This is a genomic window from Branchiibius hedensis (assembly GCF_900108585.1).
Classification (GTDB): Bacteria; Actinomycetota; Actinomycetes; order Actinomycetales; family Dermatophilaceae; genus Branchiibius; species Branchiibius hedensis.
In genome coordinates this window covers 1258640-1315616 of sequence record NZ_UESZ01000001.1, presented here as the reverse complement: position 1 = coordinate 1315616, position 56977 = coordinate 1258640, and the positions used below count along the sequence as shown (strand labels likewise).

Here is a 56977-nt window from a genome sequence, read left to right as displayed (position 1 = left end):
CCATTGTGCGAGGCGGCTAACGGGCGAGCCCGATTCGGCGGGCAACGCGCCTTCTGAGGGATGCTGACTCAGCCGTTCGTCCGCAGAAATGCACTCTCCTCAGTGACTGCGAGAAGGCCGTCGATAGCGCTGACGAAACGGGCGAGATGCGGGTCGGTCGTCATCGGATCCAGGCCCGTCGCCTCCGCGAACGAGAACCACCGCACGCTCGCCATCTCCCGCGTGTCGATCCGCATCGGCTCGTCCTGGCTGAGCGCGATCGCGTACCAGAGACTGACGTCGGTGTGGACCTCGCGGGTGGTGTCCGTGATGGTCACCAGCAAGGGGCCGGCCGCGAGGAACCTCGCCTCAACTCCCAACTCCTCCAGACATTCCCGACGTACGGCGTCCCGCGGGTCTTCGTCGACCTCCACGTGACCGCCGGGTGGCAGCCAGAGACCCGACCGCAGATGCTCCTCGAGTAGCAGCGTTCGTCGCGTGGTGTCGATCGGGACGAAGTAGGACACGAGGTGCGGGGAGGGGGTCGCTGGTCGTTCGACGCGGAACAGGTCCGCGCCGCTGTCGATCCAGGTCAACGCGTCGCGGATGTGTTCTCCGGCCAGTACGTCGATGGGTGCGATCGCGGCCACCGCCGACCGGACCGTCTCACGCATCGACGACCCGGGCCATGCCGTCGATGACCGTGACGTTCGCGAGCTCCGCGGCGCGAGCGCCCGGCATTCGCAACTTGCCTGCCCGAATCCCCGAACCGATGACGATCGAAGCACGCTGCAGCACAGCGGAATCCACCAGAAGCGGCCAGTCATCCGGAAGTCCGATCGGGGTGATGCCGCCGTACTCCATCTGCGTTCGGGTCACCGCGTCGTCCATTGGCATGAAGGAGATCTTGCGCACGTCCAGGTGCCGCCGGACGACGTTGTTGATGTCCGCGCGGGTGGTAGCGAGGACCAACAGGGCAGCCACGCGCTCGACGCCATCGCGCTTGCCGGCCACGATCACACAGTTCGCGGAGTCAGCCAGATCCATACCGGTCGCCTCGACGAGCGCAGCGGTGTCGCTGATCGCCGGGTCGATCGACACGGCCTCGACCTCGTCGGCGAAGTCCAGCGCAGCGACGGCGGTTGCCGTCGAGGGCGCCATCAACGAGGGTGCGGAAGTGGCGGGCTGCCAGACCAGTGACGTCATGTCACCAGTTTCGCCAACAGCCGCTGGAGTTCGGCCGCGGGGTCGGCCGTGACGCCGCCGTGCACCGGCCCCGGCTGCAGGACAGTGCTGCGCGGCGCCGACAACCAGCCGAACCGCTGCCCGGGCTTGGCGTGCTGCGGCAAGCCCGGTGGCGGATCGTCCTCGCACACCCGCTCCAACGCGGCAAGCGACTGAGTCAGCGCGGGCAGGTCCACAGCCGGCGAAAAGGCTTGCAGACGTGGAGCATCCAGCGAGTACGCCACGCCGAGGAAGTCCGCCAGTTGGGCGTAGAGGACGACACCGACGTTGACGAACTCCTCCCGCTCCACCGCGGGCACGTAGCGCAGGACCACGTATTGGTAGCCGTACCTCACGGCAGGTCCCCGGGCAGCCACGCGGCCGGGTTCGCTACCCGCGCAAGGAGATGATCGACGTACGCCGATCGGACACTGGCCGCCGACGGCAGCCATTCGGTGGTCTCCAACCACTCTTCGGGCACGAGGTCGACCACCTCCGCCAGCAGAGAGGGTGTCACCAACGCGGACAGGCGCGCATGGGTCCCCGCCACATCCCGCGCGATCGGTCGCAGGATGTGGCTCTCGGCGTCATAGGGCTGCTCGGCGAACCGGGACGGCGACGGCGCGCGGGTGGGCCAGGCGTGCTGGAAGTAGAGCGCGGCACCGTGGTCGATACACCACGTTTCGCCATGCCACACAAGCAGATTCGGATTCCGCGGGGTCCGGTCGATGTTTGCAGTGAACGCGTCCAGCCAGAGGATCTCGGCGGCTACCGCGGCCGGGGGAGGCGCGGACCCGTCGTACCCGAACGCACCCGGCAGCAGGTCGACGCCCAGGTTCAACCCGACACTCGCGGTGAGCAGGTCCTGGACCTCCTCGTCGGCCTCGTACTTGGCGATGGGGGACGGCAACTCGATGGCTTTGAGGGCCGGCACGCGGATGCCCAGCGCCCGGCCGAGCTCACCGACGATGACCTCGGCGACCAGCACCTTCAGGCCCTGACCGGCGCCGCGGAACTTCAGGACCCATGTGCCGTCATCGTCGGCTTCGACCACGCCGGGCAGCGAGCCACCCTCGCGCAGTGGCGTTACGTAACGAATCGCGCGGGCGGTGGGCAACACACCTATGAGCCTATCGAGGCGGCGGACCCGACAAGATGGAGCCATGAACCCCATCCAGGGCAGCAAAGTCTCGGTCATCGGTGCGGGCGCGGTCGGCGCCACCACGGCGTACGCCCTCCTGACTCGCGGTGCGGCGCGCACCGTCGCCCTCATGGACATCAACAAGGCGAAGGTCGATGCGGAGGTCCTGGACCTCGCGCACGGCTCGGAGTTCAACCCGGCAGCCGACATCATCGGCGGCACCGACGCCTCGGTGTGCGCCGACTCCGACGTCATCGTCTTCACCGCCGGCGCCAAACAGAAGCCGGGGCAGAGTCGTCTCGAACTGGCCGAGACCACCATCAAACTCGCGCAGCAGGTGCTCCCGGACCTCGTGTCCGTGGCGCCCAAGGCGATCATCATCATGGTCACCAACCCGGTCGACGTCGTGACCTACGCGGCCCTGAAGACCACCGGCCTGCCGCCCAACCAGCTCTTCGGTTCCGGCACCGTGCTGGACTCCTCCCGGCTGCGCTACCTGATCGCCCAGGCCACCGGCGTGGCGGTGCAGAACGTGCACGCGTATATCGCTGGTGAGCATGGCGATTCGGAGATCCCGCTGTGGTCGACGGCCACGATCGGCGGTCTGCCGCTGCTGGATTGGACGCCGATGCCAGGCTACGCGCCGGTCGATGAAACGGTCCGGGAGCGGATCGCGCACGAGGTGGTCCACTCGGCGTACCAGATCATCGAGGGCAAGGGCGCGACCAACTATGCCATCGGCCTGGCCACCACCCGCATCGTCGAGGCGATCCTCGGCGATGAACGCCGGATCCTGCCGGTGTCCACGCTGGCCACCGGCTTCCACGGGATCGGCGAGGTCTGTCTGTCGCTGCCCTCGATCGTCGACCGGCGCGGCTGCGACATGCGCCTGGACACCCCGATCAGCGACGAGGAAGAAGCCGGCCTGCTGGCCTCGGCCCGCGCGCTGCGCGCGACGATCGAGCAGTTCGGGCTGTAGCTAGTTCCAGGCCTTCATCAGCAGTTCGTACGACGCGATCCGCTCGGCCGGGTCGTGCACGTTGGTGGTGATCATCAGCTCGTCGGCTCCGCAGGCGGCCGCGCGCTGCGCGATCCCCTCGGCGACCTGCTCGGGCGTGCCGACCGTGGCGAACCGGGCGAAACTCGCCGCGATCTGCTCGTCCAGCGGGGTCCAGTCGTACGCCGCGGCTTGCTCTGGTGAGGGCAGCGGACCGGGCTTGTTCTGCCGCAACCGCACCATGGACAACGCGGCCGCACGTTGCAGCTCGGCCGCCCGCTGCTCGCTGTCGGCCGCGATCGCGGCGACCGCGAGCATGCTGTGCGGCTGGGTGAGAGCGCCCGGTTTGCCGGTCGGTCGGAACTCCTCGCGGTAGATCTGCATCGCCTCGCGCGGGTCCGCCTCGCCGAAATGCCCGGCGTACGCGAAGGCGACACCGGCCGCGGCAGCCGCCTGCGCGCCGTACAGGCTGGATCCGAGGATCCACACCGGAGGCAACGGTACGTCGGTCGGTTGGGCTGAGATCGGGGCGAACGGGTGGTCGGTGGGGAACCCCTCGACGTACGCCAACAACTCGGCGTACTGCTGGGGAAAGTCGTTGGCCATCAGCGCTTCTCGGCTGCGGCGCAACGCCAGTGCGGTCAGCTGGTCGGTCCCGGGTGCGCGACCCAGGCCGAGGTCGATCCGGCCCGGGTGCAAAGCCTCGAGGACCCGGAACTGCTCGGCCACCTGCAACGGTGCGTGGTTGGGCAACATGATCCCGCCCGCGCCCACCCGGATCGTCGTGGTGTGGTCGGCGACGGTCGCGATCATGATCACGGGAGCGCTGCTCGCGACGCTGGGGATGTTGTGATGCTCCGCGACCCAGAAACGGTGATAGCCGAACGACTCAGCGGCCTGGGCGAGCTGCACGGTTTCGCGGAGGGCGTCGGCGCCGGTTCGGCCGGAGGCAATGGGGGACAGATCCAGGACGGACAACGAGATGCTCACGCACAGTGCAACCCGCCCGACCCGGGCGCGCATTCCGCCTAAGCTGGTCGGATGGAGCCTTTTTACGGGAGCATCATCCGCATCGCGCAGGGGGCTTTTGTGGCCCAGGGTCTGAAGGTCACCCGGATCGGTTCGGAGAACATCCCGCGCAAGGGCGGCGCGGTCATCGCGCTCAACCACATCGGCTACATGGACTTCGCGCTGGCCGGATATCCGGCGCTCGACCAACATCGGATGATCCGGTTCATGGCCAAGCAGGAGGTCTTCGACCACAAGATCTCCGGGCCGTTGATGCGCGGGATGAAGCACATTCCGGTGGATCGATCGGCAGGGATCGGCGCCTATAACGAGGCCGTGAAGGCGCTCAGGGCCGGCGAACTGATCGGAGTCTTCCCCGAAGGCACGGTGTCGCGATCGTTCGAGCTGCGGGGCTTCAAGACGGGTGCTGTTCGGATGGCGGCTGAGGCCGGGGTGCCGGTGTTGCCGCTCATCGTGTGGGGGTCGCAGCGGATCTGGACCAAGGGTCACCCCAAGCGTCTTGGCCGGACCAACATCCCGATCACCGTCCGGGTCGGCGAACCGATCTGGATCGATCCTTCCGAAGACGCCGACACGGCGACCAAGAGCCTTCACACGGTCATGGAGACGATGCTGCACGAGGTGCAGGAGGCCTACGAGCCGCTGACCGGGGATGACCTCGTGTTCCTGCCGGCCCGGCTCGGCGGCAAGGCACCGACGCCGGAAGCGGCGGCCACGATCGAGGACGCAGAGCTGGCCCGCAAGAAGGCGGCGTTGGCGGCCCGGCGGGCCCAGCAGAACAAGTCCTGAGCGCTTGTCGGTGCCGCCTGACAGTGTCTGGGGCATGTCGACCAACACCTTGACGCCTGTCGCCGCCCGCACGCTCACGGCGCTGGCCGGTCCCGACGCACACCTGCGCGACGGACAGGGCGAGGCACTCGACGCGTTGCTGCAACCCGGGGCGCGCGTGCTCGTCGTCCAGGCGACCGGCTGGGGCAAGTCGGCGGTCTACTGGATCGCGACGGCGACGTTGCGTTCGCAAGGGGCCGGGCCGACGTTGGTGGTGTCGCCGCTGCTGTCGCTCATGCGCGATCAGGTGGCGGCTGCTTCGCGCGCTGGTCTGCGGGCGGCCACGTTGAACAGCGCCAACTTCGACGACTGGTCAGCAGTCGAATCCGCCCTGCTGGCCGACGAACTCGACGTCCTGCTCGTGTCACCCGAACGGTTGGCGAACCCGGCATTCGGTGAGCGGGTGATGTCCGCGCTGGCGGGCCGGCTCGGGTTGCTGGTGATCGACGAAGCGCATTCCATCTCCGACTGGGGCCACGACTTCCGCCCCGACTATCGCCGGTTGGCGCGGCTGCTTCCCACTTTGTCGCCGTCGGCTCCGGTGCTGGCCACGACGGCGACCGCGAACTCGCGGGTCGTGGACGACGTTGCGGCACAGCTTGGTTCGGCGACAACGGTCCTGCGAGGACCGCTGGCGCGGCGCAGTCTGCAGTTGGCGGTGCTCCCGCGGATGGACCCGCTATCGCGTTATGCCTGGGTAGTGGCCAACCTGCCGTCGTTGCCGGGCAGCGGGATCATCTACACCCTGACCGTGGCCGACGCCGAACGTCTCGCGGACGCCATCAATGCGGAGTACGGCGATCGGTTGCCTGTCGCGGCCTACACCGGTGGAGTGGACGCGGACACCCGGCTGCGGTTGGAGGAGTCGCTGCGCGACAACTCGGTCAAGGCGTTGGTGGCGACGTCTGCGCTCGGGATGGGCTACGACAAACCGGACCTGGGATTTGTTGTGCACGTCGGCGCTCCGCCATCACCGGTCGCGTACTACCAGCAGGTGGGTCGCGCTGGTCGTGCGATCGACTCGGCGGTTGCGCTGCTGCTCCCGGCACCGTCCGACGACGCGGTCTGGGACTACTTCGCAACAGCGACGATTCCGACCGCCTCGGAGGTATCTCGGTTGCTGGCTCTCCTGTCGCAGCAGCCGCAGTCGATCCCGGCGTTGGAAGCAGAGTCCGGCATCCGGCGGTCCCGGGTCGAGTTGTTGCTGAAGCAACTGGCGGTCGAGGACGTCGTCGCACGCACGGCCGACGGTTGGGTCAGCACGGGTGCGACGTGGTCCTTCGATCAGGCGCATTACGACGGGGTCCTCGCCCAGCGACGTGCTGAAGCGGACATCATGCGGGCGTACGTGCGCGGCGAGCGTTGTCTGATGCAGCTGCTGCAGCAGTCGCTGGATGATCCGACGGCGACGCCGTGCGGCAGATGCAGTGTCTGTCTGGGTTCACTGCCGGATGGGCTGAGCGCTGAGGTGCCGTCAGAGGCAGTCGCCAGTGTGCGGTCCCGGTTGCGGACCGGCAGCCAGGTCCTCGAACCTCGCAAGATGTGGCCGGGCGGCGCGTTCGGCACCAAGGGTCGGATCCCACCACAGTTGCAGGCCGAGCCGGGCCGGGTCCTCGTGCACGCCGATGCGGTCGAGTGGTCGACGGAGCTGGCCGGCCCGTTGTCTTCCGACGGGCCCGCATCCGATGACCTACTAGCCGCGGCCGTGAGTTGCCTTGTCGGGTGGAAGGATTCGTGGTCGAGCCGGCCGACCATGATCGTGAGTCTGGCTGCTGCGAACCGTCGCTCGTTGGTCGCATCGGTCGCCGACCGGCTGGCCACGGCCGGCCGGTTGCCGGCTGCCTCCTGGGACGTGTGGTTGGCCGGTCACCCCGGCGCCGCGGCATCCGGTGAGGAGGCGGCGTGGTGGCGCGGCACGCTGGTCGATCCGCCTGCAGTGGCGGGGGAGCAGGTGCTGCTCGTGGTGGACGAAACGTCGTCGGGTTGGGTGTGCACGGTGGCGGCTGCGGCGCTGCGGGACGCGGGTGCGATCGGTGTTCTGCCGTTGGTGATCCACCGAACGGTCGGCTGAGGGCGGCCACCCGGCGGGGGCTAGGTCTGGTACTCCGGGCATGCAAGTGTCGATGAATGAGCGATGACACTCCAGACACGTACGTCCCCGCCGTGGACGAGCAGGACGGTGGCCCAGGATCCCACACCGATGACCAGTCCGGTGGCGCGGACAACGATGTAGCCAGCGGCGGCTCGGACGAAGGTGCCAGTGGTGCTGATGCCGGTCGGGGCCAGGAAGACGGTGAGGAAGACAGCGACGACGGCGGCAGTGAGGATGGCAGCGATTGAGCCGCCGCCGATACGTCGACTGCTGAGCATTGACGCGGCGGCGGCCGCCTTCGGTTGGTTCTAGTAGATCTGACCAAGCTCCGGCGGCCTCCGACGGCTCTTGGCTGCTGTCAGTCGCCGGGGTTCGTTTCGTAGGTGTGGCCGGCGGGGCTGGTCCAGGTGCAGATGCCTTCGGGTGTCATGGTGACGTGCCAGCCGCCTTCGTGTTTGGCGCGGTGGTGGTGGCGGCATAGGCATTGCAGGTTGTCGGCGGCGGTGTTGCCGTCGGGGTAGCGGATGACGTGGTCGATGTCGGACAGGGTGGCGGGTCGGGTGCAGCCGGGGAACCGGCAGTGCTGGTCGCGGGTTTTGACGAACCGGGCCAGTCGGGCACCGGGACGATACGACCGGTCCGCGGTTTCGATCACGGTCCCGGTGGTGGCGTCCGTGAGGGCCCGGGTCAGTTTCACTCCCAATTGTTGCGTCAACTCGGTGATCACGGCGGCGGGGATGATCCCGACCCGGGGCAGGAACACATCGCCCACCCCACCAGCAGTACTGCTCCCACCAGCGGTGACTACTGGCTTCACTGCACTCGACTCAGCCGAGATCGCATCGGGTGGTCCGGTATCTGGCGGGTCCCCATCGACCGACTCGCTGCGTGCGCGTGCTTCGGCGTTGAGGTCTGCGCGGTTGAGGTCTTCGAGTTCTTCGGCGATCAGGGCGCGTAGTTCTTCATCGAGTTGGTCGAGCCCGTTGATCGGGGTCAGGCCGTCTTCGTGCCAGTCGTAGTCCACTGACGCCTCATCGAACCCGTCGACCAGGTCATCCCAGTCCGGTTCCTCACACAACAACTCCTGCGCCGGTGCCGTTTCAGGAGCGGTGACGGGGATCGTGAACGTCACCTGGGTGTCCACCCCGACCCCGGTCAAGATCAGGTCGGTCAGGGCATCGACCCGGCACTGCGGCAACGTCTTACCGGTGGTGGTGACCTGGTGCAGTTCCCGGGCCAGGTCATCGACCGCCGCCATCACCTTGGCGGCTTCCAGGGTGGGGAGGACCGCGGTCAGCTGGGACAGGCCGGGTTCGTGATGCGGGGACACCCACACCCCCACCTGTGAGCGGCGCCTGGTCTGGGCGGCCCGGTCAGCACCGACCGGGTCCAGCCGGGCCCGTAACCGGCGCGCTTTCGCCCGCAACCGCACCGCCGTCATCGTTTCGGGGTCCCCGGCCAGGATCGTGTTTTCGATCGCCCGGGCGACGGGTGCGGGGGCTTCGGTGGTGACCTGCGCGACCGCGCAGGCTTTACCCGGGTCCAAGGTCCCGGACCCGACCCGGTCCACCAACCGCGGACACCGCTCAACCGTGTCGAGGGCTTCACCGAGGCGGGTGTTGCTGTGCCGATCCGACCAGCCCAGCCGGGTCCCGGTTTCCAGGGCGAACCATTCATCCACGAACGAGCCCGGGTCATGGCGGATCACCCGGTGGATCAGCATCGGATACGCGCCCTGGATGGGGTTCGGGTCATCCCGGTGCTCGATCGCCGCCGCCTGCGTCAACCGGTGCGACTGGATCGCCCAGGCACTGTTCTGCACGTGTTGCGCGGCGACAATGTCGCCCATCAAGTCTTCCTCGGACAACCCCGCATAATCACCCGAGACCCGGGCGTACGCGGCCTGCAGCAACCCCGCCGCCGCGCCCAACAACTCCGCCACCGACGCGTCCGGGCCCACCGGTGACAAGGTCACCGGGGTAGGAGCCGTAGCGGTCAAGGACATACCCCGATTGTACTGGTGTACGAACCCCGAAAACAGATATACACAACCTAAAATTGGCGCCTTCCGAGCACAACGCTGGTGGGTCGACGGGCGCCTCATCGGGGACGGCTCAGCAACGGACGGCGTGTTCCGATGGGCTCGAACGGTCTGGTCTGCCACTGTGGCGGTTGTGCCCCTGACCCCCTTCTGCACCCGCAGTCGGGAACCGCGAGCGCTTCCTTCCCTGAGCTGGCACCGCGTCCGCGAGGGAGCAGCCCAGCTGTGCACTGAGGGCCGGTCATGAAGCTCGTCGTCATCTCGGCCCTGGTGTCCGTCGTTCTGGGTTTGGTCGGTACCCGGTGGTTCATCACGCTGGCCACCCGCAAGGGGTGGGCGCAATATGTGCGCGACGACGGCCCGGTCACCCATCAGACCAAACGCGGAACGCCGCAGATGGGCGGCATTCCCATTCTCTTGTCGGCCGTCGCTGCGTACGCCGTCGCCCATCTGGTGACCTGGACGCCGCCGACCGCCTCCGGCTTGCTGGTGCTGTTCCTGATGCTCGGTACCGGCTTCGTGGGCTTTCTCGACGACTGGCGCAAGATCCGCCGCGAACGCTCGCTGGGCCTGACCGGCCGCGAGAAGCTGATCGGTCAGGCTCTCGTCACGGTGATCTTCGTCGTACTCGCCACCCGCTTTCCCCGCGACGGACTCACCCCTGCGAGCTTCCACATCTCCTTCCTGCGGGACACCTGGGTGAATCTCGCCTTTGCCGGCACCACCATCGGCCTGATCCTGCTGGTGCTGTGGGCCAACGTGATCATCGCCGGCGCCAGCAACGGTGTGAACCTCACCGACGGCCTCGACGGTCAAGCGGCCGGCGCGTGCGTGATGGTGTTCGGGGCGTACGTGCTCGTCGCGATCTGGCAGTTCAACCAGAGCTGCCAGACGGTGGCTGCGGCGCACTGTTACGCCGTCCGCGACCCGCTGGACCTGGCGGTGGTGGCAGCGGCGGTGATGGGCGGCTGTTTCGGGTTCCTGTGGTGGAACGCTTTCCCGGCAAGGCTGTTCATGGGCGATGTCGGTTCGCTCGGGCTGGGTGGCGCACTCGCCGGGCTCGCCATCACCACCCGGACCGAGCTGCTCATGGTCGTGCTCGGAGGACTGTTCGTCATCGTGACGATGTCCTCGATCTTGCAGACCGGCTACTTCAAACTCACCAAGCGCCGCAACGGTGGCGTCGGCAAACGACTGTTCAAGATGGCGCCGCTGCACCATCACTTCGAGCTGATCGGATGGGAACAGATCACCATCACGATCCGGTTCTGGATCATCTGCGGGTTGTGCGTTGCGTTCGGACTCGGACTGTTCTACGCCGAGTGGGTCACCGGCGCGAGCTGAGTCCCGCGATCTGTTCCCACGCACTGGTCACCTGCGCCGCTATCTCGTCGAGCGCTTCGTCGGGTAGCCAACGCGACGTGTCGTCGGTCAGGTAACCGAAGACGCGCGGCCCCTTCAGTTCGTCAGGCAGGTCAGCGGCGCGCGGCACGAGGTGAATGTGCAGGTGCCCGAAGCCTTCTGCTTCGGCGAACTGCATCACGTAGGTCTTCACGCAACCCGTGACTTCCCGTAGCGCCACGCTGAGACCGCGGATCAGCCCGCCGAGTTCGTCAGCTGCCGCCGCGGGCAGGTCGGCGAACGACATCACGTGGGTGCGGGGCACGAGGACCAGCCAGCCGGGCAGTGTGCTGTTGAAGGCGTGCGCCGCCCGCCAGTGCGCCGTCGAGACCACGTTCTCCCGCGGCGGCAGCGACTCGAGCGCCTCGTGACGGCAGGGGTAGCAGGAAGCGGTGTCCACGTCAGCGACGATAGGGGGCGTGCGTACGACGGCGAGCATCCTGCACCTGGATCTCGATGCCTTCTTCGCCGCCGTCGAGCAACGCGACAAACCCTCGCTGCGCGGCAAACCCGTCGTGGTCGGCGGGATCGGCAACCGCGGCGTGGTCGCTACCGCCAGTTATGAAGCCCGGGCGTACGGCGCGCGGTCGGCGATGTCGACCTCCGAGGCCCGCCGTCGCTGCCCACCGGGCACCGCCTTCCTCTTCCCACGCGGCGAGGCGTACCGCCGCTCCAGCCGCGTCGTCATGGACCTGCTGCGCGAACTCTCGGACAAAGTCGAGCAAGTCTCCGTCGACGAGGCGTACGTCGATCTGGCGGCTGACGGTGGACCTCACCTGAGCGTCGGCGAGGTCCGATCCCGCGCCGAGGAGCTCCTGGCCAGGATCGAAGAAGGCACCGGCGGGCTCACGGCCAGTGCCGGTGTCGGCAGCTCCAAGATGATCGCCAAGATCGCCTCCGACATGCACAAACCGCGCGGCCTGGTCATCGTCGCACCCGGCGACGAGGAGGACTTCCTGGCTCCACTGCCGGTTCGCGCACTCGGCGGGGTCGGCCCGGCCACCGCAGACCGGCTGCGCACCTTCGGCGTGGAAAAGGTCTCCGAGTTACGCCGGATGACCGAGCCTGACCTGGTCAGCATCTTCGGAAACGCCCACGGCTCAGGCCTGTTCACCATCGCCCGCGGGCAAGACGATCGCGAGGTGATCACCGAACGCGAGGCCAAGAGCATCTCCGCCGAGGAAACCTTCGACGTCGATGTCGTCGATCGCGCCGTCCTGAACGAGGAGCTCGCCCGTCTCGCCGATCGAGTCAGCGCACGCCTCGCCGAACACGGAGCCTTCGCCCGCACCGTGACGATCAAGGTCCGCCACCACGACTTCAGCACCTTCACCCGCAGCGTCACCACCGGCCATCCCACGGACGACCCCGCGGCGCTGCTCCGGCTGGCTATCGGGTTGCTCGAGGCCCACGACGTCAGTGACGGCCTGCGCCTGCTGGGCTTCGGCGTGTCGGGATTCGTCGCCCACGCCCAAGCTGCGCTGGACATGCAGTGGCCGGGGGAGGAGGACCTGCCGACGGCTACTGCCAGTGCCGAGGACGAGGTCGCAGGCGATCAGGTCGCCAACGCCTGGGGTTCGGCCCAGGCGATGGTCAGCCGCCCCGCGGCGTACGCGATGAATCCGGGTGACCCGGTGTGGCGCCCGGGTCAGGACGTGACCCATGAGCAGTTCGGTGCGGGCTGGGTCTGGGGTAGCGGTCGGGGCGTGGTAACGGTCCGCTTCGAAGGCCCACGCACCCAGCCGGGCAAGGTGCGCTCGTTCCGGGTCGGTGACGATGCGTTGCGGCCCGCCGATCCGCCGGACTGGACCACACCCTGACGACGCCGTCGTAACACCGGCGCAACACCGCCGCCGCATACCTCTGGCAAGGTAACCCTGTGACGATCCGGGTAGCCCTGCAACACCGCACGACGTACCGCTTCGACCAACCGGTGACGGTGCATCCACACACTGTCCGCCTGCGCCCGGCACCACACAGCCGGACGCCGATCGATTCGTACTCGTTGACGATCGACCCACCGAACCACTTCATCAACTGGCAACAGGACGCGTTCGGCAACTATCTGGCCCGGTTGGTGTTCCCCGAGAAGGTCTCCACCCTCGACATCTGTGTCGATCTGGTGGCGGACATGACCGTCATCAACCCCTTCGACTTCTTCGTCGAGGAGTACGCCGAGAACTTCCCCTTCACCTACCCCGACGCCCTGAAGGCCGACCTGGAGCCCTATCTGCGCCCGGTGGACGAGAACGGCAGCGGCCCCGGCCCGTTGGTGACGCAGTGGGTGGCCGACAACGTGGTCATCCCCGAGGACGGGATGCGGATCGTCGACTTCCTGGTCGACATCAACGCCAAGATCAATCGCGACGTCGACTACACGGTCCGTCTCGAACCGGGTGTGCAGAGTCCCGACCACACGCTGTCCGCCCATCTGGGCTCGTGCCGCGACAGCGCCTGGTTGCTGGTCAGCGTGCTGCGGCAACTGGGCCTGGCCGCACGGTTCGTCTCGGGCTACCTGGTGCAGCTGACCTCCGACATCCAGGCCATCGACGGTCCGAGCGGACCCGCGGAGGACTTCACCGACCTGCACGCCTGGGCCGAGGTCTACGTGCCGGGCGCTGGGTGGATCGGGTTGGACGCCACCTCAGGGCTGTTCGCCGGCGAGGGGCACATCCCGCTGTCCGCGACCCCGCACCCCAGCAGCGCCGCACCCATCTCCGGCGCCACCGATTTCGTCGGGGTGGACTTCGAGTTCAGCAACACCGTGCAGCGGGTCTTCGAGGACCCGCGTGTGACCAAGCCCTATTCCGATGACCAGTGGAGCCGCATCCAGCATCTCGGCCACCACGTCGACACCCTGTTGCAGGAGGGCGACGTCCGCCTCACGATGGGCGGCGAGCCGACGTTCGTCTCCGCCGATGACACTTCCACGCCCGAGTGGGAGACCGACGCCGACGGTCCCGACAAGCGCGAGCGGGCCGCCGACCTCGCCCGCCGTCTCAAGGCCCGGTGGGCGCCCGAGGGCCTCAGCTTCCACGGCCAGGGCAAGTGGTACCCCGGAGAACCGTTGCCGCGCTGGCTGATCGGGCTGATCTGGCGCACCGACGGCAAGGCGCTGTGGCACGACCAGGAACTGCTGGCCGACCCGTGGACCGAGTCGGACCTGAAACCCGGCAGCGTGCAGGCGGCCCGCCAGGTCCGGGCCGTTGCTCTGGGGATCGCCGCCCGCCTGGGTATCGACGCAAAACTCACCCGCGCGGCGTACGAGGATCCGTTGAACCAGTTGGCGCTCGAGGTCAGCCAGCCCGCCGGTGATCGGCCGGAGGAAGACGCCGACCCCGAGGAGCAGGGTGATGAGAAGACCCGCCGCAAGCTCGGCGCCCAGATCGACAAAGCTGCAGGTACGCCGGCCGGCTGGGTCATCCCCGTCTTCCCCGATCCCAAGGGCAAGGGCTGGGCGACCGCCCAGTGGCGCACGCGCCGGCGGCGGCTGTTCCTGACCGCCGGCACCTCACCCCTCGGCCTGCGGTTGCCGCTGAGCTCGATCGCGTGGAAGGAAGCGCCGTACGAACCGGATGCCTCACCGTTCGCCGCTCGCGGCGACCTGCCGGCGACCCGGCCGGTCCGCGGTGTCTCCAGGGTCAAGAAGGCCAAGGTCTACGACATCGAGGACTCGCCCCGCACGGCGTTGGCGGTCCAGGAGCGCGACGGTCACGTTTTCGTCTTCCTGCCACCGCTCACCAAGTTGGACGACGCGATCAAGCTGCTCGCCGCCATCGAAGGAGCCGCAGCGGCCGCCGGGCAACCGGTCGTCCTGGAGGGGTACGCCCCGCCTGGCGACCCCCGCACCAAGTCGCTGACCGTCACACCCGACCCCGGGGTCATCGAGGTCAACGTGCAGCCCACGTCGACCTGGGATGAGCTGCAGGAACTCACGACCACCCTCTTCGAGGACGCCCGGCACGCCCGCCTGACCACCGAGAAGTTCGACCTGGACGGCTCGCACACCGGCACCGGTGGCGGCAACCACATCACCCTCGGTGGCAGCTCGCCGAAGGACTCCCCGATGCTGCGCCGGCCGGATCTGCTGCGCAGCATGATCACCTTCTGGCAGCACCACCCGGCGTTGTCCTACGTCTTCTCCGGCAAGTTCATCGGCCCGACCAGTCAGTCGCCCCGGGTCGACGAGGGCCGCCACGAGACCCTCTACGAACTCGAGATCGCGTTCGCCGAGATGGACCGGGTGCTGGCCGAAGGGGAGCCGCGCCCGTGGCTGGTCGACCGGCTGCTGCGGCACCTGCTGACCGACATCACCGGCAACACCCACCGCAGCGAGTTCTGCATCGACAAGCTCTACAGCCCCGACAGTGACCGCGGTCGCCTGGGGCTGCTGGAGATGCGCGGCTTCGAGATGCCGCCGCACGCCCAGATGTCGTTGGTGCAGGGGCTGTTGGTGCGCTCCCTGGTCGCGCGGTTCTGGAACGAGCCCTACTCCGGGTCCCTGGTCCGGTGGGGGACGGCGCTGCACGACCGCTACCTGCTGCCCGCGTTCGCCGCGGCCGACCTGCGGGACGTCGTCGGTGACCTCAACGACTTCCTCGGCGACAACGGACCGTACTTCGACCAGACCTGGCTGGACCCGTTCCTGGAGTTCCGCTTCCCGCGGTTGGGGGAGGTCGACGTACTCGGCGTGCATCTGGAGTTGCGCACGGCCGTCGAGCCCTGGCACGTGCTGGGTGAGGAGGTCAGCCTCGGCGGCACCGCCCGGTACGTCGATTCCTCCGTCGAGCGGGTCCAGGTCGCCGCGACCGGGCTGGTCGAGGGCCGCCACGTCGTCACCTGCAACGGCATCCCGGTCCCACTGCAGCCGATCGCCGGCTCCGGCTGGGGTCTGGGCTCACCGGGCACCGGTTCGGCACCGGACACCTGGGTCGGTGGCGTGCGGTACCGCGCGTGGGCGCCGCCCAGTGCGTTGCACCCGACCATCGGTGTGCACTCGCCGCTGGTGTTCGACCTGGTCGACCGCTGGAACGGTCGCTCGCTGGGTGGGTTCACCTACCACGTGAGCCACCCCGGTGGCCGCGCCTACGACGATTACCCGGTCAACGCAGCCGCCGCGGAGTCCCGCCGCAACGCCCGGTTCTCCCGCACCGGCCACACTCCTGGGCGCGTCGACACCAGCAACTGGCCGCAGTACGAGTCCCTCGTGCGGCACGGCGCGGGGGAGTACCCGGCGACACTCGACCTGAGACGGTTTTCGGCGGGGACCCCACCCACCTCGTAAGGTGGGCCGATCATGACCCAGACCGACGACGCTTCCCCCGGCGTAATCGACGCGTATGCCCATCTGCTGCAAGAAGGTTCGGGCGGTGACGAGTTCCTCGTCGACGACTCCCTTCGGGACGGCAACGAAGCGCTCGCCCAGCGAGTGGACGCCCTCGGTGTCAACGGTCTGCGCGCCAGACGGGCGACGGTGCGCCGCGCCATCGAGGACGACGGGATCACGTACGGCGGTGCGCCGGGTTCGACGCGCGCCGGCCGGTGGAGCCTGGATCCACTGCCCACCATCCTGCCCGGCAGCGAATGGCAGCGCCTGCAGGCCGGGCTGGCCGAGCGGGCGCAGTTGCTCGATGAGATCCTCACCGACCTCTACGCCGACCAACGGCTGATCTCGACCGGCGTCATCCCGCCCGAGGCGATCCTCGGCCACCGCGGCTTCATCCATCAGGCGATCGGCACCCGCGTCCCCGGACCGAACCAGTTGATCCTGCCCTCCATCGACCTGGGCAGGGATTCCGATGGGGAATGGACCGTCATCGGTGACCGCTCCCAGGCTCCCTCGGGTGCTGGGTACGCGATGGCGGACCGGCGGATCATCGCCCGTGCGATGCCGGCGCTGTACCGGGACACCCCGATCGCCCGGTTGCGTGGGTTCTTCGACGACATGCGGTTCGCCCTGATGGACGTCTCGCCGCACCACGATCGCTCGCCCAAGGTGGTTCTCCTGTCGCCCGGCCCGGACAGTGAGACCGCGTTCGACCAGGCGTTCCTGTCTGCGCTGCTCGGCTTTCCGCTGGTGCAGTCCGAGGACCTGTCCACCCGCGACGGGCGGATCTGGATGCGGACGACGACCGGCGATCTCGAGCGGGTCGACGTCATCCTGCGCCGGGTCGATGCGGGTTGGTCGGATCCGCTGGAGTTACGTTCGGGCTCGCGCCTCGGCGTACCGGGACTCATCGAAGCCAACCGGCGTGGCCACGTCGCTGTGGTCAACCCGGTCGGTGCGGGGATCCTGGAGAACCCGGCGTTGTTGGCCTACCTGCCGCAGTTGTCGCGGGCCATCCTCGGCACCAGCCCGCGGTTGCCGGCGGCGCGCACCTGGTGGTGCGGGGACGCCCAGCACCGACGCGAGGCGTTGCCGCAGCTGGACAAACTCGTGATCAAGGCGATCAGTCGCGACAGTGGCTTCGTGACCCGCTTCGGCTGGGAGCTGAGCCAGGAGGAACTGGCCGACCTGCGCACCCGGATCGAGGCGCAGCCATGGGCGTGGGCACTGCAGGACCCGGTGTCCCTGTCGACGGTGCCGGTCGTCACCAATGACGGCCTGATGCCTCGCCGCCTGGTGCTGCGCGCTTTCGGCGTCGCCCGGGACGGCAGCTACCGCTTCATGCCCGGTGGGTTGGGCCGGTTGTCCACCGACAGCAGCAGCCGGATGGTCAGCAACGCCCTGGGCGGTCAGGCCAAGGACATCTGGGTGCTGGCGGCTGATGAGACCGCCGGACCGGAGTTGTTCACTCCGATCGGTGTTGCCACCGCCCAGTTGCCCGGCCTGGCCGCGGCCGAGGTCGCGGTGGCACCGCGTGTCGCGGACGATCTGTTCTGGCTGGGTCGGTACGCCGAGCGTGCCGAGGCCGCCACCCGGATGTCGATCGTGGCCGATGACCTACTGGCCGACACGATGGGCCGCACCGGATCGCTGGGAGCCGCCGCAACCAGGATCTTCCTCGACGCGCTGAGCGCCGTCACCACGGTCCGTGCCAGCGCTGCCGAGGAGGGGGTCGGCCACGATCAGGAACTGTTGCGCAAGGTCCTGGTGGGTCCGGGGACCGGCACCATCTCCTACGCAGTGCGCCACCTGATCCGCAGTTCACTCGCAGTGCGGGAGCTGTTGTCCAGCGACACCTGGCTGATCGTCAGTCGCCTGAGCCGGGTGATCGAGCCGGACGAAGTCAACGAGGATCAACCCCTGCAACCGGTGCTCGCCCAGGTGCTGGAATCCTTGATCGCCGTCGCGGGTCTGGGCGCCGAGAGCATGGTGCGCGACCAGGTGTGGGCCTACCTCGAAGCCGGTCGGCGGATCGAGCGGGCGCAGCACACCGTCACGATGCTGTCGCACACGTTGGCCGAGGAGCGCTCGCCGGTCATCGAGGGCCAGGTCATCGAGGCGGTGCTGCGTGCTACCGATAGCGTCATCACCCACCGCCGGCGTCTGTCGGCCGGGCACAGCGACGGCGGCCCCGTGCAAGGGGCGCTGGCGTTGCTGTTGTCGGACCGGACCAATCCGCGCTCGGTCCGTTACCAACTCGACCAGATGGTGGCGGCCATGTCGCACGCACCCAACAAGGACCTCGACGAGCGCATCGCTGCGGTGACGACGACGCTCGCGACGATGGATCTGGAAGAACTCACGCGTGGTAAGCGCGCCGCGTTGCGAATCACCTTGGGGGAGTTGGGGACCGAGTTGCACGAGTTGGCTGCCGAGATCGAACGGGTGCACTTCGTACGCCGTGCCAACCAGATGTCGCTCACCGGCGGCGGATTGGTGATCAGCTGATGGCCGCCGACTGGGGTGATGTGCACGCCCGGCGCAGTTACGAGGTGCGGCACCGCACGACGTACAACTATGACGATTTCGTGACGACGTCGTTCGCTCGCTCGTGCCTGCGCCCGCGCAGCACCGCGCACCAGCAGGTCATCAGCAACCGGATCGAGGTGTTGCCGGGCGCCGATGTGCTCACGGAGCACGTGGACTATTTCGGCAACTACAGCCACTACATCGAGATCCGCACCCGGCACACGCAGTTGGAGGTCGCCAAGACGTCGGTCGTCGACGTGACCTGGCCGCAGGTGGATGTCGATGAGGTCAACCAGTGGACCGTTGCCCAGGCCGCCTTGCAGTTGCGCGACCCGGCAGTGTTCACCCCGGCCGAGCATGCGTCGTACACCCTGCCCTCGGATCTGGTGGTGCTCTCCCCGGAGGTGAAGGAGTACGCCGCGCAGATCCTGCCGCCCGACCGACCGTTGGGCGACGCGCTGGTGGACCTGTACGAGTCCATCTACCGCGACTTCAGCTACCAGAAGGGGGCAACGTCGGTCACGACCACCCTCGCCGAGGTGCTGGCGGAACGGGCTGGCGTCTGCCAGGACTTCGCGCATCTGGCCGCTGGTTGCCTGCGGGTAGTGGGGCTGCCCGGCCGCTACGTCAGCGGGTACATCGAGTCACGGCCACCTGACGGTAAACCTAAGCTTGAGGGTTCTGACGCCACCCATGCGTGGACTTCGACACGGCTACCGGACGGTCGATGGGTCGACCTGGACCCGACCAACAATCATTTCGCCGACTCCCGCTACATCGTGACCGCATGGGGCCGGGACTTCCGCGATGTGTCCCCGCTCAAAGGCGTGATCTTCACAGAGTCCAAGAAGAGCACGCTGAAGGTGGCTGTGGACGTCATCCCGTTGGAGCGCCTGCCTGTCTGAGACAGGAACAGGCCTTACGATTCCGAGCGTGACCGTCCAACCGCCGCGTCGTTCGGTTCTGATTGCTGCCCTGGCCATGCCGGCGTTGGCGGCGTGCGCCAACGCCGAGGGGCGCCCGCCGGTCGGCCGTGGCAGTGGCCAGGCACCCAGCGGTGCCCGGCTGATGAGCACTGCGAGCACCCCACCCGTACCCAGCATCAGCCGGGCGGCACTGACGGCCGTCGCCGCAAAATACCTGGCGACCCGTACGGCGACCCTCGGGTTCTCGTTGCACGACCACCGCACCGGGGTGCAGTTGCACTATCGGCCGATGAAGAACGAGACCGCAAGCAGCATCAAGGTATTGGTGCTCGCGGCCACTTTGCGGATCGCGGCGGAGAAGAAGCGATCGTTGACTGCCACGCAGAAGGCGTTGGCGACGCAGATGATCGAGTACAGCGACAACAACGCGACGACCACACTCTTCCGAGCCGCCGGTTACCGCAACGTTCAGCGGGTCGCCGGCCTCTTCGGACTGACCAGTACCACCATCAACCCGGCCTGGGGGATCTCGACCACGACCCCGGCGGACTGGGTGAAGTTGATGGACCATGTCGTGCGTGGCAGTACGGTCTTGTCGGTCGCCGACCGTGCTTACATCCGTTCCCTGATGAGCCACGTGACCACGACCCAGCGCTGGGGGGTCGCCAACCCACCCGTCACCGGTGCGACGATCGCGCTGACCAAGAACGGCTGGCTGCCTTACAAGGGGGTGTGGCGGGTCAACTCGATGGGCTACCTCGAAGGGCACGGCCGCAAATACACCCTCGCGATCCTGAGCAGGTCACCCAAGGGCTTCGACTACGGCGTGCAGACCCTCAACGGGTTGTCGACGACGTTGTTCACCGCCCTCAGCAAACAACTGGTTGCCTGAGCTATACCAGCACGTTGGTTCCCATGATGATCGTGCGCGCCGGCGGTAGGCGGTAGTACTCGGTCGGGTCCGCGGCGTTGTGCGCCATCGCAGTGAAGAGCCGCTTGCGCCACTTGCTCATGCTCGGTAATTCCGTGCGCGACAACGTGATCCGGGACAGGAAGTACAACGCCGTGTCCGGATCGACCGGCAACCCCAAGGATGTCGCGCCGGCCAGGGAGCGGGGTACATCCTGCACGTCCTGGAACCCGTAGGTCACCGTGACGTGGTGGATGTGATGCGAGGGGTGCCCGATCGTGGTCACGGTGACGCGCTCCTCCTCGGGCACGTACGGCACGTTCGCGGAGATCGCCGACAGGATTACGACCGACTCATGCAGCACCTTGTTGAAGGTGACGTTCTCCCGCAGCGCCAACGGCGTCGTCTGGTCGTCCGGATGCAGAAAAACGGCGGTGCCGGGCACCCGGCTCAGATCCTGTTGCTGCAACTCGGTGACGAACGGTACGAGTTTGCCTTCCAGCTTCTGGCGGCGTTCGGTGACCAGCGTGCGGCCGCGCTGCCAGGTCATCATCACCAGAACCACGACGGAGGCGATCAGCAGCGGCAGCCAGCCGCCGTGGGCGACCTTGGTCAGGTTGGCGACGAAGAAGGTCAGCTCCAGCCAGCCGAACAACGAACCGACCGCGATCAGCTTCCACCGCGGCCAGTGCCACGCGGCTTGGGCGTGCACGAGGAAGAGCACCGTGGTGATCAGGAACGTGCCGGTGACCGCCAAGCCGTAGGCGGTGGCGAGCTTCGAGGAGTGCTGGAAGATCAGCAACAAGGTGATCACGCCGGCGAACAGCACCCAGTTGACCGCGGGCAGATAGATCTGTCCGCCCTCTTTGTGCGAGGTGTGCCGCACGGTGAGCCGGGGCAGGTAGCCCAGCCGGATGGCCTGGTTGGTGACCGAGTACGAGCCGGAGATCACTGCTTGGGAAGCGATCACCGTGGCCAGGGTGGCCAGGATGACCAGTGCCAGCTGGGCCCAGTCCGGCGCCAGCCGGAAGAACGGGTTGCTCAGCGCGTCGGGCTCTTCGCGGATCAACGCCGCCTGGCCGAGGTAGTTGAGCGTGAGGGCTGGGAACACCAGGAAGAACCAGGCCCGGCGGATGGGTGAGCGACCGAAATGGCCCATATCGGCGTACAACGCCTCGGCACCGGTGATGGACAGCACGATGGCGCCCATCGCAATGAACGCGATGCCCGGATGATCGACGATGAACAGCACGGCGTACGACGGGGACAGCGCCCGCAGGATCGCCGGATCCCGGACGATCTGCCGCAGCCCCAGGAGCGCGAGCACGGTGAACCAGAGGACCATCACCGGGCCGAAGACGCGGCCCACCAATTCGGTGCCGAACCGCTGGACCAGGAAGAGGGCCACGATGATCGTGACGCCGATCGGCAGGACCAGATGCGCCAGGCTGGGCGCCGGCACCTCCAGACCTTCGATGGCCGACATCACCGAGATGGCCGGTGTGATGACGCTGTCGCCGTAGAACAGCGATGCCCCGAGCACACCGAGCACCATCACGACGGCCCATCGCCGGCCGCCCGGGCGTACGTGTTTGCGGGCCAGCGCGGCCAGGGCCATGACGCCACCCTCGCCGTCGTTGTCAGCACGCAGGATCAAGGTCACGTACTTCACGGACACGATCAAGGTGATCGCCCAGAAGATCAGGGAGACAACGCCGTACACGTCGGCGTCGTTGTTCTTGACGATGCCTTTGTCGAGGGTGAAGACCGTCTGGAATGCGTAGAGCGGGCTGGTTCCGATGTCGCCGAACACCACACCCAGTGCGCCCAGGATGAGCGCCGCGGCACCGGCGCGGTGGATCGGACGTACGTCGCTCGAACGCCCCGCAGGGGACGGACGGGAATCTTCGGCCACTTCGACCCTTCGGGGGACTGCGGATGTCGAGGTACTAGCGCTGGCTGGCCGACTCTATCTCTACATCGACCCCTGCGAGGTCCAGGTCTGCTCCTGTAGACGCGCGATGGCATCGAGGAGCAGGGTGAGCGTGAAGTCGAACTCGAAATCCTCGTCGCAACTGGTTGCTTCGGGCCGCAGCCGGCGCGCCTCGGCGGCCACCTGCAGGATGCCCGGGTAATCGGCTGGATCCGGACTCGGGGCGGTGCTCCTGGCGCTCACCGATGCGTGCGGATGCTCGTTGAACAGTTCCGGGCTGAAGCCCCAGATCCGGTTCCCCAGGGCGTGCATCGCATGGTGCGTCAGATCGGGGGACAGTCCGCCGCGCAACATGATCTGGGTCAGGGTTTCCATGTGCCCGAGCACGGCCGGGGTGAGCAGCGTGCGGGTCTCGATCGCTCGCCGTACCCAGGGCCGTTGGGTCACCTGGGCCCGTGCGCGACGTACGACGATCGCGAACTCCTCCTGCCAGGTGCCGGCCGGGGTGGCCGGATCCTGCCCGAACCGGGTCACGATCGCGGCCACCATGCCGTCGATGAGGTCGTCCTTGTCGCCCACGTGTTTGTAGAGGGCCATCGGTACGACGCCGAGCGCGGTGGCCACGCTGCGCATGCTGACGGCCTCGAGCCCGGCCTCGTCGGCCACGTCGATGGCGGCGGCGATGATCCGTTCTCGGCTGAGCGGGGTGCGTGCAGTCATCTCGTTCCTGATCTGGCCCGGTGCGTGGTGCCGCCTTGACCTGGTGTACGGCGTCCACCTAGTCTGCCAGAACACTTGGTGTACGGCGTACACCACGGCTGAGGGAGATGAGCTTGTGAACTTTCGAGTGCTGTCCTGGTGGGCCGGTGGGCTCTACCTGGTGACACATGTGACCTCGGTGGCTGCCGTCCTGCTGTACGGCGGTCAGTCCTATGCCGCCGATGCGAACCTGGCGGGTCGCGGGCCGGTCCTGCTAGGGGCGGTCTGCGAGATCGTGCTGGCGGTGGCGGTGGTCGGCACCGCCGCCGCGTTGTTTCCTCTGATCGCGCCGCGCTCCGGTGCGGTGGCCGGCGGGTACCTGGGTCTTCGCACCCTCGAAGCGGGCGTGATTCTCGCCGGCGTGGTCGCCATCCTGCCCGTGGTCGCACGGCCCGCAACGATGGCCGGACCGCAGTTGGGTGCCGGGCAGGTACACGCGCTCCGGCTCCTGCACGACTGGACCTTCCTGGTCGGCCCGGGTCTGATCGTGCCGTTCCACACCGTGCTGCTCGCCTGGTTGCTGCTGCGCACGCAGCTCGTGCCGCGGGCTATCGCCGTCCTCGGACTGGTCGGCGCGGTGGTGATCGGCGTCGTCAACCTCTCGGTGCTGGCCGGCCTCTGCGACGTGATCCCGCTCGCCGCCGTTCCTGTGTTCCTGTGGGAGATCTCTCTCGCGGTCTACCTGCTGGTGCGCGGGATCGCCCCGGAACGCAACGATCCCCTCCGGGCGGGGCCACAGAGGGGATCTATCGGTGAGTGTCCGGAGGGGGACTTGAACCCCCACCCCCTTTCGGGGACTAGCACCTCAAGCTAGCGCGTCTGCCATTCCGCCACCCGGACGGGGTTGCGACCGTGAACGTTAGCACGGCGAGTGCCTGCCTCCCGAATCGTTCTGCTGGCTGCCAGACTTCGCTCATGGCGCTGATCACCAGGACGTTCACGACGGCACCGGGGCGGTTGTTCCGGGCCTTCACCGATCCGGTCGAACTCGCCGCCTGGTGGCCGACCACCGCAGCTGACCCGACGCAGACCGTCCGCTCGGAGCCGGGACACCTGCTGGAACTCGCGGACGCCGACGGCCAGCACACGATCCTCACCTTCGCCCCCGATCCGGCCGGTTGCCTGCTCACCGTGCAGCGCGCCGATGAGGCACCGCCGTGGTCGGCTGACCTGGACAAATTGGACGCTCTGGTCGATCCGCCGCGTTAGGGTCTGCGGGTGCGTAATCAGGTCCAACTCATTGCCTACGCCGACCGGTTCGGCGGCACCATCGACGGGGTGCATCGCCTCCTCGACGAAAAGTTCTCCGGTGCCTTCGGTGGGGTTCACGTCCTACCCTTCTACTCGCCGTACGACGGGGCGGACGCCGGTTTCGACCCGATCGACCACACCAGTGTCGACCCCCGCCTGGGGAGTTGGACGGACATCAAGGCGCTGGCTGCGACGTACGACGTGATGGCCGACCTGATCGTCAACCACGTCTCTTCCCAGTCACCCCAGTTCCAGGACGTCGTCGCGAAGGGCCGGGACTCGGCGTACGCCCCGATGTTCCTGACCATGTCCTCGGTCTTCCCCGATGGCGCCACGGAAGCGGACCTGACGGCGATCTACCGGCCCCGGCCCGGGCTGCCGTTCAGCGCGATGCGCCTCGGCGGTGAGTTGCGGTACGTCTGGACCACCTTCACCCCGCAACAGATCGACATCGACATCACCTCCGATGCGGGCCGCGACTACTTACACCAGATCCTGGATGCAGTCGCCGACGCCGGTGTCGGGTTCGTGCGCCTCGATGCGGTGGGTTACGCCGTGAAGACACCGGGTACGTCGTGTTTCATGACCCCGGAGACGTTCGACTTCATCGCCGCGTTCACCCAGCGGGCCCGCGAGCGCGGCGTCGAGGTGCTGGTCGAGGTGCACTCGTATTTCCGGGACCAGGTCGCGATCGCCGAGAAGGTCGACTACGTCTACGACTTCGCGTTGCCGCCCCTGCTGCTCTACGCGTTCTCCAGTGGCGACGGTCAACCGCTCGCGGCGTGGCTCCGGGATCGGCCGACCAATGCGGTCACCGTGCTGGACACCCACGACGGCATCGGCATCATCGACGCCGGCCCGCGGCGTGGCGAGAAGCCCGGCGATCCGATCCGCCCCGGCCTGCTGACCGAGGAGCAGGTCGACGCGTTGGTGGCGGGGATCCACGAACGCACCGGCGGCAGCAGTCAGGCGGCCAGCGGTGCGACTGCCTCGAATCTCGATCTCTACCAGATCAATTCGACCTACTACGACGCTCTTGGCCGCGACGACGCGGCGTATCTGGCGGCGCGTGCGATTCAGTTCTTCGCGCCCGGCATCCCGCAGGTCTACTACGTCGGCGCGCTGGCTGGAGGCAACGACAGCGAACTGCTGGCGCGCACGAACGTCGGCCGGGACATCAACCGGCACTACTACGACGACGCCGAGATCGACGCCGCCCTTGACCGCCCGGTGGTGCAGGCGCTGCTGCAGTTGTGTCGACTGCGCAACAGCATCGGGGCCTTCGACGCGGCTGATCTGCAGGTCACGTTGGCCGGGACTGTCCTCACCCTGCACCGCGGCGGCGCTCAGGGCCCTCGCGCCTGCCTGACCGTCGACCTGGCCGATGGATCTGCATCGATGGACTGGACCGACACCGTCGGGGTGACAGGGCGGCTGGAGGACCTGCGGCAACTGCTTGACTGAGCGGATGCTGCTGTCGCAGGTCGTCGAGGTTTCTGGCCGGGTCGGGTCGACCAGGGCCCGCAACGCCAAGATCGAGCAGTTGGCGGCGATTCTGCGCTCGGCCGAGCCGGACGACGTGCCGTTGGTGACGGCCTACCTCACCGGTGCGTTGCCGCAGCGCCGTCCCGGGGTCGGCTGGCGTAGCGTCCGCGACCTGCCGACGCCGGCCACCCAGCCCTCGCTGACCGTGCAGGATGTCGATCGGGCTGTGAGTGCGATGGAACGTCTCTCCGGCCCCGGGTCCGTGGCGGGTCGTTCCGCACTGGTCGCCGACCTCTTCGGGGCCGCGACGCAGGACGAACAGCGTTTCCTGGTGGGCTTGTTCACGGGGGAGTTGCGGCACGGCGCGCAGGACGGTGTCATGCAGTCCGCGATCGCCGAGGCGTTCGAGGTGCCTGTGGCCGCCGTACGCCGAGCGGCCATGTTGGCCGGGGACCTCACCGACGTCGCCGCGACCGCCCGATCCTCCGGGTCGGAGGGTCTGCAGCAGGTGGACCTGGTGGTGGGGCGACCACTGCGCCCGATGCTGGCGGGTAGCGCGCCGAGCGTTGACGCGGCGTACGGCGATGATGAGCAGCGGCGGTTCGATGTCGAATGCAAGCTCGACGGGATCCGGTTGCAGGCGCACAAAGACGGTGAGCGGGTCTGGCTGTTCACACGCAGTCTGGACGACATCACCGAGCGGCTGCCGGAGGTGGTCGAGGTGGTCCGGGCGTTGCCTGCGCAGACCGCGGTCCTGGACGGGGAAGCGATCGCGTTGCGAGCCGATGGCCGTCCCGAACCGTTCCAGGTCACGGGTGCCCGCACGGCCAGCGCCGACGGGGTCCCGGTGAGCACGTTCTTCTTCGACCTGTTGCATCTGGACGGTCGCAACCTGCTGGACCAACCGCTGACCGAGCGGATCGCCACGCTCGAGCAACTCGTCGCGCCCCCGAACCGGATCCCCAGACGCGCGGGAGCCGACCTGGCCGCAGCGCGCGCCGCGTTCGAGGAGTGGGTCGGTGCCGGGCACGAGGGCGTCGTGCTGAAGGACCCGGGCGTGGTCTACGCGGCCGGCCGGCGCGGCGCCGGCTGGGTCAAGGTGAAACCGCGACACACCCTGGACCTCGTGGTGCTCGCGGTCGAGCGAGGAAGCGGTCGGCGCAGCGAATGGCTGTCGAACATCCACCTCGGTGCTCGTGATCCGCAGACCGGCGAATTCGTCATGGTGGGAAAGACTTTCAAAGGGATGACCGACGAAATGTTGCGCTGGCAGACCCAGCGCTTCACCGAGTTGGCGGACGGTCCGGCGGACGGTTGGACGGTCCGCGTGCGTCCGGAGCAGGTGGTCGAGATCGCCTTCGACGGGGTGCAACGCTCGAGCCGGTATCCCGGTGGGGTGGCTCTGCGATTCGCCCGGGTGCTGCGTTACCGCGACGACAAGACCGCCGAGGCGGCCGATTCGATCGAGGAACTCAGGAGCCTAGGGTGGGAGAATGACTGATCAGCCCACTGCCCTCGATGAGGTCGTCCAGATCTGCCAGGACCTGATCGCCTTCGACACCAGCAACTTCGGCGACGGCAGCGGCCCTGGCGAACGCAAAGCCGCCGAGTACGTCGTGGGTCAGTTCGAGGAGGTCGGCCTCGAACCGGTCATCATCGAGAGCGACCCGGGCCGGGCCAGCGTGGTCGTTCGGATTCCGGGGGAGGACAGCGACCGGGGCGCCCTGGTCGTGCACGGCCACCTCGACGTGGTTCCGGCCACGGCCAGCGACTGGCAGGTCGACCCGTTCGGTGCCGAGATCAAGGACGGCTGCATCTGGGGGCGGGGCGCGGTCGACATGAAGGACATGGACGCGATGATCATCGCCAACGTCCGGGAACTGGCCCGGACCGGTCGCAAACCAGCCCGCGACCTGGTCATCGCTCTCTTCGCCGACGAAGAGGCGGGCGGCGCCAAGGGCAGCCACCACCTGGTCGCGAACCACCCCGAACTCTTCGAGGGGGCCACCGAGGCCATCAGTGAGGTGGGCGGGTACAGCATCACGTTCCCGAATGCGGCCGGTCGCGAGCAGCGGGCGTATCTGTTGCAGAGCGCCGAGAAGGGACTGGCCTGGCTGACCCTGCGTGCCACCGGCCGGGCAGGTCACGGCTCGGTGCCCAACCCGGACAACGCGGTGATGCACCTGGCGCAGGCGCTCACCCGGATCAGTGAGCACCCCTGGCCACGGCAGTACGGCGCGACGGTCCGAGCGCTGTTGGACGGCCTGGCGCAGTTGTCCGGTCGTAGCTACACCGACGAGGACCCCGAACCGGTGCTCGAACTGCTGGGCAGCACTCGCGGTTTCGTGGATGCGACCCTGCAGGACACGGTCAACGCGACGATGCTGGACGCGGGCTACAAGCACAACGTCATCCCGCAGACCGCCACCGCAGGGATCGACTGCCGATTCCTGCCCGGTCACGAGGAGGAGTTGATGGCCACCCTGCGCGACCTGGCGGGGGAGCACATCACCATCGAGACCGTCCACCGTGACATCGCCGTCGAAGCTCCCTACGACACCGACCTGGTCGAGGCGATGAAGCGCTCGCTGCTGGCAGAGGACCCGGAAGCCGCGATCCTGCCCTACTGCTTGTCTGCAGGTACTGACAACAAGGCGTTGAGCCTGCTGGGCATCAAGGGCTACGGGTTCACCCCGTTGCGGCTGCCGGCGGACCTGGACTTCGCGGCGATGTTCCACGGCGTGGACGAGCGAGTGCCGGTTGACTCACTGCTGTTCGGCACCCGGGTGCTCGGTCGCCTGTTGCAGGACTGCTGAGCCGGCTCAGGCCGTGCGCATGACGCGAATGATCTTCCGGCGCAGCCAGATCCGGCGTCGACCACCGGTGTAAAGGCGCGTCCGGGCCAACTCCCAGTGTTCGTATTCGGCGAAGTCAGCAAGCATTTGCCGGATCTGCCCCGGGGTGGCGTCGCGGGTGAACTGAAGTTCGCGGAACTCGTACTCGACCATCGTTCGCCCATTGTGCGTCATTACCGATACGGTCTGGTCTATGGCCACCGATCCGCGCGTCGCGCTGGCCGCCTTCGTGGCGGCCCTAGAACGTCACTTCGAGGTCGTAGCAGCCCGCCGCGGAGAACAGGACCCGGCTGTCGAAGCCGCCTACCAGTCGCTGGCTGAGGCCTTCGACGAATACGACCGCGCTTTGATGGACACCTACGGCGAGGTCACTCCGTTCGAGATCTACGACGACGAGGACGACGACGACCTCGACGACGAAGACGACATCGAAGAGTTGGACGAAGAACTCGACGACGCGGACGACGACGACTGAGTCCCGCGGCTTAGACCCGCGGGGCCGACACCTCGTCCAGCGCATCTCGCACGGCATCGGGGATCGTCAGTTCCTCGCTACGCAGCAACGCCGCCAGTTGAGTGGTCGTGCGCGCGCCGATGATGCTGGACGCCACCCGGTCGCGGGTCCAGGCCAGCGCCACTTCGGCAGGGCTGACCTCCAGCCCGTCGGCCGCCGTCACCACCGCGTTGACCACCGGTGACGCGGCCTGACCCAGATGTCGCTGCGCCCATCGCTCGTGCCGGCCACCGGCCGCGCGGGAGTCCGCAGGGGTGCCGTGCCGGTACTTCCCGGTCAGGATCCCGCCGGCCAGCGGGGCCCATGCCAGGATGCCCGCTCCGGCGTACTGCGCGGCCGGGATGACCTCTGCGTCCGGTGAACGAGTCAGCAGGTTGTACTCGATCTCGTTGGCCACCAACGGAATCCGGGCCTCTCGCAGCATCGATGCTGCCGCGGTGAACTGCCAGCCGGAGTAGTTCGACACCCCCACGTATCGCGCCCGACCACTGCGATGAGCAGCCTCCATCGCGGACATCGTCTCGGCCAGCGGCACCTGCGAGTCCCAGGTGTGCACCAGCCACAGGTCGAGGTAGTCCACGCCGAGGCGGTCCAGCGAGGCGTCGAGTGCGCCCAGCAGCGCCCCACGAGACGTGTCGACGCTGCCGCCGGTGATGCCCGCCTTGCCCACCAGTCGCAGCCCGTCGCGGTCGAGATCCTTGATCAGCGCGCCGATCACCCGCTCCGCACCGCCGTCCGCGTACCCCGCGGCCGTGTCGATCGTCGTACCTCCAGCGGACCGGAAGTCAGTGAGCAGGTCCCGCGCGGTCTCGAGGTCGACGTCCCGGCCCCAGCTACTGGTGCCCAGGGTCAGGCTGCTGACCCGCAATCCGCTGTCCCCGACCGGTTGGATACGCACGCAGGCAGCGTAGTGGGGCGCCGGTTACGGTTCTGGGGTGGCACTGGCCCTGATCGTGCGGCACGGCCGCACCGCAGCGAACGCATCCGGAACCCTCGCCGGTTGGACCCCGGGCGTCGCGCTCGACGACGTCGGCAGGGAACAGGCGACCCGCGTCGGCTCCCGCGTCGCCGACCTGCCGGTTCGGCGGATCGTCGCCAGCCCGCTGCAACGGTGCCAGGAGACGGCCGAGTTGGTGCGCGGCGTCCGTGACGTACCGATCGAGACCGCGGACGATCTCGGCGAGTGCAAGTACGGCGCGTGGACCGGTCAGCCGCTCAAGGACCTTGCCAAGGACCCGCTGTGGCGGATCGTGCAGGACCAGCCGTCGGCCGTCACCTTCCCGGCCTCGGCGGACTTCGAGGCCGAGTCGATGCGGGCCATGCAGGCTCGCGCCGTCGCCGCGATGCGCCGGATCGACCTGGAGGTGACGCAGGAGTTCGGCGACCAGGCGATCTGGCTCGCGGTGAGCCACGGCGATGTGATCAAGGCCATCCTCGCCGACGCGCTGGGCACCCACCTGGACCAGTTCCAGCGCATCACGGTCGGGCCGGCGTCGCTCAGTGCCGTGCGATACGGCCCCGCGCGACCGTTCGTGGTCCGGATGAACGACACCGGCGGTGACGTGACCGACCTGATACCGAAGCCCCAGGAGACGCCGGAAGGTGATGCGCCGGTGGGTGGTGGGTCCTGACCAGCCCTTCGGCCGCACCGCACAGTCTGATCCCCACGAACTGCATTAGGGTCGATCCATGCCGCTGATCGAGTACGACGAGCCCGAGCGCTTCATCGCCGGCACCGTCGGCGAGCCCGGTCAGCGCACCTTCTTCCTACAGGCGGTGCAGGGCCCCCGGGTCACCACCGTGTCGCTGGAGAAGGAGCAAGTGGCGGTCCTTGCCGAGCGTCTGAACACCCTCCTGGACGAGGTCGGCCAGCCCGACGAGCAGGTCCTGCCACCGGACAACGACCCGTTGAGTACGCCGATCGAGGACGAATTCCGGGTCAGCACCTTGAGCTTGGCCTGGGTTGCCGACGTGCAGCGGGTGGTCATCGAATGTCATGACCGCGACGTGCAACTCGAGGATTCCGGTGACGAAGTCATCGAACTGACCGAACCGGACGCAACGGTGCTACGGATCGTTCTGTCTCCGATCGCCGCCCGGGAGTTCGCCCGGCGCGGGTTGGCGACGGTCGCCAGCGGGCGGCCGCCGTGCCCGTTCTGCGGCGCACCGCTGGAGGCATCCGGCCACATCTGCCCCCGTGCCAACGGATACCGACGCTGATGACCTCGCCGCGCTGCTGGAGCGCGGCGATCTCGAGGTCGAGGGCCGGTTGTCACATGCCTCGAACGCGGTCTACCGGGTGGTCGTGGACGGTTCGTTGCGCGCGGTCTACAAACCGGTGCGCGGTGAACGACCCTTGTGGGACTTCCCGGACGGCACGCTCGCAGCCCGGGAACTGACGTCGTACCTCATCTCCCGGTTGGGCGACTGGCACCGCATCCCGCCGACGGTGCTGCGTGACGGGCCGTTAGGGCCCGGGTCGCTGCAGGTCTGGGTCGGACCTCTGGACGTGACCGGCGACCACGACCTGTTGCGGGTCGATCCGCCCGGGAAACTACCCGAGGGCTACCGGCCGGTGGTGCAGGGCCAGGACGAGTACTTCGCCGACGTCGTCGTGTCGCACGCCGACGACCCTGCGTTGCGGGAGGTCGCCCTGCTGGACGCCGTGCTCAACAACGCCGACCGGAAAGCGACCGCCCTCATCCTGGATGACGGAGACCTCTTTGCCATCGACCACGGCCTGACCATGCACGAGGAGCCCAAACTGCGCACCGTGCTGTGGGGCTACGCCGGTGAACCGCTGACGGCGGATGAGACGGCGCAACTGACCGACCTGCAGGGGCTGCTGGCCACCGATCAGCTGCGGGACCTGCTGGCCCAGCTGATCACGGACACCGAACTGATCGCGTTGGACCGGCGGATCCGCAAACTGCTGCGCGACGAGACCATGCCCGCGATCCCGCCCCATCGGCACCCGTTGCCGTGGCCGCTGTGGTGAGCCAATTACGCTGAACCCCGTGAATCTGGCCGACACCCCCTTGCAGCCGTGGGCTGCTCCCGACGTCCCGGCGGTGCCGGCGGTGCCCGGCCGGCTGCTGCTGGCGACCCGCGAGGGAACCCTCGAGCCGGTCGTGGCGACCGACGGTGTGGCCGGCATGTACGTGTGCGGTATCACGCCGTACGACGCGACGCACCTGGGCCACGCCGCCACCTACGTGACGTTCGACCTCGCGAACCGCGTGCTGCGTGACTCCGGCGTGCAGGTGCGGTACGTCCAGAACGTCACCGACGTCGACGACCCGCTGCTGGAACGCGCCGCCCGCGACGGTGTCGACTGGCAGGACCTGGCACACAGCGAGATCGAGCTCTTCAAAGACGACATGAGCGCGCTGCGGGTACTTCCGCCGCAGGTCTACGCCAGCGTCGTGCAGACCATGGATCGGCACATCGCCGTGGTCACCAAACTGCTGGACTCCGGGGCGGCCTACGCGGTGGAGACGGATCTGTATCTCGATCTGTCCGTGCAGGATTCGTTCGGCTCGGTCAGCGGCTGGAATCGCGAAGAAATGATGGCGGTGTTTGCCGACCGCGGCGGGGACCCGGAGCGTGAAGGCAAGCGTGACCCGCTGGACCCGCTGCTGTGGCGCGGGGAGCGACCGGGCGAACCCGCCTGGGACGGCGGGGTACTCGGCCGTGGTCGACCCGGCTGGCACGTCGAATGCACGACCATCGCCCTGGACAACCTGGGGATGGGCTTCGCACTGCAGGCCGGCGGAACCGACCTGATCTTCCCGCACCACGAGATGAGTGCCGTGCAAGCGGTGGCCCTGACCGGCACGCCGCCGTTCGCGCACAGCTTCGCCTACCAGGCGATGGTCGGCTTCGAGGGTCACAAGATGAGCAAGTCCCGCGGCAACCTCGTGCGGGTGGCCCAGCTGCGCCGCGACGGGGTGGACCCGATGGCCATCCGGTTGATGCTGCTCGACCAGCACTACCGGACCGAATGGGAGTACACCGACGATCTGCTGGCGGCGGCCCAGGCCCGCCTCGACCGGTGGCGGGTGGCCACCTCCGGCGGAGACGACCGGGACGCCGACGACCTGCTGGTCACGGTGCGCGCCGCGCTACGGGCCGACCTGGATGCTCCGTCGGCGTTGCGGGCGGTCGACCGATGGGCCGGCCGGGTGCCGTCCGGCGGTCAGCCGAGTGTCGCCGTACGCGACCTCATCGACGCGTTGCTCGGGGTCGCGCTGTCCTAGTGCGCTGCGCGCCGAATTGTTCAACGCTGGGATGCGTGAAGGGCCGGAGCGCCTGGTCCAGGACATTCAGCGCAACTCACGAGGCGTTCTGGGTCAACTGGTTCTCTCGTGCGGCACGCGCCGCGCGGGTGGTGAGCAGGTCATAGATCCCTTCCTGCCGCATCGCCAGAGCAAGCGTCATCGCGATCGCGCACGCCCCGAGCGTGGGCGCCAGTTGTGATGTCGTGCCGGTCATCTCGCTGGCCAGCACGATGGCGGTGACCGGAGCGTGCACGCTGGCTGCGAAGAATGCCGCCATGCCGATGAGCGCCAGCGCCGCCGGCGGCGGCGAGTTCGGGTCGACAGCGCGAGCCACGATCCCCACGGCCAGTCCGAGATGGGTCCCGAGCACCAACATCGGCGCGAAGAGACCGCCGGGGGTGCCCGCGGCGTACGACACCGCCCCGAGGACCCAACGCAGAGCGAGTACGCCGAGTACGCCGACGAGGGCGCCAGAACCCAGCAGTGCCTGCTGGGTGAGGTTGTCGCCACCACCGACCAGTTGCGGTTTCATCAGGGCGATGGCACCGATCAGCGCACCGATGACCGCGGCGCGGAGCTCGACCGGCCACGAACTGGTGTCTGCGGCGTGCAGCGCCCGCATGACGGTGCGGTTGTAGGCGACCGCTGCCCCTCCACACAGCAGCCCGGCCAGCGCCACCCACCCCGCCTGCGCCAGTCGCGGCTCGCCGAGTCGCGCGACGTGGAAGGTGGTGTCACTGTGAACCAACAGGTGGGCGCTGGCGAAACCGGCAGCGGAGGCGGTCAGGGTGGCAACGGTCGCCTTGGGGTCGAACCGCTTGAGAAGCTCTTCCAGGACGAACACCCCGCCGGCAATCGGCGCGTTGAACGCGGTCGCCAACCCAGCCGCAGCACCACCAGCGACCAGGAGCCGCAGTTGCTCGCCGTGGCGGCGAGTGAGCGTCGACACCATGACGGCGATGTTGCCGCCCATCTGAACAGACGGCCCTTCCCGCCCGAGCGCCAGACCGGCGCCCATCGACAGCAGTCCACCGACGTATTTGACCGGGAAGATCCGGAAACGGCCGGGTGCGGCGCGACCCTCGACAACGGCTTCGACTCGTGGGATCCCGCTGCCCTCGGCGTGGGGTTCTACGCGATGCACGAGCCCCGCCGCGATGGTGGTGGCCAGCGCGCACCCTGCGACGAACAAGGGTGGCGCCCACCAATGGCCGTGCGACCAGTCGATGACCTGGCCGCGGCGGGACGTCAGCCACGAAAGGGCGATTCGGAAAGTGGCAGCCGCGACTCCGGTGAGGGCACCGACGATCGCGGCGGTCCCCGCGAAAGCCCACCACGATCCACGACGCGTCATACATGCAGTGTGCAATAGATGCATGGTGCATGTGAAATGCGGAGCGTCGAAGGGCATGATGATCTGCATGAGCCGAGGCAAGTCCGATGAACTCGTCACCTCTCTGCTGACTGCGTCCAGGGCGCTGGTGGGGGTGTCGGCGGCGTCCCTGGCTTCCGTTGAGCAACAAGTGACACTGGTGCAGTTCCGGACCCTGGTGGTCCTGGCCCAGCAACCGCACACCACGGTGGGCGCGGTGGCCGCCCGGCTGGGGGTCAACCCCTCCTCGGCGCAGCGGCAGATCGACCGGCTGGTCAGTCAGGGGCTGGCCGTGCGCGAGGAGAACCCAACCGACCGTCGGGAGGTGGCGGTGACGCTCAGTACGACGGGTCAGCGCATCGTGGAGGACGTGACCCGCGCGCGGCGCAAAGCGCTGACCGGGATTGTGCGCGCGCTACCGGCAGATCAGTATCAGTCGCTGATCACTGCACTCGATGCTTTCGCGGCCGCAGCGGGGGAGCCGTCCGCGAATGAAGCGGCCAGACTTGGCTGGTGAGTACCGCGCCGGCCCCGGATGCCATCGCCCCGACTGCTATGGCGCCGACGTAGCAATGCCGCGGCGCGACTAATCCTCGTCGCGGCGGCGCAGGTAGCGCTCGAACTCCTTGGCGATCGCATCACCGCTCGCCTCGGGCAGCTCGGTGGTGTCCTGCTGCTCCTCCAGGGAGTGCACGTAGTCGGCGACCTCCTCATCGGAGGCGGCCAACTCATCGACCCCGTGCTCCCAGGCGCGGGCCAGATCGGGCAGATCGGCGTGCCCGATGAGCGTGTCGAAGAGCGTCTCCAAACGGGTGAGCAGCGCCAACGTCGCCTTGGGGGAGGGCGAGCCACCCGCATAGTGGGGTACGGCGGCCCACAGTGAGATGGTCGGGATCCCATTGCGATGGGCGGCGTCAGAGACGACACCCACGATGCCGGTCGGACCCTCGTAGCGGCTCGGCTCGAGGTCGTAGCGGTCGCGGATGTCCGGGTCGTCGCTGGACACGGTGACCGGGATGGGCCGGGTGTGTGGCACGTCCGCGAGCAGACCGCCCAGGGTGATGAACATCGTGGCGTCCGCGTCGGCGGCCAGGTCGATGATCTCCTGGGTGAAGGCGATCCAGCGCATCGATGGCTCGATGCCCTGCACGAGGATGACGTCCCGGTCCAACGGGGTGTCCCTGGCTAGGAACAGTTTGGTCGTGGGCCAGGTGATCTCACGGTCGCCGGCCTCGCCGGAGATCCGCGGGCGGTTGACCTGGAAGTCGTAGTACTCCTCGGGATCCAGCGCGGCCAGGGGTTGCGCATCCCACATCTGGACCAGATGGGCCAGCGTCGACGTCGCGGTTTCGCCGGCGTCATTCCACCCTTCGAAGGCGGCGATGATGAGTGGATCCCGCAGTAGTGGCAACTCCTCGAACTCGATCACCCGCTCAGCGTACGGACTGCCGCGACCGGCTCGGTAGAATCCTCCTCAGATTCGACCGAATGGGGACCAATGTGAGCAGCCGCTCCGAAACCGCCCAGGCGTCGCAGATCCAGCCGGACCAGACGGCGGCCCTGCACGACCTTCTCACTCAGCGCATCCTGATCCTCGACGGGGCGATGGGTACCCAGATCCAGGCGAAGGGATTCTCTGAGGCCGACTATCGCGGCGAACGCTTCGCCGACTGGCCCAGTGACCTGCGCGGCAACAACGATCTGCTGAGTCTGACCCAGCCCGAGGCGATCAAGGCCATCCACACCGCCTACCTCGACGCCGGCGCGACCCTGGTGGAGACCAACACCTTCAACGCGCAGCGGATCTCGCTGGCCGATTACGACATGTCCGATCTGGCCTACGAGTTCAATCTGGCTTCGGCGCGCCTGGCTCGTTCGGCCGTGGATGAGTTCGTGGCCGCGCACCCGGGCGAGCAGCGGTTCGTGGTCGGCGGCATCGGCCCGACCAACCGCACGGCGAGCATCTCCCCGGACGTCAACGACCCGGCGGCGCGCAACGTCAGTTACGAGCAACTGGTCGAGGCCTACCTGGAGCAGGCCGAGGGACTGGTGGACGGTGGGTCTGACCTGCTGATCATCGAGACGATCTTCGACACTCTCAACGCCAAGGCAGCAATCTTCGCACTGGAGACCCTCTTCGAGCAGCGCGGTCGTCGTTGGCCGATCATCATCTCCGGCACGATCACCGACGCATCCGGCCGGACGCTGTCGGGTCAGGTCACCGAGGCGTTCTGGAACAGCGTCCGGCACGCCCGGCCCCTGGCGGTCGGCCTCAACTGTGCGCTGGGTGCGGAGGAGATGCGGCCCTATCTGGCCGAGATCTCGCGGATCGCAGACTGTTTCGTGTCGTGCTACCCCAACGCTGGCCTGCCGAACGCCTTCGGTGAGTACGACGAGACTCCCTCGCAGATGAGCGAGGTCATCGCCAAGTTCGCGGCCGACGGCCTGGTCAACATCCTTGGTGGTTGCTGCGGGACCTCGCCCGCGCACATTGCGGCGATCGCCGAACAGGTCCGCGACTTCTCGCCGCGTTCCGTGCCCGTCATCGAATCCGCCTGCCGTCTCTCGGGTTTGGAGCCGCTGAACATCACCGACGAGTCGCTCTTCGTCAACGTGGGTGAACGCACCAACGTCACCGGATCGGCAAAGTTCCGCAACCTGATCAAGGCCGGCGACTACACGACGGCGCTCAACGTCGCCCGTCAGCAGGTGGAGGCCGGCGCCCAGGTCATCGATATCAACATGGACGAGGGGATGCTCGACGGCATCGAGGCGATGGACCGCTTCTGCAAGCTGGTCGCCTCCGAGCCGGACATCTCCCGGGTGCCGGTGATGATCGACTCCTCCAAGTGGGACGTCATCGAGGCCGGATTGCGCTGTGTCCAGGGCAAACCCATCGTCAACTCGATCTCGATGAAGGAAGGCGTCGAATCCTTCGTCGAGCACGCGCGACTGTGCCGCAAGTACGGCGCGGCGATCGTGGTCATGGCCTTCGACGAGGAAGGTCAGGCCGACTCCCTCGAACGCCGCAAGGAGATCTGCGAGCGGGCCTACCGGATCCTTCTGGACGACGTGGGCTTCCCGGCCGAGGACATCATCTTCGACCCGAACATCTTCGCGGTGGCCACCGGTATCGAGGAGCACGCCAACTACGGCGTTGACTTCATCGAAGCAACACGCTGGATCAAGGCGAACCTGCCGCATGCGCTGATCTCCGGTGGTGTGTCGAACGTCTCGTTCTCCTTCCGGGGGAACAACCCCGTGCGGGAAGCGATTCACGCGGTCTTCCTCTACCACGCGATTGCCGCTGGGATGGACATGGGCATCGTGAACGCCGGTGCGCTGGTGGTCTACGACGAGATCGACCCAGAGCTGCGCGAACGCATCGAGGACGTCATCCTCAACCGGCGGGCCGACAGCACCGAGCGATTGTTGGAGATCGCGAACAACTACAACGTCAAGGGTGACGAGGTCGAACCCGCTGCCGCAGAATGGCGTTCGCTGCCGGTGCGCGAGCGGATCACGCACGCTCTGGTCAAGGGCATCGACGAATTCGTGGTCGATGACACCGAGGAACTGCGGGTGGAGTTGTCCGCCGAGGGCCGTCGGCCCCTGGAGGTCATCGAAGGGCCATTGATGGACGGCATGGGCGTCGTCGGCGACCTCTTCGGTGCCGGCAAGATGTTCCTGCCCCAGGTCGTGAAGTCGGCACGGGTGATGAAAAAGGCTGTGGCCCATCTGATTCCGTACATCGAGGCGGAGAAGCAGCCGGGCGATGCAGCCCACAGCAAGGGCAAGATCATCATGGCCACGGTCAAGGGTGACGTGCACGACATCGGCAAGAACATCGTCGGCGTCGTCCTGCAGTGCAACAACTACGACGTGATCGACCTCGGTGTGATGGTGCCGCCGCAGAAGATCCTGGACGCTGCCCGCGCGGAGAACGCCGACATCATCGGCCTGTCCGGGCTGATCACCCCGTCGCTGGACGAGATGGTCAACCTGGCCCAGGAGATGGAGCGGCAGGGTTTTGAGATCCCGCTGCTGCTGGGTGGTGCAACGACCTCGCGCGCGCACACCGCGGTGAAGGTCGAGCCGAAGTACCACGGACCGGTCGTGTGGGTGAAGGACGCATCGCGTTCTGTCCCAACGGCATCCGCACTTCTGTCCGACGAGCGCCGGGGTGCGTTCCTGGAGGACGTCGCCAAGGACTACGAATCCATCCGGGAGCGGCACGCCGCCAAGCGGACCGAACGGCCACTGGCGTCGTACGCGCAAGCCCTGGATCGACGTACGCCGATTGATTGGGTTGGTTACGAACCCACCCGACCGTCGTTCACGGGTTTGCGGTCCTTCAACGACTACCCGTTGGCCGAGCTGCGCGAGTACATCGACTGGCAGCCGTTCTTCAACGCCTGGGAGATGAAGGGTCGCTATCCCGACATCCTCAACAACCCCGCCAGCGGCGAGGCAGCCCGCAAACTGTGGGACGACGGGCAGGCGATGCTCGACCGGTTGATCGAGGAGAAGTGGCTGCAGGCCAACGGCGTGGTCGGCTTCTTCCCGGCTGCTGCGGTCGGCGACGACCTGTTGGTCTACGGCTCGGAGGACCGCGACGAGGTCGTCACGACGCTGCATCATCTGCGCCAGCAGGGCGAGCACCGCGAGGGTGTGCCGAACCGGTCGCTGGCCGACTACATCGCGCCCAAGGACACGGGAATCGCCGACTATGTGGGCGGATTCGCGGTGACCGCTGGTCTGGGCGCGGCGGAGAAGGTTGCGGAGTTCCGGGCCGCACTGGACGACTACAGCGCGATCCTGCTCGAGTCGTTGGCCGACCGGTTGGCCGAAGCCTTTGCCGAGCGGCTGCACGAACTCGTCCGCACAGAACTGTGGGGATACGCGCCGCAGGAGTCCCTGGACAACGCCGCGCTGATCGACGAGCGGTACACCGGGATCCGGCCGGCGCCGGGATACCCCGCCTGTCCGGATCACACCGAGAAGCAGACGCTCTGGGAGTTGCTGGAGGTCAAGGAGCGCGCCGGCATCACGCTCACCGAGTCGATGGCCATGTGGCCGGGAGCCGCGGTCAGCGGCTGGTACTTCTCACACCCGCAATCGCAGTACTTCGTAGTCGGCCGGCTCGGCCAGGACCAGGTGGGCGACTACGCGCGGCGTAAGGGCTGGACGATGAAGCAGGCGGAGCAGTGGCTGTCACCGAACCTGGGGTACGAACCGGAGGACCGGTAAATGGTGTTGCCGGCAGCCGTGTTGTGGGACATGGACGGCACCATGGTGGACACCGAGCCGTATTGGATCGGCGCCGAAAAGGCGCTGGTCGCCGCCCACGGTGGTGTCTGGACCGATGCGATGGCCAAGGAGTGCGTCGGTAACACGCTGCTGCGGTCGGCGCAGATCATCATCGACAACTCGGACGTGACGATGACGCCCGAACAGGTCGTGGACTATCTGATCGGCGAGGTGCTGACCGCGATGCGCCAGCACATGCCGTGGCGGCCGGGGGCTCGTGAGTTGCTGGCCGAGGCGGTGCGGGCCGGGGTGCCGAACGCCTTGGTGACGATGTCCTACACCGTGCTGGCCGATGAACTGGTGGCGGCGTTGCCGGCAGGCTCGTTCGCGGCGGTCGTGACCGGTGATGTGGTGACGCACGGCAAACCGCACCCGGAGCCGTACCTGACCGCGGCATCGTTGCTGGATGTGCGCCCGGAAGATGCTGTCGCCATTGAGGATTCACCCACTGGTACGCGTTCAGCGGTGGCCGCCGGGGTGCCCACGATCGCCGTACCGCATGTTGTCGAGGTGCCGCCGATGGCAGGTGCGGTCCAGGTGGACTCACTCGCCGGGCTGCAGCTGAGCGACCTGACGGGATTGTTCAGCGCGGAGCCCATCCGGCACTGATCACTCGATGTAGCCGGTTACGGGATCGACCTGGGCGAGGAAGGTGCGGATCGATTCCCGGAGTTCGTCGTCGCTGCGGGACTGGCCGTCGTAGGTCGCTGAGGTGAAGCCGTAACCGGCGTTCGGGCCAGAAGTCCAAGCGATGTCGTAAACGCCAGGTTCGTGGGCCCGCTCAGCGACCTGGAAGGCCTCGCCGTCGACCCGCAGTGTCCGGATCACGGTCAGCTACCACAACTGCTCGAGGCGCTCATGGCCCTTCATCGTAGGCTGGCCGAGATACTCTCGCCGCCATGCGCAGCATCGCGAACTACGACGCTGAGAAGTACGCCGCCAATCCCTCGTACGCGCCTGTCGAGCCGGGCATCTACCTGTGGCACGACGAGGAGGACACCTACGTGACCTCGCTCAGCTTCGAGCAGGAGCCCGAGTTGGGTGAAGGCGACAACGCAGCTTGGATCTCGCAGTATCCGCTGGAAGACCTTCTCGACCGCTTCCTGGTGTGGGTCTCGGACTTCTACCCGGCGTTGAACACCGCCGACTCCCGAACCTGCTATCAGGAATTCGCCGCCCCAGACCTCGCCGACATCCAGGCGTTGCGGGAGATCATCGGGCGACACGTTTACCTGAAGAACAACGGTGCCGCGGTGGATCTCGTCATCGAGTGAAACCGACCCCTAATCCGGGTCGATCGCTCCGGTGATCGCCGGATCGGTGGCCCGTTCGATCGAATACTCCGGTAGCGGTGGGGGAGTGCCGCCCCAGGCCGGGCACAACGCCTTGTGGTCGCACCAGTCGCACAATCGTGACGGCCGGGGCCGCCAATCGCCTGTTGTCGCGGCTCGCTCGATGGCCTGCCACAACGCCTTCACCTTCCGCTCGGTGGCCAGCAGATCCCACTCCGACGGCTCATAGCGGACGATCTCCCCGTTACCCAGGTAGACCAGCTGCAACATCGCCGGGATCACCCCGCGGGTGCGCCACCACACCAAGGCGTAGAACTTCATCTGGAACAGCGCCTTGCCCTCGAACAACTCCGAGGGGGAGCGGCCGGTCTTGTAGTCCACGACCCGGACCTGGCCACCGGGCGCGACGTCCAACCGGTCGACGTACCCGCGCAGGGTCAGGCCGTCGACCTCGGCCTCGACGTAGAGCTCACGCGCCGCCGGCTCCAGCCGCGTCGGATCCTCCATCTCGAACCAGCGCTGCACCAACCGGAACGCATCGGCGACCCAATCGGCCAGTCCGTCCTCGTCGACGAGGTCACCTAGCTCGGGATTCTCCTGGACCAGCCGCCGCCACTGCGGCTCGATCAACTCGTGCGCCGTCTGCGGATCGCGTTGTCCCGCCGGCAGATCGAAGAGCCGTTCGAGTACGGCGTGCACCAGCGTCCCGCGCGAAGCCGCCGGACTCGGGGCCTCGGGCAGTCGGTCGACCACCCGGAACCGGTAAAGCAGCGGACACTGCATGAAGTCGCCCGCACGGCTCGGCGACAACGCCGCACGGCGGGGCGGTGCGATGGTCTCGCTCACCGGTGAAGTCATGATCAGAACTCTAGGGCGAGGGGCTGACACCCTGCCCGACTACGCTGACCGCCATGGCAAGTGCAGCGCAGGCTCCGGGGCTGCGGATCGGGTCCTTGCGCGGCGCTCCGGTCTACATCGGGCGCAGTTGGCCGATCATCGCGATCATCATCATCTTCACCTTCGGACCCCAGGTCACCAACCTGCGCCCCGATCTTGGCACCAGCGGATACCTCGTGGCCGCCGCGTTCGCGATCCTGCTGTTGCTCTCGGTGCTGGTGCACGAAGCCGCGCACGCGCTCGTGGCCCAGGCCCGCGGTATGGCGGTGCACCAGGTCGTCGCGGACGCCTGGGGTGGGCACACCAGCTTCGACCAGGACGACACCTCGCCGGCCACGGGCGCACTGGTCGCCGTCGTCGGGCCGCTGGCCAACGCCGTACTCGCCGTCATCGGGTGGTTGGTCCTGCAGATGCAGGGCGACGGCTCGGCCGTGACCCGGTTCGACCCGATCAGCGTGCCCACGTTGCTGCTGTCCGCCTTCGTCTGGGCCAACGGCTTCGTGGCGGTCTTCAACCTGCTGCCGGGGCTCCCACTCGACGGCGGTTACCTCGTGTCGTCGCTGGTGTGGGCCGCCACTGGTAGCCGGTCGAAAGGGTCGGTCGTCGCCGGGTGGTGTGGTCGGATCGTCGCCGTCCTCGCGGTCCTGTGGGCGATCGGGCTGCCGTTGCTGCACGGCCAGCAACCCTCGATGATCACGACCGTGTGGGCGATCATGATCGGTGGCTTCCTGTGGTTCGGGGCCGGGGCCGCGATCAACCGGGGCCAGGCCGAACAGGTGCTCGGCAAGGTGCAGGTGGGTCAGCTGCTGCGGCCGGTGTTCATCGCCACTGGTCAAACGCCGCTGTCGAGCCTGCCGCAGAATGCGGACATCGCGGTCACGGCACCGGACGGAACGCCGTGGGGTGTGGTCCCCGCCGAGATCGCCACCCAGGTCCGCGCCAGCCAACCCGGGCTCGCGGTGGAGTCAGCCGCGCTGCGACAGCCGCAGCCGTGGGTGGCGCAGGTCGACGACCCGCAGGCCGACGTGTCCCAACTGGTGCGCGTCTATCAGGCCAGCGGGGGCGCGGCGAGCCACCTGCTAGTCGTGAACGGGACCGGCCAGCTGCTGGGAATCGTGCGGGCCGAGGACCTGCGGGTAGCGCTCAACGCGGTCGCCTGAGCGGGCGGGATCCGCAACAACCTCGGCACCGGCATCGGGCTCCGTCGGCCTAGAATCAGCGGCGATGACTGAGCAGCCCACCGGAGCAGACCGTCGCCGAGGCCCGTTCCGGGCGGGTGACCACGTCCAGCTCACCGATGCCAAGGGCCGGATGCACACGATTGAACTGGTGCCCGGCAAGCAGTTCCACACCCACCGCGGGCACATCAAACACGACGACTTGATCGGCGCACCCGACGGCACGACGGTGCGCAACACGACCAGCGTCGAGTATCTGGCGATGCGGCCGCTGCTGTCGGACTACGTGATGTCGATGCCGCGTGGCGCCGCCGTGGTCTACCCCAAAGACGCCGGCCAGATCATCACGATGGCGGACATCTTCCCCGGCGCGGCCGTGGTCGAGGCCGGGGTCGGCTCCGGTGCCCTCAGCATGTCGCTGCTGCGCGCCATCGGCGACCAGGGCCGCCTGATCTCGATCGAGCGACGCGAAGACTTCGCCGACATCGCCAAGGCCAACGCGAGAGCTTTCTTCGGTGAGGATCATCCCGCCTGGCAGGTCCGCATCGGTGACTTGCAGGAGGAGCTGCCACTCGCCGTACCCGAAGGATCCGTCGACCGGGTGGTCCTGGACATGCTCGCGCCGTGGGAGTGCCTCGACGCGGTCAACTACGCCCTCGCCCCCGGCGGGGTGCTGATCTGCTACGTCGCGACGGCGACCCAGCTGTCCCGGGTCGCGGAGGACATCCGCGCGCATGGCGGCTTCAGCGAACCCGCGGCCTGGGAGTCCATGGTCCGCGATTGGCATCTGGAGGGGCTGGCTGTGCGCCCGGCGCACCGGATGCACGGGCACACCGGCTTCCTGATCACGACGCGTCGGTTGGCGCCTGGCGTCACCCCGCCGCGGCGGACCCGACGACCGGCCAAGGGATCGTACGACGAGACGCAGGTATCAGCGGATGAGACGGCCGACGACGGTGTGACTAAGGACACATCGGACTGGGAGGGCGCCGACTTCGGCGAAAGACCCGTGTCGGAGAAGAAGATTCGGCGCCTACGGAGGGCAATCAGCGCGCCACCCGACGAAAACTGATCTTCCCGGGTTAGGGTCGGTTGGCATCACTTGGACGCGCTCCGCGCGGCAGAGGAGGCCACGATGACCGAGCACTTCACGCCCCACGGTTCCTCCGACGAGGAGTCGGTCGCCCGCCTGCAGTCCGAGGTGGCCGCGCTACGGGACCGCCTCGCGACTGCTCCCGGCAGCGGCCGCTCCCGAGAGCTCGAACAACAGATCCTCCAACTCCAGTCCTCCGTCGGCACGCTGTCAGCGCAGAACGAACGACTGGCCCGCACGCTGAAGGAAGCCCGCGAGCAGATCGTCAACCTCAAGTCGGAGGTCGATCGGCTCGCCCAGCCGCCCGCAACCTTCGGCGTCGTGCTGGCCGTGCACGGCGACGGCACCGCGGACATCCTCAACGCCGGCCGCAAGATGCGCGTCGCCGTCAGCCCCTCGGTCGATGGCGAGCAGATGGTTGCTGGCCGCGAAGTCATGCTGAACGAAGCCCTCAACGTGGTCGCCGCGGTCGGCTTCGAGAACGTCGGCGAGTTGGTCCAGGTGAAGGAACTGCTGGGGGAGGACCGCATCCTGGTGGTCGCCCACGGTGATGAGGAGCGCGTCTGCCGTCGTGCCGCATCGCTGGCCGAAGAGGTCGTCCGCGTCGGTGACTCTCTCCTGCTGGACACCCGTAGTGGTTTCGTCTTCGAGCGCATTCCCAAGGCTGAGGTCGCTGACCTGGTCCTGGAGGAAGTGCCGGACATCCGCTACGAGGACATCGGTGGTCTGTCCGGACAGATCGAGCAGATCCGCGACGCCGTGGAGCTGCCCTACCTGCACGCCGACCTCTTCCGTGAGCACGCGCTACGTCCGCCGAAGGGCGTTCTGCTCTACGGCCCGCCCGGCTGCGGCAAGACGCTGATCGCCAAGGCGGTTGCGGCCTCGTTGGCCCGCAAGGTCGCGGAGATCACCGGCCGCGAGCAGACCAAGAGCTACTTCCTGAACATCAAGGGACCTGAGCTGCTGAACAAGTACGTCGGTGAGACCGAGCGGCACATCCGGTTGATCTTCCAACGTGCCCGGGAGGCCGCCTCCGACGGCACGCCCGTGGTGGTGTTCTTCGACGAGATGGAATCCCTGTTCCGCACCCGCGGCTCCGGTGTCTCCTCTGACGTCGAGACCACGATCGTGCCGCAGTTGCTGGCGGAGATCGACGGTGTCGAGCGGCTGGAGAACGTCATCGTCATCGGCGCCTCCAACCGCGAGGACATGATCGACCCGGCCATCCTGCGGCCCGGCCGGCTGGACGTGAAGATCAAGATCGAGCGCCCGGACGCCGAGAGCGCCCGAGAGATCTTCAGCAAGTACCTCGAGCCCGGTCTGCCGTTGCACGCGGACGACCTGGCCGAGAACGGCGGCGACGCCCAGGCCACCGTCGAGGCGATGATCCAGGCAACCGTCGAGCGGATGTACACCGAGATCGACGAGAACCGCTTCCTGGAAGTCACCTACGCCAGTGGCGACAAGGAGATCCTCTACTTCAAGGACTTCAACTCCGGCGCGATGATCCAGAACATCGTCGACCGGGCCAAGAAGATGGCGATCAAGGATCAGTTGACGATCGGCGCCAAGGGCATCCGCGTGGAGCACCTGCTGCGCTCCTGCGTCGATGAGTTCAAGGAGAACGAGGACCTGCCCAACACCACCAACCCCGACGACTGGGCGCGGATCTCGGGTAAGAAGGGCGAGCGGATCGTCTACATCCGCACGCTCATCGACGGCAAGAACGGCGACAACCCGGGCCGCTCCATCGACTCCGTCGGCAGCACCGGGCAGTACCTGTAGGTCTCACACGGCTGCGTGGCGCCGCCGGGCAATGCGTCCGGCGGCCCACCGCCAGCCGAGCAGGAACACCGCCAGCACGATGCTGGCGACGACGATGAACGACACCGCGATCCCGCGACCGGTGACCACGCGCAGGACCATCCCGAAGAACACGGTCGCGAACCACACGGTGACGGCGGCGTTGACGCTCAACGGTGCCGATCGACGTACGACGAGGCTCACCACCCAGCCCAACACCAGACCCGCCAGGAACGGCCCGGCCGTTGTCAGCACGCCGGCCGCCGCACCCGACTCGTCGTGCGACCTGCGGCCGATGGCCGCGAACAACAACACGAGCAGGGCATCGAGCACGAACGCGCCGGCGGCGCGTGGGGTAGGGCTGGTCATGCCGGCCAGTATCGCCCGGTCGGGTAGCCGCTCACATATTGAGCGCTCGCTCAAAAGCGCTGCTACTATTTTGAGCAATCGCTCAACATCTCTGGAGGAGCCATGCGGAACGGCCCAGGTCGACGCGGTGTCGATGTCGAGGCCCACCTCGAATCCGGACTCGATCGGGTCTGGTCGCTGACCCAGACACCGGCGCAGCACTCCCGCTGGGACGTGCGATTCGGGCGCATCGAGCCAACCGGCGCGGGCGCATTCCGCTACCGACGGTTCGGCGTCGCCGGCACCGGCGAGCATTCCGGGGAGCGCCATGGCGACGACGGATCGGCGACCTCCGCGCTGCGGTTCGCCTGCCCGAATCCGCTCTCGCCGATCGAAGAAGGCTCCGGCTACTGGCGCTACGTCCCGCGCGATGGCGGGGGAGTCACCTTCCTCACCTGGTACGACTACCGGTCGCGGTACCCGCGGATTGATCGTCTGTTCCGGCCGATCATGGCGTGGGGCACCGCCTGGTCCTTCGATCGGCTCCGGCTGTGGGCGGACCGCGCGCTGCCGCCGGAGCTCACCGCGGGCATAGCCCTCGCGGACGCGGCTACCCGGGCTGCTGTCGTCGCCGCTGCGGCGATCGTGATCGGCGGACCGGTCGGGCTGGCCGTGGCGGGTCTGGTCGCGATCGCGGCTGTCCGACTGCCGGCAGTGCCGTGGGCGCCGTCCGCCCGTCGCACGACCTGGAGCACGGGGGCTACCCGATGACCTCGATCTTCGCCCGCGCGCTCGGCTCCGACTTCGACAGACTGCACCCGCGGATGCAGGAGCGGTTCGGGGTGGCCGTTGCCGAGGGTCGCGCTTGTATCGGCCGCGGCACGATGGAGCGGATCTGGCGCGGCACGGCCGTCGTAGCTCCCTTCCTGCGGCTGGGCGCACAACGCAACCTGCTGTTCCCAGAGACCGGGCGCGACGTGCCGTTCACGATCGAGAACTATCCCTACGTCGACGGCTTCGGCCGGGAGACCCTGACGTTTGTGCGCACGTTCGAGGTGCGGCCCGGTCGGCGTCGCCGCTTCGACGCCACCATGGTCTACGACCCCGAACGCCGGGTGGTCGTGGACTACCTCGGCACCCACCAACACGTTGCCGCCGATCTGGACGTGTCGGTCGACGAGCGCGGCGGTCTGTGTATCGCCTCCGACGCGATGCGGCTGCACGAGGGCCCGCTGAGTGTGGCCATGCCGTCGTGGGTCCGGGGTCGGGCTCGGGTGCGCGAGCACTGGGACGAGCAGGCGGCCTGCTTCCGGATCCGGGTCGAGGTGCACCATGGCCTGGTCGGGCCGGTGTTCGGCTATCACGGCCGATTCACCGCCCACTTCGTCGATGCGCGGGACGTCCCCGCGGCCGTCCGCCCCTACCGCGAGGAGATCCGTGTCTGACCCTCGGTCGATGGCCACGCAGCAGACCCTTATCGCGGCGACGATGCGGGTGATCCGGGAGCAGGGCATCGCGGCGGTGTCCGCCCGGACGATCGCCGCGGCGGGGGGAGTCAACCAAGCGCTGGTGTTCTACCACTTCGGCAGCGTCGACGGCCTGGTCGGCGCTGCCTGCCGGGAGTCCACCGCGCAACGGGTGGCGATCATGAAACCGCAACTCGAGGCGGTCTCGACCTTCACTGAACTGGTCGACCTGGCCGATCGATTGCACCAACAGGAACGTGCCGAGGGCAACGTGACGGTGCTCGCCCAGACGCTCGCGGGGTCGCACGGCAGTCCCGCGCTCGCTGAGGCGGTCGGAGAATCCCTGGCCTTGTGGAAGGACCAGGTCCGTACGACGCTCGCCCGGCTACTGCGCGACTCGCCCCTGGCAGACGTACTCGATGCTGGTGCCCTCACCGAGCTGGTCAGCGCCACGTTCATCGGGCTGGAACTGATGGAGCCCACCCGACCCGATGGCGCGACCGTCGGCCAGGCGCTGGCGGGTGTCGCTCGGCTTGCCGCCGCTGTCGATGGCCTGGGCCCCGTCTCGCGCCGCGCCCTACGCTCTGCGCTACGCACCTCCCGCTGAGCGAACACCGAGGTGCGAGACTGAGGACATGACCGTACGCCGCGTGATGGGTATCGAGACCGAGTACGGCATCTCCGTGCCCGGCAACCCGACGGCCAACCCCATGGTGCTGTCCGGGCGAGTCGTGACGGCCTACGCCACCGACCAGGGCATGCGCGCGGCCCGCGCGGGCTGGGACTACGAGGACGAGGCGCCGCTGCGCGACGCCCGCGGGTTCGAGATCTCCCGCGTCCACGCCGATCCCAGCCAACTGACCGACGAGGAAGACCCCACCCTGGCCAACGTGGTGCTCACCAACGGCGCCCGGTTGTACGTCGATCACGCCCATCCGGAGTACAGCTCACCGGAGGTGACCACCCCTCGCGCGGCCGTGGCCTACGACCGCGCCGGGGAGGTCGTCATGGCCCGGGCGGTGCAGTTGTTGTCCGCACCCGGCGCGCCCGGGGTGAACCTGTACAAGAACAACACCGACGGCAAAGGTGCCAGCTACGGCACCCACGAGAACTACCTGATGAGCCGCGCCACTCCGTTCGCGGACATCGTCAAACATCTGATCCCGTTCTTCGTGGTGCGACAGGTCATGTGCGGATCCGGCCGGGTCGGTATCGGGGTCGAGTCGGGTAAACCGGGCTTCCAACTGGCCCAGCGCTCCGACTTCTTCGAGGTCGAGGTCGGTTTGGAGACGACCTTGAAGCGGCCGATCATCAACACCCGCGACGAACCGCACGCGACGACCGAGAAGTACCGCCGGTTGCACGTCATCTTGGGCGATGCGAACCACTGCGACGTCGCGAACCTGCTGAAGATGGGCACGACCTCGTTGGTGCTGGCCCTGATCGAGGCGGGCGCCATCACCGAGGACCTCACGGTCGACAAACCGGTCGCCACCCTGCAGGCGATCTCGCACGACCCCACTTTGCAGACCAAGGTGTCGCTCGCCGGTGGTCGGCAGATGACGGCTGTCCAGTTGCTCTGGCGCTATCACGAACTGGTCGCCGACTGGCTGGCCAGGACCTACGGCGCCGACGTCGATGAGGACACCGCCGAGGTGATGCAGCACTGGGAGCAGGTGCTGACCACCCTCGAGCGCGATCCGATGGACGCGGCCCGGCAGGTGGACTGGGTCGCGAAACTGGCCACCCTGGAGGGCTATCGGGCTCGCGACGGCCTCGACTGGGGTAACCCGAAGCTACGTCAGATCGACATCCAGTGGAGCGACGTACGTCCCGACAAGGGCCTGTTCAACCGGTTGGCTGCCGCAGGCCGATTCGACGAACTGGTCAGCTCGGCGGCGGTCCAGGAGGCGGTGACCGCTCCGCCGCCGGACACCCGCGCCTACTTCCGCGGGATGTGTCTGACCAAGTTCCCCCGGGAAGTGGCGGCCGCATCCTGGGACTCGGTGATCTTCGACATCCCCGGCCAGAGCAGTTTGCAGCGAGTGCCGACCCTGGAACCGGAACGCGGAACGCGGGCGCATGTGGGCCGGTTGCTCGAGCAGTCGGCGACCGCGCAGGATCTGCTGCGGTCGTTGGAGGCATTACCCGCTGCGGACGGCAGCACGTGAGCACGCGGGGGTAAAAGCCGCGATCCTGTCGGTCCCACGACATAGGGTGGGACCAAGAAGCCCACCTCCCGAAAGGTGACCAGCGATGCCCAGCCAGGAGCACAAGAGCACCCAGCGCCGTGACGGCGATCCGGCCGACGACGCACCGGAGCCCACCCCCGTCGCGCAGGCCAACAAGGCCGAACTCGACGCCGACATCGACGACGTCCTCGACGAGATCGACAGCGTTCTGGAGAGCAACGCCGAGGAATTCGTGCGTGGCTTCGTCCAGAAGGGCGGCCAGTGAGCGCTGGAGACGTCCGCGACGATGGCCGGCTGCCGCTGGAGTTCACCCGCACCGGGTCGTCGTCGTTCAGTGAGTTCCTGTCCCACTACGCCCCTCAGCTGATGCCGTCGGCCCGCACGTTGCCGCCGGGTACGACGGTGGAGGCGCCGCACGGCACCACCATCGTCGCGGTCACGTACGACGGTGGGGTGCTGATCGCGGGCGACCGCCGCGCCACGATGGGCAACCTGATCGCCAATCACGACATGACCAAGGTCTACGCCGCCGACGACTACTCCGCGGTCGGTATCGCCGGAACGGCGGGCGTCGCGATCGAGCTCGTCCGGTTGTTCCAGGTGGAGTTGGAGCACTACGAGAAGATCGAGGGCGCGCTGCTGTCCTTGGACGGCAAGGCCAACCGGTTGGCCACGATGATCCGGGGCAACCTGGGCATGGCCATGCAGGGCCTGTCCGTGGTGCCGCTGTTCGCCGGATTCGACCTGGACACCTCGGTGGGCCGGATCTTCTCCTACGACGTGACCGGTGGCTGCTACGAGGAGCACGACCATCACAGCGTCGGTTCCGGATCGTTGTTCGCCCGCGGTGCCTTGAAGAAGTTGTGGCGCCCCGGTCTGGAGGAAGCCCAGGCAGTGCGCGTGACCGTCGAAGCGTTGTACGACGCGGCCGATGACGACTCCGCGACCGGTGGACCCGACCTGGGGCGGCGGATCTTCCCCACCCTGGCGGTGCTGGACGCCAACGGTGTCCGATTCCTGACCACCGACCAGTTGGAATCGGTGGTCGAGGACGTTGTCGGCGCCCGTCGCGCGCAAGGAGGTGGCAACTCATGAGCATGCCGTTCTACGTCTCACCCGAGCAATTGATGAAGGACCGGGCCGACTTCGCCCGTAAGGGCATCGCCCGGGGCCGGTCCGTGGTTGTCGTCGCGTACGACGGGGGGATCGCCTTCGTCGCGGAGAACCCCAGCCGCGCATTGCACAAGATCAGCGAGATCTACGACCGGATCGCGTTCGCCGCGGTCGGTCGCTACAACGAGTTCGAGAATCTGCGGGTGGCCGGTGTGCGCTACGCCGACATGCGTGGTTACTCCTACGACCGGGCCGACGTCACCGCACGCGGCCTGGCCAACGCCTACGCCCAGACCCTCGGCGCGGTGTTCACCCAGGAGTCCAAGCCCTACGAGATCGAACTCGTCGTCGCCGAGGTCGGCCGGACTCCGGACGCGGACCAGATCTACCGGTTGACCTACGACGGATCGGTCAGCGACGAACGCGGCTTCGTCGCGATGGGCGGTGCGGCCGAGCGGATCAGCACCGGTCTGGAGCAAGACTGGAGCAGCGGGCAGGACCTGGGCTCGGTACTACGGCTCACCGTGCGACTGCTGGGTGGGGAGGACGAGAACGGATCCCCGCGGGTCCTGGGTGCCGACCAACTGGAGGTCGCCGTCCTCGATCGGCACCGGGAACGCCGGTTGTTCCGCCGGTTGACCGGGCCGCTACTCGAAGCGCTGCTCAACCCCGCAGACCCCACGCACGACGTACCAGCGACCGACGAACCGCACGGCGGCGCGCGCGACACCCTCAGCGAACCGGAATAACACCGGGCGCGAGCACCGGCAGCCGCAAACCGTTTCGAGGCTGTCGGTGTCGAGAGGCATAATGACGCAGTAGTTAGCCTGGCAAAGAAGTTGTCCGGCGACTCATCACCCTCCGCATGATCTGCTGGGGGAGAAGTGGGGGCTGCTCGCCGATGCCGGATCACCAACCTGCCGTTGCACCACCGCCTGCTACCCAGCACACCTGGACTGCATTGGTCCGTCTGCTGCCCTACCTGCGGCCCTACCGCGCCCGCTGGATCGCCATGTTCGTCGCGGCCGTCCTCAGCCTCATCGCGACCATCGGGATCCCGTTGATCACCAAGGCGGTCATCGACGGTCCTATCGCGCATCAGGACCGCCGCGGTTTATGGGTGCTCGGCAGCGCAGCGGTGGCCTTCGGGATCCTCGAGGCCACCTTGTGGTTCGTTCGTCGGTGGCTGGTCTCACGGGCGACGTTGGGTGCGGAGACCGGGATCCGCAAGGATCTCTACGCCCGGCTTCAGGTGCTGCCGATGTCATTCCACAGCCAGTGGCAGTCGGGGCAGTTGTTGTCGCGGATGATGAACGACCTGGCCACGGTGCGCCGGCTGCTCGGCTTCGGTTTCACCTTCCTGGTGCTCAACATCATCCAGATCATCATCGTCAGCGGCATTCTGCTGGCGATGTACTGGCCGTTGGGCGTCCTGGTCATCGTGTGCGTCGTGCCGATCGTCGCGGTCATCTGGCATTTCCAGCGTGAGTTCATCCGGCTGTCGCGGGCGGCACAGGACCAGGCCGGCCACGTGGCCACCACGGTTGAAGAAGCCGCGCTCGGGAACCGGGTGATCAAGTCCTTCGGGCGGGAGGAGCACATCTTCGAGCGCTTCGATCAGCGCGCGACGGACCTCTACGGGATCCAGTTGGAGAAGGTGAAGCTCCAGGCGAAGTTCTGGACGCTGCTGGAAGTCATCCCGACCTTGAGCCTGATTGCGGTGCTCGGGCTGGGTGCGGCGGCTGCGGGTCAGCACCGGCTGACGTTGGGCACCCTGGTCGCCTTCATCACCTTGATGCTGTCGCTGGTGTGGCCGATCTCCTCGCTGGGCTTCCTGTTGTCGATGGCTCAGGAGGCAATGACTGCCTCCACCCGCATCGTGGAGATCTTCGATGCGCCGATGGAGATCACCGACGGCACCTCCGGACACCAACCCAGCACCGGTCACCTGCAGTTGATCGATGTCGGGTTCCGCTTCGCCGACACCCCAGCCGACGGCGACTGGGCCCTGCGGCACGTCAACCTGGACGTGGCGCCGGGGGAGACGGTGGCATTGGTCGGATCCACCGGGTCCGGCAAATCCATTCTCACCGCGTTGATTCCGCGGCTGCACGACGTCAGCGAGGGGTCGATCCGGATCGACGGGGTCGACATCCGCGACATGAGCCTGCCGGACCTGCGCAGCACTGTGGCGACGGCGTTCGAGGACCCGACACTGTTCTCGATGTCGGTGCTGGAGAACCTCACCCTGGGTAACCCCGGCGCCGATCCGGAGCACGTGCAAGAAGCGATCGAGGTCGCGCAGGCGCACTTCGTGCACGACCTGCCGTACGGGCTCGACACCCGCATCGGCGAGCAAGGCATGAGTCTGTCCGGTGGTCAGCGCCAGCGGCTGTCGCTGGCTCGCGCGGTGCTCACCCGCCCGCGGGTGCTCGTGCTGGACGACACGTTGTCCGCACTCGACGTACACACCGAGGCCAAGGTGGAGGAGGCGCTGAGCAGGGTCCTACATGACGTCACCGGCATCGTCGTCGCGCACCGGGCCTCGACCGTCCTGTTGGCGGACAAGGTCGCACTGCTCGAACGCGGCACCATCACCCACGTGGGCACCCACCGCGACCTACTCGAGAGCGTCCCCTCCTACCGGTTCCTGCTCAGCGCGCAGCTGGGTGAGGACGTCGATCACGACGAATTCGCCGAGGTGCTTTCGTGACGACGACTGCTGAGAACACACCCGCCGCGGAGGCCACCTGGCGGGGCCGCTTCGAGGAGCGCCCCGACCAGACACCGATCGACGAGAGCATTCCGCGCCGTCGCGAGGCGCGCGAGTTGCTCTGGTCGCTGCTGCGGCCCTACCGGTGGCTGATCGGCGTGCTCGCACTGGTCGTCATCGTGGAGAACGCCGCGCGGCTATCGGTCCCGATCCTGGTGCAGCGGGGCATCGACCACGGGGTCCCACCGCTGCTGCGCGACGGCAGCGCCGGCCCACTGCTGCAGATCGTGGCCGTGCTCTGCGCCGTGGTGACGGTCCAGGCGATCGCCCGGATGTTCTTCCTGCGCCGCTCCGGCTACATCGGCCAGAACGTGTTGCTCGATCTGCGGCGCCGGGTCTTCCGGCACTTCCAGGCCCTCGACGTCGCGTTCCACGACCGGTACACCTCAGGGCGGGTGGTGTCGCGGTCCACCAACGATGTCGAGGCCATCCAGGAAATGCTGGAGAACGGTTTCGACGGGCTGATCACCGCGGTGCTCACCCTGATCGGCACGGCGGTCCTGCTGATTGTGCTGGACGTAAAGCTGGGTCTGATGTGTCTGATCAGCTTCCCGTTCCTGGTCGTGCTGGCGATGTGGTTCCGGCGCGAGTCCGCGATCACCTACCGCCAGGTGCGCGAGAACGCCGCCCTGGTCATCGTCCAATTCGTCGAGACCATGACCGGCATCCAGGCCGTGCAGGCCTACCGCCGCCAGGGCCGCAACCAGGAGAGCTTCGACGACGTCGCCGATCGCTACCGGATCGTCAACGAGCGGACCTTCCGGCTGGTCGCGATCTTCATGCCGTCGGTGAAGCTGGTCGGCAACCTCACCACCGGGATGGTGCTGCTGTACGGCGGGTACCGGGTGCTCGAGGGCGACATGACCGTCGGTGTGCTGACCGCGTTCCTGCTCTACCTGCGGATGTTCTTCGAACCGATGCAGGAGATCACCCAGTTCTACAACAGCTTCCAATCCGCCTCGTCCGCCCTGGAAAAACTGGCCGGCGTGCTCGCCGAAGCACCAGCCATCCAGAACCCGTCCGACCCGGTGCGCCCGGAAAACGTCCGGGGTGCAGTCGATTTCGACCACGTGCAGTTCGAGTACGTCGATGGGCGACCTGTCCTGCCCGGTCTGGATCTGCATATTCCGGCGGGGCAGACGGTGGCCCTGGTCGGCACGACCGGGGCGGGAAAGACGACCATCGCCAAGCTGATGGCCCGTTTCTACGATCCGAGCAACGGCACCGTCCGCCTCGATGGGGTCGACCTGCGCGATATGGCGCAGGAAGAGTTGCGCCAGCACGTGGTGATGGTGACCCAGGAGAACTTCCAGTTCGAGGGCAGCATCGCCGACAACATCCGGTTCGGACGGCCCGGGGCGAGCGATGAGCAGGTGCGCGCGGCCGCGACAGCCGTCGGCGCCGACCGCTTCATCGAGGCGTTGCCGGAGGGCTACGACACCAGTGTGGCCAAACGCGGCGGTCGCCTGTCCGCGGGTCAGCGGCAGCTGGTCGCCTTCGCTCGGGCCTTCCTCGCCGACCCGGCGGTGCTGATCCTGGATGAGGCGACCTCATCCCTGGACATCCCCAGTGAGCGACTCGTGCAGCGGGCGCTGGAGACGGTGTTGGCCGATCGGACCGCGCTGATCATCGCGCACCGGTTGTCAACGGTCGAGGTCGCCGACCGGGTGCTGGTGCTGGAGCACGGCCGGATCCTGCAGGACGGTTCCCCGGCGGAGTTGGTCGCCAACGGCGAGGGAGAGTACGCCGCCCTGCACGACGCGTGGGTATCCTCACTGGCCTGATGGCCAGCTATCTGACCCTTCCCGCGGGGTGCGAACTGGCGGCCGAGACCGAGGTGCGCCGATCCCGGTTCTTGGCTGTCGTGACCCGGGTGGGAGATGAGCCGGCCGCTCGCGCGGTCATCGCGGGTCGCCGCTCGACGTACCCGGATGCTCGGCACCATTGCAGCGCCTTCGTCCTCGGCCCGGATCCGCGCACCGAGCGCAGTAACGACGACGGCGAACCCTCCGGGACCGCCGGAGCGCCGATGCTGCAGGTGCTGCGCAGTGCGGGACTCTCGGACGTCGTCGCAGTGGTGACTCGCTACTTCGGGGGCACCCTGCTGGGCACGGGTGGTCTGGCGCGGGCCTACGCGGACGCCGTGCAGGCGGCTCTGGACAGCGACACCCGGCGCGTGCGACGAGAACCGGTGGAGCTGTTCGACCTCGCGGTGCCGCACAGCGACGCGGGGCGGGTTGAAGCAGGCCTGCGAACGGCGACCCTCGACCACGCCGACCTGCAGGTGCTGGGCACCAGCTACCAGGACGAAGCGATCCTGCACCTGGCGGTCGGCCCGGCCAGTGCTGAGCACTTGCCGCAGGTGGTGGCCGGACTGACCGCCGGAGCACTCACCGCGACACCGACGGGCCAGAATTGGATCGACCTGCCGGTGTCATGAGCGGCCGGCGAGCAACTGTCGTTCGTCGTCGGGGGAGACCCCGGCCCGACGCACCCGGCCGGGTCCGGTCTGCAGTTCCCAGGCCAAGACGTCAGCGATGGTGTGCGACCACGGGCGGGTGTGCAGACCCGCAGCAGCGGCTTCCTCGGCTCGACGCCCGAGCATGCCCGCGTAATCGTCGGGTAGCCAGATCGGCAGCG

54 protein-coding genes, 1 tRNA gene and 1 pseudogene (2 of these 56 cut by a window edge) are annotated in these 56977 nt (G+C 67.7%); 38 read left to right on the top strand and 18 right to left on the bottom strand.

From position 1 onward, the window contains the following. On the top strand, positions 1–20 hold the end of the coding sequence (locus tag DR843_RS06480) for a hypothetical protein (RefSeq protein WP_109684630.1). The gene continues 172 nt to the left of window position 1, outside the view; the window shows 20 of its 192 coding nt (coding positions 173–192); the start codon falls outside the window, past its left edge; the stop codon is at positions 18–20. Positions 21–68: 48 nt separating this feature from the next. Here DR843_RS06480 and DR843_RS06475 read toward each other — a convergent pair whose 3' ends face one another. From DR843_RS06475 to DR843_RS06460, 4 genes are read right to left on the bottom strand one after another with little or no spacing between them, the layout of a single operon-like run. Next, on the bottom strand, positions 69–653 hold the full coding sequence (locus tag DR843_RS06475; RefSeq protein ID WP_109684629.1) for an NUDIX domain-containing protein: 585 nt from the start codon (positions 651–653) through the stop codon (positions 69–71). Beyond that, a complete protein-coding gene (locus tag DR843_RS06470) occupies positions 646–1185 on the bottom strand; it encodes a YbaK/EbsC family protein (RefSeq protein WP_109684628.1) in 540 nt (179 codons plus the stop codon). Before DR843_RS06470 ends, DR843_RS06475 begins: the two co-directional genes overlap by 8 nt. Continuing rightward, positions 1182–1559, bottom strand: coding sequence for a DUF3037 domain-containing protein (locus tag DR843_RS06465; protein ID WP_245934028.1), 378 nt, complete (start codon positions 1557–1559; stop codon positions 1182–1184). The genes DR843_RS06470 and DR843_RS06465 overlap by 4 nt, the downstream gene beginning before the upstream one ends. After that, entirely contained in the window at positions 1556–2323 is a 768-nt protein-coding gene (locus tag DR843_RS06460; RefSeq protein ID WP_109684626.1) for a HipA family kinase, read from the bottom strand. Before DR843_RS06460 ends, DR843_RS06465 begins: the two co-directional genes overlap by 4 nt. Positions 2324–2366: 43 nt before the next feature. On the opposite strand from DR843_RS06460, the gene DR843_RS06455 reads away from it, so the two are divergent. Next, positions 2367–3323 carry an L-lactate dehydrogenase gene (locus DR843_RS06455; protein ID WP_109684625.1) on the top strand — a complete coding sequence of 319 codons (957 nt, stop codon included), beginning with the start codon at positions 2367–2369 and terminating at the stop codon, positions 3321–3323. Here the strand turns inward: DR843_RS06455 and DR843_RS06450 are convergent, their stop codons facing one another. Further along, positions 3324–4331: an LLM class flavin-dependent oxidoreductase gene (locus DR843_RS06450; RefSeq protein WP_211310190.1), complete on the bottom strand. Its 1008-nt coding sequence runs from the start codon at positions 4329–4331 to the stop codon at positions 3324–3326. It lies immediately after the preceding gene. 51 nt (positions 4332–4382) lie between these two features. Between DR843_RS06450 and DR843_RS06445 the strand changes: the two genes are divergently transcribed. Genes DR843_RS06445 through DR843_RS19760 form a run of 3 tightly spaced genes read left to right on the top strand, consistent with a single transcriptional unit; the run spans position 4383 to position 7538 of the window. Then, positions 4383–5159 carry a lysophospholipid acyltransferase family protein gene (locus DR843_RS06445; protein WP_109684623.1) on the top strand — a complete coding sequence of 259 codons (777 nt, stop codon included), beginning with the start codon at positions 4383–4385 and terminating at the stop codon, positions 5157–5159. Positions 5160–5193: 34 nt separating this feature from the next. Continuing rightward, on the top strand, positions 5194–7269 hold the full coding sequence (locus DR843_RS06440; RefSeq protein ID WP_109684622.1) for a RecQ family ATP-dependent DNA helicase: 2076 nt from the start codon (positions 5194–5196) through the stop codon (positions 7267–7269). A gap of 56 nt (positions 7270–7325) precedes the next feature. Continuing rightward, entirely contained in the window at positions 7326–7538 is a 213-nt protein-coding gene (locus DR843_RS19760; RefSeq protein WP_146202500.1) for a hypothetical protein, read from the top strand. A 110-nt stretch (positions 7539–7648) separates the two neighbouring features. On the opposite strand, the gene DR843_RS06430 is transcribed toward DR843_RS19760, so the two are convergent. Further along, the gene (locus DR843_RS06430) at positions 7649–9295 is read right to left on the bottom strand and encodes an HNH endonuclease signature motif containing protein (RefSeq protein ID WP_146202499.1); all 1647 of its coding nucleotides are present in this window, start codon (positions 9293–9295) and stop codon (positions 7649–7651) included. A gap of 279 nt (positions 9296–9574) precedes the next feature. On the opposite strand from DR843_RS06430, the gene mraY reads away from it, so the two are divergent. Further along, a complete protein-coding gene (gene mraY, locus DR843_RS06425; protein ID WP_109684619.1) occupies positions 9575–10675 on the top strand; it encodes a phospho-N-acetylmuramoyl-pentapeptide-transferase in 1101 nt (366 codons plus the stop codon). Here mraY and DR843_RS06420 read toward each other — a convergent pair. Beyond that, positions 10659–11132, bottom strand: coding sequence for an HIT family protein (locus DR843_RS06420; RefSeq protein ID WP_245934027.1), 474 nt, complete (start codon positions 11130–11132; stop codon positions 10659–10661). The two genes, mraY and DR843_RS06420, sit on opposite strands and share 17 nt — an antisense overlap. 19 nt (positions 11133–11151) lie before the next feature. Between DR843_RS06420 and DR843_RS06415 the strand changes: the two genes are divergently transcribed. The 5 genes from DR843_RS06415 to DR843_RS06395 are packed head-to-tail and all read left to right on the top strand — an operon-like array spanning position 11152 to position 20405. After that, the gene (locus DR843_RS06415; RefSeq protein ID WP_109684618.1) at positions 11152–12552 is read left to right on the top strand and encodes a DNA polymerase IV; all 1401 of its coding nucleotides are present in this window, start codon (positions 11152–11154) and stop codon (positions 12550–12552) included. A 59-nt stretch (positions 12553–12611) separates the two neighbouring features. Continuing rightward, on the top strand, positions 12612–16016 hold the full coding sequence (locus DR843_RS06410) for a transglutaminase family protein (RefSeq protein ID WP_109684617.1): 3405 nt from the start codon (positions 12612–12614) through the stop codon (positions 16014–16016). Positions 16017–16028: 12 nt separating this feature from the next. Next, a complete protein-coding gene (locus DR843_RS06405; protein WP_109684616.1) occupies positions 16029–18566 on the top strand; it encodes a circularly permuted type 2 ATP-grasp protein in 2538 nt (845 codons plus the stop codon). Further along, complete coding sequence (locus DR843_RS06400) at positions 18566–19492, top strand: transglutaminase family protein (protein ID WP_109684615.1); 927 nt, start codon at positions 18566–18568, stop codon at positions 19490–19492. Before DR843_RS06405 ends, DR843_RS06400 begins: the two co-directional genes overlap by 1 nt. A 28-nt stretch (positions 19493–19520) precedes the next feature. Beyond that, entirely contained in the window at positions 19521–20405 is an 885-nt protein-coding gene (locus DR843_RS06395) for a serine hydrolase (protein WP_109684614.1), read from the top strand. 1 nt (position 20406) lies between these two features. Here the strand turns inward: DR843_RS06395 and DR843_RS06390 are convergent, their stop codons facing one another. Continuing rightward, the gene (locus DR843_RS06390) at positions 20407–22338 is read right to left on the bottom strand and encodes a potassium transporter Kup (RefSeq protein WP_109684613.1); all 1932 of its coding nucleotides are present in this window, start codon (positions 22336–22338) and stop codon (positions 20407–20409) included. Positions 22339–22398: 60 nt separating this feature from the next. Next, positions 22399–23076, bottom strand: coding sequence for a TetR/AcrR family transcriptional regulator (locus DR843_RS06385; protein ID WP_109684612.1), 678 nt, complete (start codon positions 23074–23076; stop codon positions 22399–22401). On the opposite strand from DR843_RS06385, the pseudogene DR843_RS06380 reads away from it, so the two are divergent. Continuing rightward, positions 22988–23752, top strand: a pseudogene (locus tag DR843_RS06380) (DUF4386 domain-containing protein); the annotation flags it as partial. The gene DR843_RS06385 and the pseudogene DR843_RS06380 sit on opposite strands and share 89 nt — an antisense overlap. Before the next feature lie 120 nt (positions 23753–23872). Here DR843_RS06380 and DR843_RS06375 read toward each other — a convergent pair. Further along, positions 23873–23955, bottom strand: a tRNA-Leu gene (locus DR843_RS06375). Positions 23956–24030: 75 nt separating this feature from the next. Here DR843_RS06375 and DR843_RS06370 point away from each other — a divergent pair. From DR843_RS06370 to DR843_RS06355, 4 genes are read left to right on the top strand one after another with little or no spacing between them, the layout of a single operon-like run. Then, on the top strand, positions 24031–24324 hold the full coding sequence (locus DR843_RS06370; RefSeq protein ID WP_109684611.1) for an SRPBCC family protein: 294 nt from the start codon (positions 24031–24033) through the stop codon (positions 24322–24324). Positions 24325–24333: 9 nt separating this feature from the next. After that, entirely contained in the window at positions 24334–25830 is a 1497-nt protein-coding gene (gene gtfA, locus DR843_RS06365; protein WP_109684610.1) for a sucrose phosphorylase, read from the top strand. 4 nt (positions 25831–25834) lie between these two features. Next, complete coding sequence (locus DR843_RS06360) at positions 25835–27352, top strand: ATP-dependent DNA ligase (protein ID WP_109684609.1); 1518 nt, start codon at positions 25835–25837, stop codon at positions 27350–27352. Beyond that, positions 27345–28667 (top strand): M20/M25/M40 family metallo-hydrolase, encoded by a 1323-nt coding sequence (locus tag DR843_RS06355; protein ID WP_109684608.1) that lies wholly within the window; start codon positions 27345–27347, stop codon positions 28665–28667. Before DR843_RS06360 ends, DR843_RS06355 begins: the two co-directional genes overlap by 8 nt. Positions 28668–28673: 6 nt before the next feature. On the opposite strand, the gene DR843_RS06350 is transcribed toward DR843_RS06355, so the two are convergent. Further along, positions 28674–28859, bottom strand: coding sequence for a DUF5703 family protein (locus tag DR843_RS06350; protein ID WP_109688646.1), 186 nt, complete (start codon positions 28857–28859; stop codon positions 28674–28676). A gap of 40 nt (positions 28860–28899) precedes the next feature. On the opposite strand from DR843_RS06350, the gene DR843_RS06345 reads away from it, so the two are divergent. Then, positions 28900–29181, top strand: a complete 282-nt coding sequence (locus tag DR843_RS06345) for a primosomal protein (protein WP_109684607.1) — start codon at positions 28900–28902, stop codon at positions 29179–29181. Between the two features lie 10 nt (positions 29182–29191). On the opposite strand, the gene DR843_RS06340 is transcribed toward DR843_RS06345, so the two are convergent. Further along, positions 29192–30118, bottom strand: a complete 927-nt coding sequence (locus tag DR843_RS06340; RefSeq protein ID WP_109684606.1) for an aldo/keto reductase — start codon at positions 30116–30118, stop codon at positions 29192–29194. A 37-nt stretch (positions 30119–30155) separates the two neighbouring features. On the opposite strand from DR843_RS06340, the gene DR843_RS06335 reads away from it, so the two are divergent. From DR843_RS06335 to mshC, 4 genes are read left to right on the top strand one after another with little or no spacing between them, the layout of a single operon-like run. Continuing rightward, positions 30156–30851, top strand: a complete 696-nt coding sequence (locus DR843_RS06335) for an MSMEG_4193 family putative phosphomutase (protein ID WP_109684605.1) — start codon at positions 30156–30158, stop codon at positions 30849–30851. A gap of 58 nt (positions 30852–30909) precedes the next feature. Beyond that, a complete protein-coding gene (locus tag DR843_RS06330; protein WP_109684604.1) occupies positions 30910–31440 on the top strand; it encodes a DUF3090 domain-containing protein in 531 nt (176 codons plus the stop codon). Next, on the top strand, positions 31418–32218 hold the full coding sequence (locus tag DR843_RS06325; protein ID WP_109684603.1) for an SCO1664 family protein: 801 nt from the start codon (positions 31418–31420) through the stop codon (positions 32216–32218). Before DR843_RS06330 ends, DR843_RS06325 begins: the two co-directional genes overlap by 23 nt. A gap of 40 nt (positions 32219–32258) precedes the next feature. Beyond that, on the top strand, positions 32259–33479 hold the full coding sequence (mshC, locus tag DR843_RS06320; RefSeq protein ID WP_109688644.1) for a cysteine--1-D-myo-inosityl 2-amino-2-deoxy-alpha-D-glucopyranoside ligase: 1221 nt from the start codon (positions 32259–32261) through the stop codon (positions 33477–33479). Positions 33480–33555: 76 nt separating this feature from the next. Here the strand turns inward: mshC and DR843_RS06315 are convergent, their stop codons facing one another. After that, positions 33556–34854 carry a ClC family H(+)/Cl(-) exchange transporter gene (locus tag DR843_RS06315; RefSeq protein WP_109684602.1) on the bottom strand — a complete coding sequence of 433 codons (1299 nt, stop codon included), beginning with the start codon at positions 34852–34854 and terminating at the stop codon, positions 33556–33558. A 67-nt stretch (positions 34855–34921) separates the two neighbouring features. On the opposite strand from DR843_RS06315, the gene DR843_RS06310 reads away from it, so the two are divergent. Continuing rightward, positions 34922–35389 (top strand): MarR family winged helix-turn-helix transcriptional regulator, encoded by a 468-nt coding sequence (locus DR843_RS06310; protein ID WP_211310189.1) that lies wholly within the window; start codon positions 34922–34924, stop codon positions 35387–35389. Positions 35390–35458: 69 nt separating this feature from the next. Here the strand turns inward: DR843_RS06310 and DR843_RS06305 are convergent, their stop codons facing one another. Beyond that, the gene (locus DR843_RS06305; RefSeq protein WP_109684600.1) at positions 35459–36301 is read right to left on the bottom strand and encodes a PAC2 family protein; all 843 of its coding nucleotides are present in this window, start codon (positions 36299–36301) and stop codon (positions 35459–35461) included. 71 nt (positions 36302–36372) lie between these two features. Here DR843_RS06305 and metH point away from each other — a divergent pair, with 71 nt between their 5' ends. Both metH and DR843_RS06295 read left to right on the top strand, forming a co-directional pair. After that, complete coding sequence (gene metH, locus DR843_RS06300) at positions 36373–40122, top strand: methionine synthase (protein WP_245934025.1); 3750 nt, start codon at positions 36373–36375, stop codon at positions 40120–40122. Then, positions 40123–40791 carry an HAD family hydrolase gene (locus tag DR843_RS06295; RefSeq protein WP_109684598.1) on the top strand — a complete coding sequence of 223 codons (669 nt, stop codon included), beginning with the start codon at positions 40123–40125 and terminating at the stop codon, positions 40789–40791. Here DR843_RS06295 and DR843_RS06290 read toward each other — a convergent pair whose 3' ends face one another. Further along, complete coding sequence (locus DR843_RS06290; RefSeq protein WP_245934024.1) at positions 40792–41010, bottom strand: hypothetical protein; 219 nt, start codon at positions 41008–41010, stop codon at positions 40792–40794. 71 nt (positions 41011–41081) lie between these two features. Between DR843_RS06290 and DR843_RS06285 the strand changes: the two genes are divergently transcribed. Continuing rightward, positions 41082–41456: a hypothetical protein gene (locus tag DR843_RS06285; protein ID WP_172461485.1), complete on the top strand. Its 375-nt coding sequence runs from the start codon at positions 41082–41084 to the stop codon at positions 41454–41456. Between the two features lie 9 nt (positions 41457–41465). Here DR843_RS06285 and DR843_RS06280 read toward each other — a convergent pair whose 3' ends face one another. After that, on the bottom strand, positions 41466–42332 hold the full coding sequence (locus DR843_RS06280; protein WP_172461484.1) for a RecB family exonuclease: 867 nt from the start codon (positions 42330–42332) through the stop codon (positions 41466–41468). A 53-nt stretch (positions 42333–42385) separates the two neighbouring features. Here DR843_RS06280 and DR843_RS06275 point away from each other — a divergent pair, with 53 nt between their 5' ends. The 3 genes from DR843_RS06275 (at position 42386) to arc (ending at position 46427) form a co-directional block, all read left to right on the top strand. Beyond that, positions 42386–43531, top strand: a complete 1146-nt coding sequence (locus DR843_RS06275; RefSeq protein WP_109684597.1) for a site-2 protease family protein — start codon at positions 42386–42388, stop codon at positions 43529–43531. Positions 43532–43595: 64 nt separating this feature from the next. Beyond that, positions 43596–44621 (top strand): tRNA (adenine-N1)-methyltransferase, encoded by a 1026-nt coding sequence (locus tag DR843_RS06270; RefSeq protein WP_109684596.1) that lies wholly within the window; start codon positions 43596–43598, stop codon positions 44619–44621. A 63-nt stretch (positions 44622–44684) separates the two neighbouring features. Next, positions 44685–46427: a proteasome ATPase gene (arc, locus tag DR843_RS06265; protein WP_109684595.1), complete on the top strand. Its 1743-nt coding sequence runs from the start codon at positions 44685–44687 to the stop codon at positions 46425–46427. A 3-nt stretch (positions 46428–46430) separates the two neighbouring features. On the opposite strand, the gene DR843_RS06260 is transcribed toward arc, so the two are convergent. Then, positions 46431–46814 carry a DUF3054 domain-containing protein gene (locus DR843_RS06260; RefSeq protein ID WP_109684594.1) on the bottom strand — a complete coding sequence of 128 codons (384 nt, stop codon included), beginning with the start codon at positions 46812–46814 and terminating at the stop codon, positions 46431–46433. 102 nt (positions 46815–46916) lie between these two features. Between DR843_RS06260 and DR843_RS06255 the strand changes: the two genes are divergently transcribed. The 10 genes from DR843_RS06255 (at position 46917) to DR843_RS06210 (ending at position 56777) form a co-directional block, all read left to right on the top strand. Next, positions 46917–47564, top strand: coding sequence for a hypothetical protein (locus tag DR843_RS06255; RefSeq protein WP_109684593.1), 648 nt, complete (start codon positions 46917–46919; stop codon positions 47562–47564). Continuing rightward, positions 47513–48238: a DUF4166 domain-containing protein gene (locus DR843_RS06250; RefSeq protein ID WP_245934023.1), complete on the top strand. Its 726-nt coding sequence runs from the start codon at positions 47513–47515 to the stop codon at positions 48236–48238. The genes DR843_RS06255 and DR843_RS06250 overlap by 52 nt, the downstream gene beginning before the upstream one ends. Before the next feature lie 10 nt (positions 48239–48248). Beyond that, positions 48249–48866 (top strand): TetR/AcrR family transcriptional regulator, encoded by a 618-nt coding sequence (locus DR843_RS06245; RefSeq protein WP_109684592.1) that lies wholly within the window; start codon positions 48249–48251, stop codon positions 48864–48866. Between the two features lie 28 nt (positions 48867–48894). Continuing rightward, the gene (gene dop, locus DR843_RS06240) at positions 48895–50430 is read left to right on the top strand and encodes a depupylase/deamidase Dop (RefSeq protein ID WP_109684591.1); all 1536 of its coding nucleotides are present in this window, start codon (positions 48895–48897) and stop codon (positions 50428–50430) included. An 85-nt stretch (positions 50431–50515) separates the two neighbouring features. Then, the gene (locus DR843_RS06235; RefSeq protein ID WP_109684590.1) at positions 50516–50716 is read left to right on the top strand and encodes a ubiquitin-like protein Pup; all 201 of its coding nucleotides are present in this window, start codon (positions 50516–50518) and stop codon (positions 50714–50716) included. Further along, the gene (gene prcB / locus DR843_RS06230; protein ID WP_245934022.1) at positions 50713–51546 is read left to right on the top strand and encodes a proteasome subunit beta; all 834 of its coding nucleotides are present in this window, start codon (positions 50713–50715) and stop codon (positions 51544–51546) included. Before DR843_RS06235 ends, prcB begins: the two co-directional genes overlap by 4 nt. Further along, positions 51543–52313 (top strand): proteasome subunit alpha, encoded by a 771-nt coding sequence (gene prcA, locus DR843_RS06225; RefSeq protein WP_109684589.1) that lies wholly within the window; start codon positions 51543–51545, stop codon positions 52311–52313. Before prcB ends, prcA begins: the two co-directional genes overlap by 4 nt. Before the next feature lie 152 nt (positions 52314–52465). Then, a complete protein-coding gene (locus DR843_RS06220) occupies positions 52466–54277 on the top strand; it encodes an ABC transporter ATP-binding protein (RefSeq protein ID WP_109684588.1) in 1812 nt (603 codons plus the stop codon). Continuing rightward, positions 54274–56121, top strand: coding sequence for an ABC transporter ATP-binding protein (locus DR843_RS06215; RefSeq protein ID WP_109684587.1), 1848 nt, complete (start codon positions 54274–54276; stop codon positions 56119–56121). The genes DR843_RS06220 and DR843_RS06215 overlap by 4 nt, the downstream gene beginning before the upstream one ends. Continuing rightward, entirely contained in the window at positions 56100–56777 is a 678-nt protein-coding gene (locus tag DR843_RS06210) for an IMPACT family protein (protein ID WP_425451548.1), read from the top strand. The genes DR843_RS06215 and DR843_RS06210 overlap by 22 nt, the downstream gene beginning before the upstream one ends. Here the strand turns inward: DR843_RS06210 and DR843_RS06205 are convergent. Further along, positions 56772–56977, bottom strand: the end of a protein-coding gene (locus DR843_RS06205; RefSeq protein WP_109684585.1) for an NAD-dependent epimerase/dehydratase family protein. Its footprint extends 775 nt past the window's final position; only the last 206 of its 981 coding nucleotides appear in the window; its start codon lies beyond the right edge, outside the window — the gene reads right to left on this strand; its stop codon occupies positions 56772–56774. The two genes, DR843_RS06210 and DR843_RS06205, sit on opposite strands and share 6 nt — an antisense overlap.

Excerpts from the sequence above, each read along its gene's own strand:
- DR843_RS06430 (WP_146202499.1), bottom strand. The coding sequence starts at position 9,295 with ATGTCCTTGACCGCTACGGCTCCTACCCCGGTGACCTTGTCACCGGTG.
- DR843_RS06235 (WP_109684590.1), top strand. The coding sequence starts at position 50,516 with ATGCCCAGCCAGGAGCACAAGAGCACCCAGCGCCGTGACGGCGATCCG.
- DR843_RS06220 (WP_109684588.1), top strand. The coding sequence starts at position 52,466 with ATGCCGGATCACCAACCTGCCGTTGCACCACCGCCTGCTACCCAGCAC.
- DR843_RS06255 (WP_109684593.1), top strand. The coding sequence starts at position 46,917 with ATGCGGAACGGCCCAGGTCGACGCGGTGTCGATGTCGAGGCCCACCTC.
- DR843_RS06330 (WP_109684604.1), top strand. The coding sequence starts at position 30,910 with ATGCCGCTGATCGAGTACGACGAGCCCGAGCGCTTCATCGCCGGCACC.
- DR843_RS06385 (WP_109684612.1), bottom strand. The coding sequence starts at position 23,076 with ATGACTGCACGCACCCCGCTCAGCCGAGAACGGATCATCGCCGCCGCC.
- DR843_RS19760 (WP_146202500.1), top strand. The coding sequence starts at position 7,326 with ATGAGCGATGACACTCCAGACACGTACGTCCCCGCCGTGGACGAGCAG.
- DR843_RS06475 (WP_109684629.1), bottom strand. The coding sequence starts at position 653 with ATGCGTGAGACGGTCCGGTCGGCGGTGGCCGCGATCGCACCCATCGAC.
- DR843_RS06315 (WP_109684602.1), bottom strand. The coding sequence starts at position 34,854 with ATGACGCGTCGTGGATCGTGGTGGGCTTTCGCGGGGACCGCCGCGATC.
- DR843_RS06270 (WP_109684596.1), top strand. The coding sequence starts at position 43,596 with ATGACTGAGCAGCCCACCGGAGCAGACCGTCGCCGAGGCCCGTTCCGG.
- arc (WP_109684595.1), top strand. The coding sequence starts at position 44,685 with ATGACCGAGCACTTCACGCCCCACGGTTCCTCCGACGAGGAGTCGGTC.
- DR843_RS06245 (WP_109684592.1), top strand. The coding sequence starts at position 48,249 with ATGGCCACGCAGCAGACCCTTATCGCGGCGACGATGCGGGTGATCCGG.
- DR843_RS06455 (WP_109684625.1), top strand. The coding sequence starts at position 2,367 with ATGAACCCCATCCAGGGCAGCAAAGTCTCGGTCATCGGTGCGGGCGCG.
- DR843_RS06295 (WP_109684598.1), top strand. The coding sequence starts at position 40,123 with ATGGTGTTGCCGGCAGCCGTGTTGTGGGACATGGACGGCACCATGGTG.
- DR843_RS06405 (WP_109684616.1), top strand. The coding sequence starts at position 16,029 with ATGACCCAGACCGACGACGCTTCCCCCGGCGTAATCGACGCGTATGCC.
- DR843_RS06400 (WP_109684615.1), top strand. The coding sequence starts at position 18,566 with ATGGCCGCCGACTGGGGTGATGTGCACGCCCGGCGCAGTTACGAGGTG.
- DR843_RS06355 (WP_109684608.1), top strand. The coding sequence starts at position 27,345 with ATGACTGATCAGCCCACTGCCCTCGATGAGGTCGTCCAGATCTGCCAG.
- dop (WP_109684591.1), top strand. The coding sequence starts at position 48,895 with ATGACCGTACGCCGCGTGATGGGTATCGAGACCGAGTACGGCATCTCC.
- DR843_RS06275 (WP_109684597.1), top strand. The coding sequence starts at position 42,386 with ATGGCAAGTGCAGCGCAGGCTCCGGGGCTGCGGATCGGGTCCTTGCGC.
- DR843_RS06360 (WP_109684609.1), top strand. The coding sequence starts at position 25,835 with ATGCTGCTGTCGCAGGTCGTCGAGGTTTCTGGCCGGGTCGGGTCGACC.
- DR843_RS06280 (WP_172461484.1), bottom strand. The coding sequence starts at position 42,332 with ATGACTTCACCGGTGAGCGAGACCATCGCACCGCCCCGCCGTGCGGCG.
- DR843_RS06345 (WP_109684607.1), top strand. The coding sequence starts at position 28,900 with ATGGCCACCGATCCGCGCGTCGCGCTGGCCGCCTTCGTGGCGGCCCTA.
- prcA (WP_109684589.1), top strand. The coding sequence starts at position 51,543 with ATGAGCATGCCGTTCTACGTCTCACCCGAGCAATTGATGAAGGACCGG.
- mraY (WP_109684619.1), top strand. The coding sequence starts at position 9,575 with ATGAAGCTCGTCGTCATCTCGGCCCTGGTGTCCGTCGTTCTGGGTTTG.
- DR843_RS06310 (WP_211310189.1), top strand. The coding sequence starts at position 34,922 with ATGAGCCGAGGCAAGTCCGATGAACTCGTCACCTCTCTGCTGACTGCG.
- DR843_RS06440 (WP_109684622.1), top strand. The coding sequence starts at position 5,194 with ATGTCGACCAACACCTTGACGCCTGTCGCCGCCCGCACGCTCACGGCG.
- DR843_RS06285 (WP_172461485.1), top strand. The coding sequence starts at position 41,082 with ATGCGCAGCATCGCGAACTACGACGCTGAGAAGTACGCCGCCAATCCC.
- DR843_RS06470 (WP_109684628.1), bottom strand. The coding sequence starts at position 1,185 with ATGACGTCACTGGTCTGGCAGCCCGCCACTTCCGCACCCTCGTTGATG.
- DR843_RS06260 (WP_109684594.1), bottom strand. The coding sequence starts at position 46,814 with ATGACCAGCCCTACCCCACGCGCCGCCGGCGCGTTCGTGCTCGATGCC.
- DR843_RS06445 (WP_109684623.1), top strand. The coding sequence starts at position 4,383 with ATGGAGCCTTTTTACGGGAGCATCATCCGCATCGCGCAGGGGGCTTTT.
- DR843_RS06350 (WP_109688646.1), bottom strand. The coding sequence starts at position 28,859 with ATGGTCGAGTACGAGTTCCGCGAACTTCAGTTCACCCGCGACGCCACC.
- DR843_RS06370 (WP_109684611.1), top strand. The coding sequence starts at position 24,031 with ATGGCGCTGATCACCAGGACGTTCACGACGGCACCGGGGCGGTTGTTC.